The organism is Patulibacter americanus DSM 16676, from assembly GCF_000420025.1.
GTDB classification, from domain to species: domain Bacteria; phylum Actinomycetota; class Thermoleophilia; order Solirubrobacterales; family Solirubrobacteraceae; genus Patulibacter; species Patulibacter americanus.
On the sequence record NZ_ATUD01000006.1, the window covers coordinates 171,403 to 228,171 of the forward strand.

A 56,769-nucleotide genomic window follows, 5' to 3' on the forward strand; every position below is an offset into this window, starting at 1 on the left:
TACCGCCTGGTCCCGGTCGGCGACGACGCCGCGCCGTACCCCGCCGACGACGAGTGGGCCGAGCCCGATGTCGCGCACGCCGCCCGCCAGATGCGGCGGGTCTTCGACGACCCGCAGGAGCGACGCCGGCGGGCGGACCGAGCCGCGGCCGACATCCGGGAGCGGCACTCGCCGAAGGCGGTGGGCCTGCAGCTCGAACGCCGGCTGCGGCGCATCGAGGGCGCCCGGGCGGCTTCGGGCGCGCGGCTGGAGGCGGTGCCCCGCTCGGCCGAGGTCACCCGGGCCGCCGACGACCTCGCCCGGCTCGTCGAGCGCGGCACCGTACCCCGCCGGCCGTCGCGGTTCGGCCGCCCGGGCGCAGCGGTCCGCAAGGTCGCGCTGCGCGCGATGAAGCCGTACACGACGTACCAGCAGGACATCAACTACACCGTGATGGAAGCCGTGGCGAAGGCCCGTGACGAGGCGCTGAACGCCCTGGGGCGGACCGCGGCCCGCGAGGTCGAGGACCAGGCGACGGTCCTCGCCGAGCTGCGGCGCCAGGCGCAGCGGATCGACGTCCTCGGAGAGCGGCTGGCGGACGAGGTGATCCAGCGCGGTCGGCTGCAAACCGACGCTCAGCCGATCCTCCAGGACGCCCAGCGCCTGGTCCAGGAGGTCCGGTCGGTGCCGTACATGTCCTCGGACGTGTTCCGGGTGCGGGACGCCGGCCCGGCGGGACGGGTCCTCGGGTACGACCACGCCGGTGAGGACCGCAGCCCTGCCGAGGACTACCGGGCCTTCGAGGACCTGTTCCGCGGGGGCGAGGACTTCATCGCGGACCGCCAGCGCCGGTACCTCCCGATCATCGGCGACCGCGGTCCCGTGCTCGACCTCGGTTGTGGCCGCGGCGAGTTCCTGGACGTCCTGACGGACGCCGGCATCCCCGCCCGGGGCGTCGACAGCGACGCGGGCATGGTCGCTCGGTGCAAGGCGAAGGGCCACCAGGACGTCGAGTTGGGCGACGGGATCGAGTACCTCGAGAGCTGCGAGGACGGCAGTCTCGGCGTGATCTTCAGCGCGCAGGTGGTCGAGCACCTGCCGCCCGAGGCCCTGCGGCGCCTGCTCGCCGTCGCGCCGCGCAAGCTCAAGCCGGGTGGGCTGTTCATCGCCGAGACTGTCAATCCACACTCCGTGCCGGCGCTGAAGGCCTTCTGGGTGGACATCACCCACCAGCACCCGCTGTTCCCGGAGGCCATGCTCGCGTTCTGCCGGATCGCGGGCTTCGGGTCCGCGTACTTCTTCCATCCCAACGGCGAGGGTGACGTGGACCGCGATCGGTACACCACCGGCGAGTACGCCGTGGTGGCGACCGTCTGAGCGCCGACGGGCCAACCGGGTCGACCGCTCCGCACGAGGTCCGACCCTTGGACCCGCGGCAGGACACCGAGGCGGGCGACCGCTGACGCGGCCGGGGCCACCCGCGCCGTTGCCTAGTCGGCGGCCCGCCCTTGGCACCGGAAGGGGGCACGTTGAGGGACGTGCCGCTGCTCCGGTCAGGCCGAACGGGGCGCCATCTTCGTGGCAGCGAGCACCTCGCCCGTGTCCATGCTCCAGGCGCTCGCCTCGTCCACGGCGCGCTCTCCTGTGGGCGCCAGGTCGACGCGGCGCGCGGTGGCGCCACCACGGAACGCGTCCTGCCAGGTTGACTCAGGCTCGAAGCCGGCGCCCCGGAGCCACCCCTCGAGTGCGACCCTGCTTGGCGCCCACTGTGAGGTGAAGTCGTTGCCGAGCATGCGGCCCGGGAGGTACTGGACGAGCGGTAGTCCCGGTAGATGCGGGTTGAGGCTCGTGAGCTTGTGGAAGTTCCCCTCGTCGTCGACGAGGCCCTCGTCGAGCATGTGGGTCTCGACAAGGACCCGGGCCCCCGGGGCGCAGACGTCGTGGATCCGGTCGAGCGCAAGCAGGGGATGGCGCAGGTGGTAGATGACGCCCAGGAAGAGCACCACGTCGAACGAGCCGAAGCGCTCCGGTGTCAAGGCGTAGACGTTCTCCGTCACGTACGTCGCCTTCGACCCGAGCAGCTCCGCGGCAATGGAGAAGCCGGTGTGGTCCGGGGGTTCGTTGTCCAGTGCCACGACCTCGCCCGCGCCGCGGCGCTCGGCCTCGAAGGTGAAGAAGCCGTCGCGGGCCCCGATGTCGAGTACCCGCTTGCCCGTCAGGTCAGCCGGGAGCGACACCTGCTGCAGGAGGCGGGCCGTGTCCTGCATGCCCGGTGTGAAAACCCCGGGCGCGACCTCGATGGTGTGGTGCCACTTGTCCTGCCGGGCGATGGCCTCGCGTGCGTGTGCAGCTTCGTTGGTCATCTCGACACCCTACGGGTGACGTGTACTTCGTACGGGACGGATCTGATGCCGTACCTGCCCGCGGCGCACGTGGTCGCGCCGCGGCGCCACGCCCACCCGGCGGTGCACGTGCCCACGAACCGCTCGGTAGTGTCGCCGCCCATGCGGATCGATGTGCACGGGGGCTCGCTTCCTTCCTCGAGGGTGTCCCGAGACGAGAAGGCCTCGCAGGCGACGGCGGACGGTTCCGGCGACGGCGTCTCAGGGACAGGCCGATGAGCTCCTCGTCGCGAGGGACGCTCCGGGAGCCCTGCGGAACGTGCGGAGCGGAGGTGCAGCGCTGGAACGTGTCCTGGGTCGGCCGCTGCTCCGCCTGCGGGAGCTGGCGCTCCGAGCTCGAGCCGGAGATCGCATCGGATGAGCTCCAGCAGCTCATCGACACCGGCGCGCGCGCCAACGGCCTGCGCGAGATCCGCGACCGTAACAACGCGGAGATCCTCGAGCGGATCGGGCGGCTGGTGCCGTTGAAGGGCGCGCGGCTCCTCGATGTTGGGTCGGCCCACGGCTGGTTCCTCGAGGCGGCGGCGGCCCGCGAGGTGCACGCCGAGGGCGTCGAACCCGAACTTCGGCTGGCCGAGATCACGCGCTCCGAGGGCAAGACGGTCCGCGACGGGTACTTCCCGGACGTGATCGCCGACGATGAGCGGTTCGAAGCGATCACGTTCAACGACGTGCTCGAGCACGTGCCCGACGCGAGCGGCGCCGTCGCTGCCTGTGCGGACCTGCTCGCCGACGGCGGCGTGCTCAGCGTGAACATCCCGAGCGCCACGGGCCTCGGATACCGGGTGGCGACGCTCTTGGCTCGGGTCGGCGTCCTCGGTCCGTTCAAGCGCTTCTGGCAGTACGGGCTCCCGAGTCCGCACATGCATTACATGCAGCCCGAGGCGCTCCGCCGCCTGGTCGAGCGGCACGGTCTCGTGGTGCGGTCGGTCACCCCCTTGGCATCCATCCAGCGATCGGGTCTGTGGGCGCGTCTCCACACGATCCGGCGCCCTTCGCCGATCAGTGCGCTGGCGTTCGCGGCCCTATGGCTCGCGGCACCCATCCTGAACCGTCCGCGACAGAGCGACGTCGTGCTGCTCCTCGCGCAGCGACCCGCGCGCACGAGCTCCTGAGTCCCGGGCCAACGAGCCCGCGGATCTGTCGGCCCGCCGGGCCGGCAGATCCGCTGAGGGTCGGCCCCGTACCGGTGTCCGTACCGACGCGCGGCATCCGACATCCGTGTGCCCCGTCCGTGACGGCGCCCACATCAGCCCCCGCCGCGACCCCGTTACGGTCCACGGACGCCGTCTCGAACGGCGACGGAACCCCCGTCGCCGACACCGCTCGAGTCCCTCGACGACGAGCACGGCGTCGCTCTCCGGGAGTTGTGTGCCCGGGGCACCAGGAACGTGACGACGGTGCGCGCCGTCGGATCACGGGAGCGCATTTCGCACCCGACACCGTGAGGTGAAGAGCAGCATGCGCACGAATTCGAAGATCACGGCCGTCGCCTTCGCGACGGCTGCCCTGGCCGCCGGCGCTCCCGCCGCGGCCTCCGCCGCCCAGCCCTCGGGCGGCCTGACGAAGGCGTACGACACGGTCTACGACCGGGTCGTGGACGCCGGCGGACAGCCCGGCCGCAACATCGCCGAGGACGGCATCCGCAAGGGCGGGAAGGCCCGCGCGGCCACCCGGGCCGAGGTGCTGGAGTCGCTCGGAACGCTCCGCAGCATGCACCTGAGCCTGCGCGGAGGCACGCCGTCCGCCGCCAGCGCACCTGCGGCGGCTCCGTCGAGCGCCGGCCAGGCCGCGGCCCCCGCTACGTCCAGCGCCGGCGCCGGGTCCGGGCTCGAGTCCGTGGCCCAGTGCGAGTCGGGCGGCAACCCCGCGGCCGTCTCGCCCGACGGGCAGTACCGCGGCAAGTACCAGTTCGACCAGCAGACCTGGGAGTCCGTCGGTGGGTCCGGCGACCCCGCGGCGGCCCCCGAGGCCGTCCAGGACCAGAAGGCGGCACAGCTCCAGGCCCAGCGTGGCTCGAGCCCCTGGCCGGTCTGCGGCTGAGCGCCGCGACGACGCGGCTGACACGCCAGCCGTCTGCGGCTGAGCGGCGACACCACGGCCCTCTGCGGCCGAGCGCCGCGGCCGCCGCGTCCATCCGCGGTTGATCCCCTAAAGCCAGCCGCGCTCTCGCGCGACGCGCGCCGCCTCCACCCGCGTGGCGGCGCCCGTCTTGCCGATGGCCTGCGAGAGGTAGTTGCGGACGGTGCCCTCCGAGAGGTGCAGGGTGCGGGCGATCGCTCCGACGGTCCCGCCGTGCTCCGCCTGGACGAGCACCTCGCGCTCGCGCGGGGTCAGGGGGTCCTCGCCCGTCTGCAGGGCGGCGGCCGCCAGTTCGGGGTCGACGACCCGGCCGCCGGCGACGACGCGGCGGATGGCAGCCGCGAGGTCGTCGGCCGAGCCGTCCTTGACGAGGAAGCCCGACGCGCCGGCCTCCATCGCGCGGCGCAGATAGCCCGGGCGGCCGAACGTCGTGAGCATCACGATCCGGCAGGCCGGGAGCGCGTCGCGCAGCAGCGCGGCGGCGGCGATCCCGTCCAGCCCCGGCATCTCGATGTCGAGCAGGGCGACGTCGGGCCGCGCGGCCCGGGCGGCGTCGAGCACCTCGTCGCCGCGACCCACCTGGGCGACGACCTCGAGGTCGTCCTCCAGGGTCAGCAGCGCCGCGAGCGCGCCGCGGACCATGCCCTGGTCCTCCGCCAGCAGCACGCGGATCACGCGGCAGGCTCCCCCGAGCGCGTCGGGTCTTCGGCGCCCGGGACACGGGCGACGCCCGGCCGCTCCCGAGCACCGACCGGCCCGGCACCGACCGGCCCGGCACCGACCGTCGCGGCACCAACTGGCCCCGCCGTGACCGCCTCCGCACCGACCGGGATGCGCGCCTCGAGCGTTGTGCCGCCCGACGCGCCGCCCCGCAGCTCGACGCGCCCGCCCACGGTCGCGACGCGTTCCGCCAGACCCGCGAGCCCGTGGCCGTCGCCCGGCCGGCGGTCGTCGGGGCGGAGCACTCGCGGCCGGCCGGCGCCCGCGCCGTCGTCGCTGACCGTGGCCACGACGGCGTCCGGCTCGCGACGCACCGCGATCGTCGCCGTGCGCGCGCCGGCGTGGCGCAGGACGTTCGTCGCCCCCTCGCGCACGACGAACGCGACGACGTCCTCGGCGCGCTGCGGGATCGGCTGCTCGGGCAGCGCGGTGGTGACGGCTACGCCGCCCGCCTCGAGCGCCGCGCGGGCGGACGCGACCTCGGCCGCCAGGGGGCGCCGGCGGTAGCCGTCGACGACGTGGCGGACCTCGTGCAGGGCGTCCCGGGCGACGCCGCGGACGTCGCGGATCTCGGCCATCGCCTGCTCCGGCCGCTCGCGCTCCAGCAGGCGCTCGGCGAGCTGGGCCTTCACGGCGATGACGGAGAGGCTGTGGCCGAGCAGGTCGTGGAGGTCGCGGGCGATGCGGTTGCGCTCGTCGACGACCGCGAGGCGGGCGTTGCGCTCCTCGGCCCGCAGGAGCGCGCCCTCCAGCTCGCCCTGCCGGCGCGACGCGTAGGTCAGGAACCCCGCCAGGAGGATCGCGAAGCCGACCCAGAAGAACCCGGCGCCCCCGGTCTCGCCGAGCGCGAGCAGCATGAGCTCGGAGACGACGAGGACGGCGACGATCGCCCGCGGCACCCACCGGCGGTCGAGCGCGATCGCCATGACGGGCGTGACGTAGGCCATCGAGGCCATCCACTCCGTGCCGAACGCGACCGCACCGCCCAGCCCGAGCACGAGCAGTCCGGCCGTCCGCAGCGCCATCTCGCGGTCGCCGGCGGCGTCGGCCGGGCCGGCGTAGCCGTCCTGCCGGATGCTGCGGGCCCGGCGCGCGGGGACGGCGACGAAGAGGGTCGTCAGGTAGAGGGCGACGAACGCGGCGAGCGACCCGCCCGCGAGCACGCGCGTCAGCGGCGACCACCCGTCCTCCGTCACGACCTTCACGGCCGCGGGCACGAGGTAGACGAGCCACACCCCGCCGGCGACGACGCTCAGCCAGCGGTCGTCGAGGCGCCGGCCGGGGGTGGTGGACGTCGACGCCCTGCCGGTGTCGGGCGGAGCGCCGGCGTCCGTCGGCCCGGTGACCCACGGCTCCGGGACATCTCCGGGCGCGGGGTCGTGCGGGGCGGGCGTGGGCGGGGTCGACGTCACGGTGGGGAGTGCTCAGCGGACGCGGGTCCCGTGGCGCCAGGCGACGGTGGCGGCCGTGCCCAGGGCGAGGGCCCACGCCGCGATGATGCCGCAGTCCGCGAGCTCTACGCCGGTCCCGAGCGTGATCGCCCGCGCCACCTCGCCCACGTGGTACGTGGGGAGGACCTGGCCGACGTCCTGCAGCCACGACGGGAACTGGTCGGGCGGCACCCACAGACCGCCGACGGCGGAGAGGCCGATGTAGGAGAGCATCGAGACGCCCTGCGCGGTCTCGGGGGACCGGCACGCGGCGCCGATCAGCAGGCCGAGCGCGGTCGTGACCGTCGCGCAGAGGGCCAGGGCGACCGAGAGCTCGAGCCACTGCACCGTCGAGATGCCGGCCGGCCCGAAGCGCCCGACCGCGCCGACGACGAACGCCGAGATCAGCGCGAGCAGCAGCCCGGACGCGCCCTTGCCCACGATCGCCGCGTACGGCGACATCGGGGTGGCGCGCAGCTGCCGCAGCCAGCCGCTCGTGCGCTCGGCGGCCAGGCGCGGGCCGACGGCGAAGAGTCCGCCGCCGATCGCGCCGTAGGCCGCCATGCCGGCGAGCAGCCCGCGACGGCTGTCGTCGTCCATGTCGCCGCCGGAGAGCACGAGCAGGAGCAGGATCGGCACGAGCACGCTGAGCAGCACGGCGCGCGGGTTGCGGACGGTGCGGCTGACCTCGAGCCGCACGTACGCGGCGGCGGGGGCGACGGCCCGGCGCGGCCGCGGGGCGGAGCGCGCGGCGGCGGGGGCGGACGGGGCGGTCTGGGTGCTCATCGGGTCCATCCTTCGGCGGCCATGGTCAGGAACGCGTCCTCGAGGTCGGCCGGTCGGACCTCGAGGTCGTGGGCGTCGGGGTGCGCGGCCAGCAGCGCGCGCAGCGCCAGGTCGGAGTCGGAGCAGACGAGGGTCACGCGGCCGTCGTCCCCGTCCTTCGCGGAGCGCACGCCCGGCAGGACGCGCAGCTCGGCGGCGACGGCGTCGCCCACGCGGGCGCGGAGCACCGCCCCGCCGGCCCGGGCCGCGACCTCGGCGGGCGTGCCCTCGGCCACGGTGCGACCGCCTGCGAGGACGACGACGCGGTCGGCGACGGCCTGCGCCTCGTCGAGGTGGTGGGTGGCGAAGAGCAGGCCGCGGCGCCCGCCGGCCTGGCTGCGCAGCGCCGTCCAGAACCGGCGGCGGACCTCGGGGTCCATCGCGGCGGTCGGCTCGTCGAGCACGAGCAGGTCGGGATCGGCGACGAGCGCGAGCGCCAGCCGCACCCGCTGGGCCTGGCCGCCGGAGAGCGCGCCGGACGAGCGGTCGGCCAGGTCGGCGGCGTCGGCGAGCTGGAGGGCGCGCTCGGGCCGCATCGGCCGGGGGTAGAGCGCCGCGAAGAGCGAGACGAGCTGGCCGACCTTCGTGTTGTCGGGCAGCCCGGCGTCCTGGAGCATCGCCCCGACGCAGCCGGCGGCGACGGCGTCCTCCGGGGCGCGCCCGCACACGGTGGCGGTGCCGGCGGTCGGCCGGGCGAGCCCGAGCAGCACGGAGACGGCGGTGGACTTGCCGGCGCCGTTGGGGCCGAGCAGCGCGACGGTCTCACCGGGCGCGACGCGCAGGTCGACGCCGTGGAGGACCTCGCGGTCGCCGTAGCGCTGGTGCACGCCCTGGAGGTCGAGGAGGAGCGGGTGGTCGGTCATCGTGCCTCCACTCTGCGCTCCGGCGGCCGCCCCCGGTAGAGCCGGGCGTCACGTCCTCGGCATGACGTCTGTCACGGGCGGGGGCCCCAGAACGACGAAGGGCCCCGGTCTCCCGGGGCCCCTCTCCTCCTCGCGCCCGTCTGGGCACCACACCGTTCCGGGCGGGACCGGGTCACGGGGCCCGGGGCGGGGTCGCCTCCCAACGACCCGCGTCCCCACGACCCCGTGGCCGCGTCCCGCCAACCTGGGCGCGCGGCCGGTGCGGCCGGCGGGGCTGTTCGGCCCCCCGGCCGCACCGGTCCGTCCGGCGGGTCGAGGGGCCGGACGAGCCCCGCGACCGCCTCCGGCGTCCGGATCAGGCGGTGTGCGCCACCTCGGCGACCCGCGCCTCGAGTGCGACCTCGAGGACTTCGGTGACGCTCATGGAGGGGTGGAACGTCACGGCGTCCTTGACCTCGTCCGGCACGTCGTCCAGGTCGCCGCGGTTGCGCTCCGAGATGACGATGTCCGTCAGCCCGGCCGCGTGGGCGGCGATGGACTTCTGCTTCAGCCCGCCGATCGGGAGCACGCGGCCCTGCAGCGTGACCTCACCGGTCATGCCGACCGTGTGCTTGACCGGGCGGCCCGTCAGGAGGGAGACCAGCGCCGTCACCATCGTGATGCCGGCCGAGGGGCCGTCCTTCGGGATCGCGCCCGCCGGCACGTGGACGTGGAACTCCGCGTCCTCGAACTTCGCCGGGTCGATCCCGAGCTTCTCCGCGTTGGCGCGGGTCCACGAGAGGGCGATCCGGGCGGACTCCTTCATCACGTCGCCGAGCTGGCCGGTCAGGACGAGGCTGCCCTTCGAGCCGGGGACGGGGACGCGCGTGGCCTCGATGAAGAGGACGTCGCCGCCCGTGCCCGTGACCGCCAGGCCGGTCGCCACGCCCGGGACCGCCGTGCGGGCCGCGGACTCGTGGAACACCTTCTGCCGGCCGAGGGCGTCGCGCACCCGGTCGAGGTCGACCTTCACGGGCGTCTCGGTCTTGCCCGAGGCGATCTCCGTCGCCGTCTTGCGCAGCAGGGTGCCGACCTGGCGCTCGAGCTGACGGACGCCGGACTCCCGGGTGTACTCGTCGACGATGGTGTGCAGCAGGCCGTCGTCGATCGTCACCTCGTCGTCGTGCAGGCCGTTGTTGCGGCGCTGACGGGGGAAGAGGTGGTCACGGGCGATGGCCGTCTTCTCCGCGACGGTGTAGCCGTCGAAGGGGATGACCTCCATGCGGTCCAGCAGCGGCCCCGGGATCGTGTCGAGCGTGTTCGCCGTCGCCAGGAACAGCACCTGGGAGAGGTCGATCTCGATGTCGAGGTAGTGGTCGCGGAACGAGTGGTTCTGCGCGGGGTCGAGGACCTCGAGCAGCGCCGCCGACGGATCGCCGCGGTGGTCCGCACCGACCTTGTCGACCTCGTCCAGCAGGATCACCGGGTTCATCGTCCCCGCGTCGCGCAGGGCGCGCACCAGGCGGCCCGGGAGCGCGCCGATGTACGTGCGGCGGTGGCCGCGGATCTCGGCCTCGTCGCGCACGCCGCCCAAGGCGATGCGCACGAACTCGCGCCCCGTCGCCTTCGCGACGGACTCGCCGATCGAGGTCTTGCCGGTGCCGGGGGGCCCGACGAGGGTCAGGATCGACCCGCCGCCGCGGCGCCGCGTCTTCTCCTGCGAGCTCGCGGCGTCGTCGTCGTCGAGGCCGCGGTCGGCCCGCAGCTTCTTGACGGCGAGGAACTCGACGATGCGGTCCTTCACGTCCTCGAGGCCGAAGTGGTCGCTGTCGAGCGTCGCCCGCGCGTGGACCGGGTCGAGGTTCTCCTCGGAGCGCTCGCCCCACGGCACGCTCAGGAGCCAGTCGAGGTAGTTACGGATGGTCTGGGCCTCGCCGGACCCCTCGCCGCCCATGCGCTCGAAGCGGGCCAGCTCCTTGTCGGCCTGCTCGCGGACGGCCGCCGGCATGCCGGCGTTCTCGATCTTCTCGCGGTACTCCTCGACGACGGACGCGTCGTCCTCGCCGAGCTCGTGCCGGATGGAGTCCATCTGCTTGCGCAGGAGGTACTCGCGCTGCTGCTTCTGGGCGCCGGACTCCACGCCCTCGCGGATCTTCTGGCGCAGCTGCAGGTCGGAGAGGCGCTCCTGGATGAGCGCGATGGCCTTCTCGAGCCGCTCCGTGACGTCGAGGGTCGCGAGGATCTCGACCTTCTGCTCGACCGTCAGCTCGGGGTCGTAGCCGATGGAGTCGGCCAGCGCGCCCGGCTCCTTGATGGCCCGCAAGACGGCCTGGACCGAGCCGTCGTCGCCGCGGGCGGTGAGGATCTCGTCGATCGTCGCGCGCAGGGTGCGGGTCAGGTCGCGGGTGCGGCCGTCGACGGGCACGTCATCGGGGTGCTCCTCGACGGTGACGCGCAGCTCGCCGGTCGGGCCGGTCTGGGCGGCGCCGGCGACGCCGCGGGCGATGCCCTCGAACATGGCGCCCTTGCCGCCGCCGGGCAGGCGGACGTGGCGCTTGACGCGGGCGATGGTGCCGACCGCGGCAAACTCACCGTCGATGCGGGGGACCAGGAGCACGCGCTCCTCGTCGCCCGGATCGACCGGCAGGGTGACGTCCATCGTCGGGAAGACGACGACGTCGTCGAGCGGGATCAGGGGGAGGGTGGTGGACATGTGACGCGCGATCCTCAGGTTGTTGAGAACTTCAACGGTGTGGTTCGTGAACCGTAGCACGGTGCGAACCCGGCGTCCACATGATCTGAGTCGTGTGGACTGAGATAGTCGGATGACCATAGCGCAGGACCCCTGAGGTGCCGTCCATCAGGGCGGATGGGGACGGACGGACGGGAGCGGGCCGGACCGGGTCGGGCCGGGGCCGGGCGGAGCCGGGGGGGACACGGGCGAGCCGCGGGCGCCGGCGCGCCCGGGAACGACGAAGCCCCGACGCGCGGTGCGCGCCGGGGCCGGCGGATGCGGTGCGGGGCGGGCGCCGTCCGGCGCCCGCCCCGGCTAGTACTCGTCCCGCTGCACGCGCGCGATCGCCGCCGCGCTCAGCGCGACGAGCCACACGGCGAGCACTGCAAAGGCGGCGGCGAGCGAGAGCGCCAGGCCCTCCTCCTCGTCCGGCTTGATCAGCGCCGCGACCTGCTCGAAGACCGTCGGCAGGAGGTAGTTGGCCAGGGTCTCCGAGATGAACTCGGCGACGAGCGCGGTGATGAGCGCGCCGCCGAAGAACAGGACGACGCTGACCGCGATCGCGGAGCCGTTGGAGCGCATGAGCATGCCGACCGACGTCGAGACGATGCCCCAGGTCCAGAGGGTCGCCAGGACGGCCCAGGTGGACTCGCCGACGACCGTGCCCGACGGGCCGTCGCCGACACCCATGGAGGAGACGTACGCGATCACGAGGATCAGCAGCGCCATGGGGAGGACCGCGACCATCATGCCGACGATGCGGACGACCGCCAGCTGCCAGCGGGGCACGCCCGTGAGGACGAGGTAGCGCATGGTGCCGTTCGCGCTGTCGTAGGAGCCGGCCAGCGCGCCCATGACGACGACGCCGAGGAGCCCGGCGTAGCGGCCGGCGGTAGCGACGCGCTCCATCGCGGTCGCGCCGCTCTGGGCGTCGTCCACCGCGATCGTGATGCCCATGATGATCAGGGCGAAGAGGATGGAGCCGTAGAAGGAGCCACGGCGACCGGTGATGCGCCGCAGCTCGGCGCCGAGGAGGGGAAGCATCAGCGGCTCTCCGTGGTCGCGTCGGCGGGGGAGTCGGCGGCGGGCGGCGCCGCGAGGACGGACGCGCCGCCCAGCTCGCCGGCGGTCGTGCCGGTGAGCTCGAGGAAGCGCCGCTCGAGCGTCTCGCCCTTCTTCTGCAGCTCGAGGATGCCGATCCCGGCACCGAAGAGGTCCTGGCCCGTGCGCAGCAGCGCCGCGTCGTCGGCCTCCTCCACCTTGACCTCGAGCACGTCGCCCGCCACGCGCGAGACGCCGAGCGAGAACGGCAGCGCCCGCAGCAGCGGCTCCGCGCGGTCGGGGTCCGTGGTGCGGACGGAGATCGCGTGCGTGCCGCCGCGCATGAGGTCGGCGACGGAGCCGTTCGCGAGCATCTTGCCCTTCTCGATGATCGCGATGTCGTCGGCCATCTTCTCCACCTCGGAGAGGATGTGCGAGGAGATGAAGACGCTGCGGCCCTCGTCCACGAGCTCGCGGATCATGATGCGGAACTCGGCGAGGCCGGCGGGGTCCAGGCCGTTCGTCGGCTCGTCGAGGACGAGCAGCTCGGGGTCGTTCAGGAGCGCGCGGGCGACGCCGAGGCGCTGGCGCATCCCGAGCGAGTAGGTGCCGACCCGGTCGTTCGCGCGATCGGCGAGTCCGACGCGGTCGAGGGACGGGGCGATCGCCGCGTGGGCCTCGCGGCCCTGGTGGGCGGCCCAGACCTCGAGGTTCTTGCGGCCCGAGAGGTACGGGTAGAAGCGCGGCTCCTCCACGATGCCGCCGACGCGGGACAGCGCCTCGCGGGTGTGGCCGGGGACGGATAGCCCGCGCACCTTGATCTCGCCCGAGGACACCCGGGCGAGGCCGAGCATCATGCGGATGAGCGTCGTCTTGCCGCAGCCGTTCGGGCCGAGCCAGGCGTAGCAGCGGCCCTTCGGCACGTCGATCGTGACGCTGTCGACGGCGACGTGCTGGCCGAAGCGCTTCGTCACGTTGTTCAGGGAGATGACCGGTTCCATAGCGTTGCCAGCCGCGTTCGGGGACGGGCCGACGAGAGGTCCTCGTCGGGCCAGGCGGCTTGCGGGGCGGACCCTATACGCCACCACGCCCCCCGAAGGCCGGGGATTCCCCTAGTTCCACCCCGGGTCACCCCGACCCCCGACCCGGCGATGCGTGGCCCTGCCGGGGTGGCCCGGCCGTGCCGCCGAGGCGGCACGGCCGCGGGCGGGCGCGTCCGCCATGATCGGGCGATGGAGGCCACCCGGAAGCCCTGGACCGCGGAGGACGCCGCGCCGCTCGTCGCCGCCGCCGCGGCGCGCTGGGGACTCGCCGGCACGCCCGAGCTGCTGCGGCTGGGCACGAACGCCAGCCACCGCGTCGGCGACGCCGTCGTGCGCATCGCCCCCGTCGGGCGGGAGCGCGCGGCGGTGCAGCGCGAGCTCGACCTGGCGGCGTTCCTCGCGACCCGCGGGTTCCCCGCCGTGCGGCCGCTGGGGGTGGAGCAGCCCGTCGATGTCGACGGGCACTGGGCCACGGCGTGGGCGTGGGTGCCGCACGACCCGAAGGGTGTGACGGACGGAGAGGCGTTCGGGGCGCTCATCCGCGGGTTCCACGACGCCACCGTCGACTACGACGCGCCGCTCCCGGACTGGGGCGCGCTCGAGCTGATCGCCGCGCGGCTCGGGGGGTTGCGGGGCAACCCCCACTTCGCCCCCGACGAGGTGGCGCTGCTGGAGCGCACCCTGGCGGAGCTGCGCGCCGAGCTCGACGCCCTGGCGACCACGACGCCCGTCGGGGTCGTCCACGGCGACGCGCACCCCGGGAACGTCCTCACGCACGAGGTGACGGGGCAGGCGATCCTGGCCGACTTCGACCTCATCGGCCACGGCCCGCGCGCGTGGGACCTGGCGCCGGCCGCGCTGCACCCGCGCCGCTACGGCGCCGACCCGGCGTGGTGGCAGGCGGTGCGACGCGGCTACGGCCGCGCGGAGGACGCGTCGTGGGAGGTCTGCCTGCGCGTGCGCGAGCTGGCGTCGGCGGCCTGGCTGTTCGCGGCGGAGGATCCGACCGCGGGCGCGCGCTCGGCCGAGGCCGACGTGCGGATGCGCGCCTTCACGGGCGAGCCGGACCCGCCCGTCTGGGGCCGGCACTAGGCCGGGGACCCCTGCCGGGCCCGCCTCCGGGCGGAGGCCCGGGCCGGCCTGGGCGCGCCCGAGGGCCGCGGCCGCGCCCGGTAGCCTGGGAGGAAGTTCCGGGCGCAACGATTGCGTGCGCCCACCACGATCGGCGGGTAGAGGTCACGACGCGGCGCAGCACCACGGCCGCACGACCGCTCGCCACGAAGGAAGGTCCCCCCTATGACGCAGGTCCCCACCCTCACGCTCAACGACGGCGTCGAGATCCCGCAGCTCGGGTTCGGCACCTGGCAGATCCCGGCGGAGGACGCGCAGTCCGTCGTCGAGCATGCCATCTCCACGGGCTACCGCCACATCGACACCGCCGCGGCCTACAAGAACGAGGAGGGCGTCGGAGCCGCCCTCAAGGCCTCGGGCGTCGCCCGCGACGAGCTCTTCGTCACCACGAAGCTGTGGAACGCCGACCAGGGCTACGAGAGCACCCTGAAGGCGTTCGACGCGAGCATGGAGAAGCTCGGGATCGACGTGCTCGATCTGTACCTCATCCACTGGCCGACCCCGGCCCGCGAGCTCTACCTCGACACCTGGCGCGCGTTCGAGAAGCTCAAGGCCGACGGGCGCGTGCGCTCCATCGGCGTGTCGAACTTCCAGCCGGCGCACCTCGACGCGCTCGCCGCGAAGTCCGAGGTCGTGCCGTCGGTGAACCAGATCGAGCTGCACCCGTTCCTCACGCAGCAGGGGCTCCGGGACTACCACCGGGCGCACGGCATCCACACGGAGGCCTGGAGCCCGCTGGCCCAGGGCGGCGAGCTGCTCAAGCACGATGCGGTCGCCGAGATCGCCGGCCGCCACGGCAAGACGCCCGCCCAGGCGATCCTGCGCTGGCACCTGCAGATCGGGAACATCATCTTCCCGAAGTCCGTCACCGCCTCGCGCGTGGAGGAGAACTTCGACGTCTTCGACTTCGAGCTCTCGTCGGAGGACATCACGGTGCTCGAGGGCCTGAACAAGAACGAGCGCACGGGTCCCGACCCGGACGAGTTCAACCAGGCCTGAGTCCGGCCCGGGTCCGCGGCGCTACCCGCGAGTAGTGCCGACGGCCCACCGCGGTCCGGCGTCCGGCCGGGCCGCGGATGCGTGTCGGATGACACAGGAGCGCACGGACGGCCGGGGGGTGGCAGGATGCCTCCATGGCCGACCAGTCCAACGCGAATCTCGCGACGCTCCTCACCACCTCCGCGGCGAAGTTCCCCGAGCGGATCGCCATCCGCCTGGACGACGCCGCCGTCCCGTACGCCGCGCTCGAGGCGGGCAGCCAGCGCGTCGCCGGGATGCTCAAGAGCATGGGCGTTCAGCCCGGCGACCGGGTCGGCATCATGCTGCCGAACACGCCGCACTTCCCGCTGGCGTACTACGGCGCGCTCCGGCTCGGCGCGATCGTCGTGCCGATGAACCCGCTGCTCTCGAAGCGCGAGGTGGCGTTCTACCTCGAGAACTCCGGCGCCAAGCTGCTGCTCGCCTGGCACGGGTTCGCGGAGTCCGCGCAGGGCGGCGCCGAGCAGGTCGAGGGCGCCGAGGTGCTGCTGATCGAGCCGGAGGACATCGCCAAGCGCGTCGGCGCCGCCGAGCCGATCGTCGAGGTCGCCCACAAGGACGGCGACGACACCGCCGTCGTCCTCTACACCTCGGGCACCACGGGGCACCCGAAGGGCGCGGAGCTCACGCACCACTCCATCGGCTCCAACGTGGCGGCCTGCCTGCCCCTCTACAAGCCGACGGAGAACGACGTCCTCTTCGGCGGCCTGCCCTTCTTCCACGTCTTCGGCCAGACCTGCACGCTGAACGTCGCGGTCGCCGCCGGCGCCGAGGTCACGCTGCTGCCGCGGTTCGACCCGACCACCGCGCTCGAGATCATCCAGCGCGACAAGGTCACCGTCTTCATGGGCGTGCCGACGATGCACGGCGCCGTCCTGCACCACCCGAAGCGCGGCGACTACGACACGAGCTCGGTGCGCCTGTTCGTCTCGGGCGGCTCCGCGCTGCCCGTCGAGGTGCTGCGCGGCGTCGAGAAGGACTTCGGCGCCCCGATCCTCGAGGGCTACGGCCTCTCCGAGACCTCGCCGGTGGCGAGCTTCAGCCGCATGGAGCTCGAGAAGAAGGCCGGCTCGATCGGCGTCGCCATCGACGGCGTGCAGCTGCGGGTCGTCGACGACGCGGGGGAGGAGGTCGCGACGGGCGAGGTCGGCGAGCTCCAGGTCAAGGGCCCGAACGTCATGAAGGGCTACTGGAAGAACCCCGAGGCGACGAAGGCCGCGATCTCCGCCGACGGCTGGTTCTCCACCGGCGACATGGCGAAGAAGGACGAGGACGACTTCTACTTCATCGTCGACCGCAAGAAGGACCTGATCATCCGCGGCGGCTACAACGTCTACCCGCGCGAGGTCGAAGAGGTGCTCTACGAGCACCCGGCCGTCGCCGAGGCCGCCGTCATCGGCATCAAGCACGAGGAGCTCGGCGAGGAGGTCGCCGCGGCGGTCTCGCTCAAGAGCGGCGCGCAGGTCACCGCGGACGAGCTGCGGGACTTCGTCAAGGAGCAGGTCGCGGCCTACAAGTACCCGCGCCACGTGTGGATCGTCGACGAGCTCCCCAAGGGCCCGACGGGCAAGATCCTCAAGCGCGAGATCGACGCGCCCGCGGCCTGAGCCGCCCCGCGGGGGCGTTCGCCCCCGCACAGCCTTCCGTCCCTCACCGCCGCGTGGCCCTGCCCGCGGCGGTTTGGCGTTCCGGGGGCGGCGCGCTACAGTCGACGGAGTAGTTGCACGAGCAACCAAGACTGAGGACGCACCGTGAGCACCCCCGAGATCCCCGAGCTCGCCTTCCGTGAGCGCCCCGCCGACGGCACCGCCGACGGGCTGCTCGTGCTGCACCACGGGCGCGGGGCGGACGAGAACGACCTGATCGGCCTGGCCGACGTGCTCGACCCGGAACGCCGCCTGCACGTCGTCACACCCGGCGGGCCCCTGCGCGTGCCGGGCTGGCCGGGGCAGCACTGGTACGTCGTGCCGCAGGTCGGCTACCCCGACCCGGACACGTTCCGCACCTCGTACCTCGCCCTGGGCGCGTTCCACGACGCGCTCTGGGAGCGCACGGGCATCGCGCCCTCGCGCACGATCCTCGGCGGGTTCTCCATGGGATCCGTCATGAGCCACGCGACGGGCCTCGGCCCCGGGCGGCCCGTCGTCGCCGGCGTCCTGGGGCTCTCCGGGTTCGTGCCGACGGTCGAGGGCTGGCAGCCCGACCTGGCGCCGCGGACCGCCACCCGGGTGCTCAACGCGCACGGTCGCCGCGACCCCGTCATCGCCTACGAGTTCGCCGAGCGGGCCCGGGCGCTGGTGCGCGACGGCGGTCTCGACCTCACCGCCCTGGACTTCGACGGCGGCCACCAGATCGCCCCGGAGCACGTGCCGGCCATCGCGTCCTGGATCGCCGAGACGCTGCCGCCGCGCGGCTGAGCCCGGCCGCCCGTCGCTCAGCCGCCCCGGGCGGCGGCCAGGAGGGTGACGACCGGGCGCGCCGTGACGGCGTAGGCGGTGCCGCGCTGTCGCTCGGAGACCCCGAACAGCACGCCGACCAGCCGTCCCCGTCCGTCGACGACGGGCGCGCCGCTGTCCCCTGGGGCGGCCGACACCGCGAGCGCGAGGGCCGGTCGCCGACCCCCCGTGCCGCTGCCGGGCGCGTCGACCCGCGCGGTGATCCGCTGCCGCAGCGTGACCGCGCGGTCGACGACCCGGCCGTCGCGGCGCAGCAGCACGCGCCAGCCGCCGCCGTCCCCGTCGGCGGCCGGCCGGCTCGGGGCCCGGACCCAGTCGGTGGCCAAGCCGCGCGAGGCCCGGATGCCGCTCGTGCCCAGCACCGCGAGATCGGCCACGTCGTCGCGCGCCGCGAGCCGGGCCGGCAGGCCCGGGCTCCCGACGCGGCCGACCGTGGCGCGGCCCGGCCGGGCGTCGGGCGGCAGCGCGTGGGCGACGGTGAGGATCGCCCCTCCAACGCGGAAGCCCGTCGCCTCCTCCCCGCCCGGTCCCGCGGTCGTCCGCACCGCCACGACGTCGGCGGCCGTCACACGAGGGCCCGCGGGGCCATCAGGGGGCGTGGCGGGTCGCGCGCCGCAACCGGGGAGTCCGCACGCGGCCAGCGCCGCGACGGCCACCGCCCGTCGTGGTGGGGCTGCGGGCACGCCGGGGTCGCCGGTCAGTCCGCCGCGGCGCGCGCGGCGCCGGGGGCGGCGGTGGTGGAGCGCACGACGAGGGTGGGGTGCTCGATCCACACCACCCGCTCCGTGCGGCCGTCGATGCGCTCCAGCAGCAGCTCGAGCGAGCGCTGGCCCATCGCGCGGCGCGGCTGGTTGATCGTCGTGAGGGACACGTGGCGCAGGCCGGCGAGGAAGACGTCGTCGTAGCCCACGACGGAGAGGTCGCCGGGGACGGCCAGGCCGGCGCCGAGCAGGGCGTCCAGCGCGCCCGCGGCGGCCAGGTCGTTCGCGGCGAAGATCGCGGTGGGCAGGTCGCCGGCGGCGAGCAGGCGCTCCACGCCCCGCGCGCCGGCGTCCTCGGTGAAGTCGGCCGGGACCACCCGCGCGTGCTGCTCCAGGCCGAGCTCGCGCATCGCCCGCCCGTAGCCGGCGCGGCGCGGGGCCGCGCCGGCACCGGCGCCGCCGTCGAGGTGGACGATGTCGCGGTGGCCCAGGTCGGCCAGGTGCTCGACCGCCAGTCGGGAGCCGGCGACCTCGTCCGTCGTGACGCAGTCGATGTGCGCGTCGCGCAGCACCCGGCCGGCGACGACGGTCGGGACGCCGGCGGTGAGGGCGACGATCTCGCCGCTCGGGATGCGGGGGGAGACGAGGATCAGGCCGTCGGGGCGGTACTCGATGAGCGCCTCGATCAGCGCGCGCTCGCGGCGCTGCCGGCGCTCGCCCGTGATGATCAGCAGGCGGTAGCCGTGCTGCGAGGCGAGGTCCTCCATCCCCTGCGCGATCTCGGCGAAGAACGGGTTGTGCAGGTCGTTCAGCAGCACGCCCACGGTCTTCGTGCGGGTGCTCGCCAGGCTGCGGGCCATCGCGTTGGGGCGGTAGCCCAGATCGGCGGCGACCTCGAGCACGCGGCTGCGGCGCTCGTCGCTGACCTTCGGGCTCTCGCGCATCACGAGCGAGACCAGTGCCCGCGACACGCCGGCTTCGCGGGCGACGTCGTCCATCGTCACGTAGCCGCCGGAGCGTCGGGACCGCGTGCGGCGGTTCTCGGCACCGTCCGCGGCCGCCCCGGAGGTCCCGTCGCCGCCGGTCGCCGTCCTGTCGTTCCCGCTTGCGCCGGTCGCGGCCCCGTCGGGACTGGGGGTCGGGGAGCCGCTCACGAAATACATCCTTGCATTCCGCCGACGGCCGCGGATAGGTTTGGAGCGCTCCAACGGTTAGAGCGCTCTAACGACGAGTGTGACCGGGAGCGAAGCCGGAGAACAGGGGAGAGATGTCCGCAACACCGTCACGTGCCCAAGCGCCCGCCCTCGCAGGAGCCCCGATCTCGTGGGGCGTCTGCGAGGTGCCCGGCTGGGGCACCATGCTGCCCCCCGAGCGCGTGTTCGGCGAGATGGCTCAGCTCGGCCTGCAGGCCACCGAGCTCGGTCCTGTGGACGACTACCTCGCGCTGGACGCCGAGGCCATCCGCGACGCGCTCGAGCCCCACGGGCTGCGGCTCGTCGGCGGCTTCGTCCCGCTCGTCCTCCACGGCCCCGACATCACGGAGGCCCTGGAGCAGGCGCGGCGCATCGGCGGCGTCATGGCCGCCGCGGGCGCGGACACCTTCGTCCTGGCGATCATCGCCGACGCGGACTGGTCCGCGCCGCCGGCGCTGAACGCCGAGGACTGGGTCCGGATCGGGCGCCACGTCGACGAGGTCGCCGCCGCGGTGGCCGAGCTGGGCCTCACGTTGGCGGTCCACCCGCACCAGGGCACGCTGATCGAGGAAGCTTCCGACGTGCAGCGACTGCTCGAGACCTCCACCGCGGGGTGGTGCCTGGACCCGGGTCACCTCGTGATCGGGGGGTTCGATCCCGTCGACTTCGTCCGCCTGCACGGGGACCGGATCGTGCATGTCCACCTGAAGGACGTGGACCGTGCGATCGTCACACGTCTCCGGGCGGGGGAGCTGAGCCTCATGGAGGCGGTGCAGGCCGGGTTGTTCCGGCCCTTGGGCCGGGGAGACGGCCGCATCGCCGAAGTGCTGGAGCTGCTGCGCGAACAGGGGTACGGGCGCTGGATGGTGCTCGAGCAGGACACCGCGATCACCGGGCAGGAGCCTCCGGTGGGCAGCGGACCGATCAACAGCGTGCGCGAGAGCCTTGCGTTCCTCGACACGACGGCTCCGGAGAGAGAGGAAGTACGTCGATGAGTACTCAGAAGCAGCACCACGGTCGTCGCCTGTCACGGGTCGGCGCGACCATCGCCGCCGTCGGCTCAGCGCTCGCGCTCGCCGCGTGCGGGTCCAACGGGCCCGGCGCCGACACGGGGGGCAAGGCGTCCGACGACGTCAAGCTCACCGCCGGCTCCGGCCTGAAGGTCGCGATGGTCACCCACGGCGACTCCGGGGCCTACTGGTCCATCGTCAAGCGCGGGGCCGAGGCCGGGGCGAAGGACCTCGGCATCGAGCTCAACTACGCCGAGTCAGCCAACGACCCGCAGCGGCAGGCGCAGCTGATCGAGGCCGCGATCGGGCGCAAGCCCGACGGCATCGCGGTGTCCGCCCCGAACCCCGACGCCATCAAGGGCGCGGTCGCGCAGGCCACGAAGGCCGGCATCCCGGTCGTCGTCCTCAACTCCGGCGTCGAGAAGTTCGCCGAGATGGGCGCTATCGCCGGCGTCGGCCAGGACCCGACGATCGCCGGTGAGGCCGTCGGCAAGCGCCTGAAGGACGAGGGCGTCAAGAAGATCCTCTGCGTGAACCACGAGCAGAGCAACGTCGAGCTGCAGGCCCGCTGCGACGGTGTGAAGACCGGCCTCGGCGGCGACTTCGAGGCCACGAACGTCGCCGGCAACAAGGACGTCGCGACCTCGACGAACGAGATCAAGTCCAAGCTGCAGGCCGACGACGCCATCGACGCGGTCGTCACGCTCGACCCGGAGATGGCGCTGGCCACGAAGAGCGCGGTCTCCAGCTCGGGCAAGAAGGTCAAGATCGCGACCTTCGACCTCAGCGGTGACATCGCCAAGGCGATCCAGGACGGCTCCGTGGAGTTCGCGGTGGACCAGCAGCCCTACCTCCAGGGCTACCTGCCGATGACGCTGTTCCAGCTCTACAAGAGCACCGGCACCGTCGTCGGCGGCGGCCGCACGGTCCTCACCGGCCCGGGCATCGTCGACGCCAAGAACGCCGCCCAGGTCGAGAAGCTCGCGGGGGACGGCATCCGATGAGCACCGACCCGGTCACCGTGTCGCCGTCCCCGACGGGTGCTTCGGCCCCGTCCGGGGACGAGCGGGTCGGCCGCACGACTCCGTTCGCCCTGATCCTCCGGCGCCCCGAGGTGGGGGCGCTGGTGGCCAGCCTCGTCGTCGGGATCTTCTTCGCCCTCTACGCCCGCGGGTTCGGGGAGCTCTCGGGCATCGCGAACTGGACGGGCGTGGCGGCGACGTTGGGGATCCCGGCGGTCGCGGTCGCGCTGCTCATGATCGGCGGGGAGTTCGACCTCTCCGCCGGCGTCATGGTCGGCACGTCGGGCCTCGTGATGAGTCTGCTGGCCACGGAGGCCGGGTTGAACATCTGGCTCGCGATCGTCCTCACGCTGCTGTTCGCGGCGTGCGTGGGGGCGATCAACGGCTACCTCGTGATGCGGACGAAGCTGCCCAGCTTCATCGTCACGCTCGCGACCTTCTTCATCCTGCAGGGCGCCAACCTCGGCGTCACGAAGGCGATCACCGGCGCGGTCGCGGTCTCCGGCCTCGACCAGGCCTCGGGGTTCGACGCCGCCCGCGGCGTCTTCGGCGGCACCTTCTGGGCCCCGTACAACTTCCAGATCAGCGTGCTCTGGTGGATCGCCGTCACGCTCCTGGCCACCTGGGCGCTGACCCGCACGCGGTTCGGCAACTGGGTCTACGGCGTGGGCGGCGACCTCGAGGCCGCACGCAACGTCGGCGTGCCCGTCGTCCGCGTGAAGATCACCCTGTTCATGGGCACCGCGCTGGCGAGCGGCCTGACGGGGATCATCGTCGCGCTCCAGATCTCGTCCGCCCAGGCCAGCCAGGGCGTCGGGCAGGAGCTGCAGTTCATCGTCGCGGCCGTCGTCGGCGGCTGCCTGCTGACCGGGGGCTTCGGCTCCGCGATCGGCGCGGCGCTCGGCGCCCTCATCACCGGGATGGCCTTCATCGGCATCCAGTTCTCGGGCTGGAACACCGATTGGCGGTTCCTCTTCCTCGGAGTGGTCCTGCTGCTCGCGGTGATGCTCAACACCTGGATCCGCAAGCGCGCCTCGGAGGCCCGCCGATGAGCACGCAGGACAGCACCGCCACGACGACCACCACGGACGCCGGGGGCCTCCCGCCGCTCGAGCGCGGCGCGGTCGCCCTCGAGGTCCGCAACGTGTCGAAGCACTTCGGCAACGTCGTGGCCCTGAAGGACGTCTCCTGCGTCGTCGAGGCGGGGAAGGTCACCTGCGTCCTGGGCGACAACGGGGCCGGCAAGTCGACGTTCATCAAGATCCTCTCCGGCGTCCACCAGCAGGACGAGGGCGAGCTGCTCATCAACGGGCACGAGCACCGCCTGACGTCGCCGCGGGCGGCGCGCGAGCGGGGCGTCGCCACGGTCTTCCAGGACCTCGCGACGGTGCCGCTGATGTCGGTCTGGCGCAACTTCTTCCTCGGCAGCGAGCCGCAGAAGGGGGTCGGGCCGCTGCGGCGGCTGGACCGCGCCGCCGCGAAGCGGATCACCCGCGAGGAGCTCGCGAAGATGGGCATCGACGTCCGCGACCCGGAGCAGCCCATCGGCACGATGTCGGGCGGCGAGCGCCAGGCCGTGGCCATCGCCCGCGCCATGTACTTCGGCGCGCGCGTCCTGATCCTGGACGAGCCGACCTCGGCGCTCGGCGTCAAGCAGGCCGGGCGCGTGCTGCGCTACATCGCCGCCGCGCGCGACCGCGGGGTGGGGGTCATCTTCATCACCCACAACCCGCACCACGCGTTCCCGATCGGCGACCGCTTCGTGATCCTCAACCGCGGGCGCCTGAAGGGCTCGTGGCAGAAGGGCGAGATCACCCGCGACGAGCTCGTGCACCAGATGTCGGGCGGGGCCGAGCTCGAGCAGCTCGCCCACGAGCTGCAGAAGGGGGAGCCGGCATGAGCGGCGCCGGATTCGGTGCCCCCGAGGTCGACGAGCGCCCCGACCTGCGGGTCGCGGTGCTCGGCGTGGGGCGCATCGGGCGCTTCCACGCGGAGCTCCTGCACCGGCAGGTGCCGGGCGCCACGGTCGTCGGGGTCTTCGACGTTCACGCGCCCGCGGCGGAGGCGGTCGGCGAGCTGCTCGGCGTCCGCGTCGCGGCGACGGCGGAGGAGCTCCTGGAGTCCGACGACGTCGACGCCGTCGCGATCTGCACGAGCACCGACACGCACGCCGGGCTGATCGTCGCCGCCGCGCGCGCCGGCAAGGCGATCTTCTGCGAGAAGCCGATCTCGCTCGACCTGGCCGAGGTCGACCGGGCTCTGGCCGTGGTCCGCTCCTCCGGGGTGCCGTTCCAGATCGGCTTCAACCGCCGCTACGACCCGGCGCACGCCTCCGTGCGCGCCGCGGTGGTCGACGGGGTCGTCGGCGACGTCCACCTCGTCCGCATCAGCTCCCGGGACCCCGCCCCGCCGCCGCTGGAGTACGTCCGCCACTCCGGTGGGCTGTTCCTCGACATGACGGTCCACGACTTCGACATGGCGCGGTTCGTGACGGGTAGCGAGGTCGTCTCCGTGCACGCGGTCGGCGGGCTGCGGATCCGTCCCGAGTTCGCCGAGGCCGACGACGTCGACACGGCGCTCGTCACCCTCACGCACGAGGACGGCAGCTTCACCTCGATCGACAACAGCCGCCAGTCGCCCTACGGCTACGACCAGCGGGTCGAGGTGCACGGCTCGCTGGGCATGGCGGCGTCGGACAACCCGCTCCTGCACACCGGGGTCGTCCGGACGGCGGCGGGGACGAGCGCACCGGTGCTCCCGTCGTTCTTCGTCGACCGCTACGTGCCGGCCTACCTCGAGCAGTGGACGCGGTTCGTCGGCGACGTGCGCGCCGGCCGGACGCCCGAGGCCGGTGTCGACGCCGCCCGCGCCCCCCTGGTCATCGGTCTCGCCGCCTGGCGCTCGCTGCGCGAGGGCCGCACGGTGACGACCGCCGAGATCGACGCGGAGGCCGCCCCCGCGGCCGCCGCCCACGGAGACGCCCGATGAGCGACACGCCGCTGGACCTGCTGACGTTCGGACGCATCGGGGTGGACCTCTATCCCGAGCAGTCCGGCGTCGGCCTGGCGGACGTCACGAGCTTCGCCAAGTCGCTCGGTGGCAGCCCGTCCAACGTGGCGGTCGCCGCCGCACGGCTGGGCAACCACAGCGCGGTGGTGACGAAGGTCGGCGACGACCCGTTCGGCCCCTACGTGCGGCGCGCGCTGCGCGAGTTCGGGGTGGACGACCGCTTCGTCGGGACGGACCCGACGTTGCGCACGCCGATCACGTTCTGCGAGCTGCACCCGCCGGACCACTTCCCGCTGCTCTTCTACCGCGAGCCCAGCGCCCCGGACCTGCAGCTGCGCGAGGACGAGCTCGACCTCGACGCCGTGCACTCCAGCCGGATCCTGTGGTTCACGGGCACGGGGCTCTCCGTCGAGCCCAGCCGCGGCACGACGATCGCCGCGGCGCGCGCCCGCCACGAGCACGACCCGTCGGCGACCACGATCTTCGACCTCGACCACCGGCCGATGTTCTGGTCCGACCCGGCCGAGGCCGGCCGTTGGGCGCGCGAGGCGCTGCCCTACGCCACGATCGCCGTCGGCAACCGGGACGAGGTCGAGGTGGCCGTCGGCACCCGCGAGCCCGACGCCGCGGCCGACGCGCTGCTCGAGCTGGGCCTGCAGGCCGCGATCGTCAAGCGCGGGCCCGAGGGCGTGCTCGTCGCCACGCCGGAGGAGCGGTGGGACATCGCGCCCTACCCCGTCGACGTCGTCTGCGGCCTGGGTGCCGGGGACGCCTTCGGCGGTGCGCTCTGCCACGGCCTGCTGCACGGCTGGCCGATCGAGCGCGCGGTGCGGCTGGCCAACGCCGCCGGCGCCTACGTCTCGACGCAGCTGGCCTGCGCGGACGCGATGCCGACCCTCGACCAGCTGCGCGCCGTCGCCGGCGACGAGGTGGTCGCGTGAGCACCGTGCGGCTGACCGTCGCCCAGGCGCTCGTGCGGTTCCTCGCCGCCCAGCACGTGGAGCGCGACGGCGAGCGGCGCCCGTTCTTCGCCGGCTGCTTCGGGATCTTCGGCCACGGCAACGTCGCCGGGCTCGGCGAGGCGCTGCTGGCGGGCCAGGACCGCCTGCGCTACCACCCCGGGCGCAACGAGCAGGCCATGGTGCACGTGGCCTGCGGCTACGCCCGCCAGGCCAACCGGATGGGCGCCTTCGCCGTCACGACCTCCGTCGGCCCGGGCGCCACGAACCTCGTGACGGGCGCCGCGCTGGCCACGATCAACCGGCTGCCCGTCCTGCTGCTCCCCGGCGACACGTTCGCCGGCCGCGTGCCGCACCCCGTCCTGCAGGGCCTCGAATCCCCGCACGACGGAACTGCGTCGGTCAACGACTGCCTGCGCCCCGTCTCGCGCTACTTCGACCGCATCGTCCGGCCCGAGCAGCTGATCCCGGCCGCGCTCGAGGCGATGCGCGTGCTGACCGACCCCGCCGAGACGGGCGCGGTCACCCTCGCGCTCCCCGAGGACGTGCAGACGGAGCTCGTCGACGTCCCCGAGGCGTTCCTCGCCGAGCGCACGTGGCACGTGGACCGCCAGCCCGCCGCGCCCGAGGCTCTGGCCCGCGCGGCGGCCCTGATCCGCGGCGCAAAGCGGCCCCTGATCGTCGCCGGCGGCGGCGTGGTCTACAGCGGGGCCACCGCCGAGCTGGCCGCCTTCGCGACCGCCACGGGAATCCCCGTCGGCGAGACCTTCGCCGGCCGCGGGGCGCTCCTCAGCGACCACGAGCTCGCGCTCGGCGCCGTCGGGCACACGGGCACCACGGCGGCCAACCGCCTGGCGCGCGAGGCCGACGTCGTCATCGGCATCGGCACCCGCTGGGCCGACTTCACCACCGCGTCGAAGACGGCGTTCCAGGACCCCGACGTGCGGTTCGTGAACGTCAACGTCGCCGCGATGGACGCCCACAAGCACGCCGGCGTGGCACTGCAGGCCGACGCCCGCGTGGCGCTCGGGCAGCTCACGGAGGCGTTGGGGGACGTGCGCGCCCCCGCGGAGTGGCAGGAGCGCGCCGCGACCGAGCGCGGGGCGTGGGAGGAGGAGCGCCTGCGCCAGATCGCCGTCCCGCAGGACGGCACGCTGACCCAGGCGGCCACGATCGCCGCGGTCAACGACGCCGCGGGCGAGACCGGCGTCGTCGTCAACGCCGCCGGCTCCATGCCGGGCGACCTGCACAAGCTCTGGCGCGCGCGGGACCCGCACGGCAAGGGCTACCACGTGGAGTACGGCTACTCCTGCATGGGCTACGAGATCCCCGGCGGCATCGGCATCGGCCTCGCCGCGCCCGAGCGCCGCGTGTTCGTGCTGATCGGCGACGCGTCGTACCTCATGCTCCCGTCCGAGCTCGTGACGGCCGTGGCGGAGCGCACGCGGATGGTGCTCGTGATCGTGCAGAACCACGGCTACGCGTCGATCGGCGGGCTTGCGCGCTCCGTCGGGATCGCCGGCTTCGGCACGCACCACCGCCTGGCGCCGGACGACGCGCCGGTGCTGGACGCGCCCGACGGCGACGGCCTCGCCCCCCGCGGCGGCGCCGACCTGCGCGCCCCCGCCGAGCCGCAGGCGATCGACCTGGTCGGCAACGTCCGCAGCCTCGGCGTACCCGTCACGGAGGTCACGACGGACGCCGAGCTGCGCGCCGCGCTCGCCGCCGCCGAGGGCGCCGACGGCCCGGTCGCGATCCACGTCGAGGTCGACCGCTACGCGGGCGTCCCGAGTTACGAGGGGTGGTGGGACGTGCCCGTCGCCGCGCAGTCCGACCGCCCCGAGGTCCAGGCCGCGCGCCGGGCCTACGACGAGGCGCGCCAGAAGCAGCGCCACTACCTGGAGGTCACCCCGTGAGCCGGCTCCTCATCCGCCCGTCCGCCGTCGACCCGGACGGCGGCGGCTCGATCGTCTCGGTCACCCCGGAGTCCGCGGGCTGGACGTACGTGGGCTTCGAGGTCCTCGCGCTGCCCGCGGGGGAGACGTTCGAGCGCCCTGCCGTCGGCCGTGAGACCTGCATCGTGCTGCTCTCGGGCCACGTCCACGTGTCGTCGGAGCACGGGGAGTGGCGCGACGTCGGCGGCCGCGCGCGGCCCTTCGACGGTGCCCCCGTCGCGGCGTACCTGCCGCCGAGCACCGCCTTCCGGGTCGAGGCCGCCACCGGTGGAGCCGAGGTCGCCGTCTGCACCGCGCCGGCCGAGACCGGCACCGCCCCGCGGGTGCTCGACGCCGTGCCGACCGAGATCCGCGGCTACGGCACGCAGGAGCGCCACGTCCACAACGTCCTGATGGACGAGGGCAGCGCGGAGAGCCTGCTGGTCTGCGAGGTCCTGACCCCGTCGGGCCACTGGTCGAGCTACCCGCCGCACAAGCACGAGCGCGACGCGCTGCCGGAGGAGTCGCTGCTCGAGGAGACGTACTACCACCGGGTCCACCCGGCCGACGGCTTCGGGATCCAGCGCGTCTACACCGACGACCGCAGCCTGGACGAGACGATGGCCGTCTCCGACCGCGACGTCGTCCTCGTGCCCCGCGGGTACCACACCGTCGCCGCGCCCCCCGGGGTCGCGGTGCACTACCTCAACGTCATGGCAGGCCCCACGCGCAGCTGGGCGTTCGTCGACGACCCCTCCCTGGCCTGGACCCGCGCGCAGGGCGCGGTCACCGACGCCGCCGTCCCCGAGCGCCCCAGCCGATGACCCCCACGCACGACACCGCCCCCGCCGAGGCCCCCGTGGCCCGCGGCTACGACGAGGAGCTGTACTTCCTCGCGTTCGACCACCGGGGGGTGTTCGCGCGCTCCGTGCTCGACGTGGACGTGCCGAGCCCGGAGGACGAGGGCACGATCGCCGACTGCAAGGCGGTGATCCTCGAGGGTCTCCAGCGCGCGATCGCGCTGGGCGGCGTGCCCCGGGAGCGCCTGGGCGTGCTGGTGGACGAGCTCTACGGGGCGCAGGTCGCCCGCGACGCGAAGGCCGCCGGCGCCGTCGTCACGATGCCGGTGGAGGAGCCCGACCAGGACGTCTTCCGCCCCGCCTACGGCGCGGCGTTCGGGGACCACATCGAGGCGTTCGACCCGGACTTCGCCAAGGTCCTCGTGCGGTTCAACGCCGACGGTCCCGCGGACGACAACCGCGTGCAGCTCGAGCGGCTGCGCGAGCTGTCGGACTGGCTGACGGCCCACGGCCGGCGGTTCCTCTTCGAGCTCATCACGCCGCCGACCGCGGACCAGCTCGCGGCCGTCGACGGTGACGTCGAGCGGTTCGAGCGCGAGCTGCGCCCGGCACTCATCCGCCGCGCCATGGCCGCCGTGCAGGACGCCGGCGTCGAGGTCGACGTGTGGAAGCTCGAGGGCCTCGACGACCCCGCGGACGCTCGAGCGACGGTGGAGCAGGCCCGCAACGCGCCGCACCGCGCAGGCGTGGCGTGCATCGTCCTCGGCGCCGGGGCGTCGCAGGAGCGCGTCGACCACTGGCTGCGCGTGGCGGCCGCCACCGACGGGTTCGTCGGCTTCGCGATCGGCCGCTCCATCTGGCGCGCGCCGCTGCGCGCGATGCTCAGCGGTGAGAACGACCGCGCCGAGGCCGCGGAGCGGATCGCCCGCGGCTACCTCCGCTTCGTCGACGTCTACCGAGGAGGCGCCGATGTCGCCTGAGTCCCCCGCCGCACCCGCACCGTCCACCATCGGGCCCGAGCTCACCGCCGCGGACCCGGTCCGCATGAGCGTCATCGGCCTCGGGCGCCTGGGGCGCCTGCACGCCGAGAACGTGGCCGGCCGGGTGCCCGGCGCCCGGCTCGTCCGCGTGGTCGACGCCGTGGAGGACGTGGCGCGCGCCCAGGGCGAGCGGCTCGGCGTCCCGTGGTCGACGGACCCCGCCGACGCGCTCGGCGACGATGTCGAGGCGGTCGTGATCGTCGCCCCGACGCCGCTGCACCCCGAGCTGATCGCCCAGGCCGCCGCGGCGGGCAAGGCGATCATGTGCGAGAAGCCGATCGCGTCGGACCTGACCGCCGGCCGCCGGGCCGCGGACGCCGCCGAGGCGGCCGGGGTGCTGCTCCAGATCGGGTTCCACCGCCGCTTCGACCCCGCCTGGGCGCACGCCCGTGAGCGGGTCCGCGTCGGCGAGCTCGGCGAGGTCCAGCTCTTCCGCTCCCAGCTGTGGGACCAGCGGGCACCGGCGGCGTCGTTCCTCGCCGACTCCGGCGGGCTCTACCTCGACGTCACCGTCCACGACCTCGACTGCGCCCGCTGGATGGTCGGCGAGGTCGAGGAGGTCACCGCCCACGGCGCCGTCCTCGTCGACCAGGAGATCGCCGCCGTCGGCGACCTCGAGATCGGCGTCGTCACGCTCAAGTTCGCCTCGGGCGCGCTCGGGATCATCGACAACGGCCGCAGCGCCGTCTACGGCTACCAGGCCTCCGGCGAGGTGCTCGGCACCCAGGGGGCCGTGCGGATCGGCGACGACCACCGCATCCACGACCTGCAGTGGCGCACGCCGGAGGGCGCGCGCACGGACTGGCAGGGCGACTTCCAGACCCGCTTCGCCCCGGCGTACGTGGCCGAGCTCGAGGCGTTCGCGCGCGCCGTGCGCGGCGGCCCGGCGACGGGCGCCACGGGCGCCGACGCCCTCGCGGCGCAGCGGCTGGCCGCGGCCTGCGAGCGCTCGCGCGCCGAGCGGCGCACGGTCGTCGTCGCCGAGCTGGACGACGACGGCGCCTGAACCCGGGGCCCAGCCGCCGCCCGAGGGCACCCGCCGCTGCCCGAGGGCAGTCGGCGGCGCCTCGGTGTGGCGGCCGCGTGGCCGGCGGCGCCCGAGCGGCCCTGGCGCTACATCCGGAACTCTTCGCGCAGCGTGGCGGCGTCGGGCGGCGCGGCGCCCGTGTCCTTGAGCTCCGTGACCCGGAGGTTGTTGCCGAAGGGGTCGCGGACGCCGCAGTCGATCCCGTAGAAGTGCTCCGTCGGCTCCTGGACGAACTCCACGCCGGCGGCGCGCCACGCCTCGTAGGTCGCGCGGCAGTCGTCGACGGTGAGGATGAAGCCCAGGCCGAGTGCGCCCTTCGCCAGGAGCGCCCGGACCTCGCCCGCGGTGGCCTCGTCGTGCGCGGGCGGCCCCGGCACCTCGAGCAGGACCTCGCGGTCCGTGCCCGGCACGCGGACGGTCAGCCACCGCATCACGCCCAGGTCGACGTCGGCGGCCACCTCCATCCCGAGCTTGCCGACGTAGAAGGCCAGGGCCTCCTCCTGGTCGGTCACGTAGAGGGCGGAGTGGGTCAGGCCGGTGAGCATGGGGCGAACCTAGTCGGCCGCGACTGCCTCGGCTTCTCCGAAACTGCTCGGTCGCTCCCACCGCATCGCGAAGCACGGCGGCACCCACGGGGGCCGGCCCCGGCTGCGGAACGCCGTGGGCGACTCGCCGACGATCGCGCTGAACGTGCGGCTGAAGGTGCCGAGGCTCGTGAACCCCACGTCGAGGCAGACGTCGCTCACGCTGCGGTCCGTCTGTCGCAGGAGTGCCATCGCCCGCTCGATGCGGCGGCGCTGCAGGTAGCGGTGGGGCGTCTCGCCGAACGTCGCGCGGAACGTGCGGCTGAAGTGGGCGGGGGAGACGTGGGCGATCGCGGCGAGCGCGGGCACGTCGAGGGGCTCGGCGAAGCGGCGGTCCATCGCGTCGCGGGCGCGCAGGAGGCGGCGGTTCTGGTCCTCGACGGCCGCGCTCACGGGGCCATCGAACCACAGGGGACCCTGCGTGCGGAAGGGGCGGGCTCAGGCGGCGTCGGCGAAGCGGGCGGCCGGCACGACCTCGGCCGGGTGGGCGCCGCCGGCGAGCCGACGCGCCAGCGCGTCGCGCGGCAGGGCGGCGTCCGAGGCCAGCAGCAGGACGTTGCCCGCGTGCCGGCCGCGCATGACGTCGCGGCCGCCGAACGCCAGCGCGTGCCCGAAGGCGCCGAGCAGGAACCCCGCCTGCTCCGCCGCGAACGGCCACGGCGGCTGGTCCACGACGTTGAGGAGGTAGCGCCCGCCGGGGCGCAGCACGCGCGCCACCTCGGCCGCGAACGCCGCGGTCGCCATCGGGGCCGGCGTCTCCGTGCCGACGAACGCGTCGCCGAGGACCAGGTCGTAGGTGTCGTCGGGGGCTCCGGCGACGATCGCGGCGCCGTCGGCCTGCAGGACCCGCAGGCGCTCCGAGCGGCGTAGCCGGAGGTGTCGCTCGGCGAGCTTGACGACCGCGCCCGAGCGCTCGACGGCGGTCTGGCGTACGCCGGGCCGGGTGCTGGCGAGGAACCGGGGCAGGCTGAACGCGCCCCCGCCGAGGTGCAGGACGTCGGCCTCGGCCCCGCGCGGCACGAGCACCTCGAGGGCCGCGCCGATGCGGGCGACGTAGTCCAGCTCGAGGTGCGTCGGATCGTCCAGGTCGACGTAGCCGTGCGCCAGCCCGTCGATCAGCAGCAGGCGGCCACCGGGGCGGGCGCGGTCGGGGACGAGCTCGAGCACGCCCACGCCGGACTCGACGCGGACGGGCTCCGCGGCGCGGCCGCCGCGGCGGGAGGGACGGCGGGCCACCGGGTCAGTCCGCGTCGGACTCGGGGGCGACGGCCGCGGCCAGCGCCGACAACGCCCGCTCGTCCCCGGTCGCGGCGACGGCGCCGCCCAGGGTCAGGAGCACCTGCTCGACGAGCTCGTCGCGGGTCGGGGCGCCCAGGTCGAGGCGCACGAGCACGCAGCCGTCGACGAACAGCAGCCAGCCGTTCAGGGCCGCCCGCAGCGCCGGGGGCGCCTGCTCCACGTCGGGGTGGCCGAGCGCCTCGGCGATCTGCGCGACGGTGGCGGCACGGATGCCCAGCAGCGTGTCGCGCACGCCCGGCTCGGCGGCCGCGGCGGTCAGCAACCGCCGGAACGCGACCGGCCGCTCGTCGATCCAGTCGAAGTACGCCCCGAGACTGCGGCGTGCGGCCGTCCCGAGGGGCACGCCCGGCTCGGGCTGCACGCGGGCCGAGAGGTCCTCCGCGCCGCGCTGCAGGGTCGCCACGAAGAACGCCTGCTTCGTGGGGAAGTAGTGGTAGAGGAGCGGCTTCGACACCCCGGCGGCCCGCGCGATCTTCGCCATCGTCAGGTCGGCGTAGTCGTGCTCGGCGAACAGCTGCTCGCCCCGTTCGAGCAGCAGGCGGCGCCGCTCGTCGACGGTCATGCGCCGCGGGGCGCGGAGCGGTGCGGCGTCGCCGGAGGCGGCCTTGCGGGACAGGGGCACGTCCGCAGGATAGCGGTGTCGACCACAGGTCAGTAGTTGTCGACCCACGGTCAAGAAGTGTTGACCGCGGGTCAGCAGCGCTGCTACGGTCCGCTGACCGCGGGTCGACAAGACGCCCCGCCCGCCTTCCGGAGGTCGTCCGTGTCCCGTCCCGCCCCACCGCCCGCCCCCGACCGCCTCGACCTGCTCGAGCAGCGCGTCGCCGAGGTCGAGCGCCTGATCACCCGCGGCGCCGTGGCGTCCGGTGCGCCCTCGCGCCGCGCCGCGCCGGCCGTCGCCGCCCCGCGGCCGGCCGCCGCCGAGCCGGTGTGGCCGCGCCCCGCGGGCCACCTGGCGCCCCGGCCCGGCACGGTCCCCACCGAGAGGCCGCGGCGCGTGCCCTCCGAGTCCGCGTCCGGATCCCCGTCCGAGTTCGAGTTCGCGTTCGGGCCCTCGTTCGAGCCCGAGCGCTCCGCGTCCCGGCCCGAGCCCGCGACGGAGTCCCACTCCGAGTCGTGGTTGCGGCTCGACGAGGCGTTCGTCGGCGGCCGGCTCCTGGCCTGGGCGGGCGGCGCGGCACTGCTCGCGGCGCTGGCCACGCTGCTGTGGCTCGGCGTGCGCGACGGGTGGCTGGGGGAGGAGCTGCGCTGCGTGCTCGGCGCCGTCGCCTCGGCCGCGCTCCTGACGGCAGGCCTGCGCAACGCACGCTCCGGCCGGGCGGGCGAGGTCTCGTGGGTCATGGCCGGGACCGGGCTGGCCGGGCTCTACGCCACGACGGCCGTGGCGACGACGACCTACGGGCTCCTGCCCGACGCGGCCGGCATCGCGCTGCTGGCCGCCCTCGGCGTGGCCGCCGCCGGGCTCGCGTTGCGCTGGGACGCACCGCCGCTGGCCGGCGCCGGGCTGCTGGGCGCCCTCGCCGCCCCGGTGCTGGCCCCAGTCGACGGGCTCGTGCTGCCGATGGTGATCGGCACGATGGCGGCCACCGGCCTGCTGCTGCGCCACCGCCCGTGGACGTGGCTGGCGGCGGTCGCCACGGTGCTCGGCCTGCCGCAGGTCGCCTACCGCACGGGCGTGCTGCTCGACGGGATCGACGGCTCCGGCTCGGTGGACCCGTCGGCCCTCGCGGTCGCCGCGTCCGGCGTCGGGGTCGTCGCGGCGGCCGCCGCGGGGCTGCTGATGGTCGCCGGCTGGGAGATCGCCCGGCCCCGGGCCCACGAGCGCTGGTCCATGCCGCTGCTGCTCGTGGTCCACGCCGCCGTCGCCGCCGCCCTCGGAGCGGGGTACGCGGCCGCCGACCGGCCCTGGGAGGCCGCGGCCACGCTCGCCGGGGTCGCCGCCGTCTTCGTCCTCGGCGCGGTGCGCGTGCACCGCCGGGCCCGGTCGGGGTCCGTCGTCGAGGTCGTGCTCCTCGCCGCCGCCGTCCTCGTGGTCGACCTGGGGTTCGCGCTCGTCGCCTCCGGGTTCGGCCAGCTCGTGGGCTGGGCCGTCACCGGCCTGTGCTTCGCCGTGCTGGCGCGGCGGGCGGCGCGGGCCCGGGTCCCCGTCCTCATCGGCGGGCTCGGGCTGCACGCCGGCCTGGCCCTCGTCGAGACGGTCGGCGCGGCCGAGGTGGGCACGGGCACCGGGCTCTTCGCCTCCGCCGCCGTGCTCGCCGCGCTCTGCGCCGTCTCGGCGCGCGTCGTGGCCCCGCGCAGCCCGGGAGCCCGGATGGTGCTCGACGCCTCGGCGCTGACCGTGGCGCTCGGCTGGACGGCGATCGTCGCCGACCCCGAGGTCCTGGCCTGCGTCGCCGCGGCCGAGGCTGCGGCGCTGGCGCTGCTGGACCGGCGCGCGCCCGACGTGGTGGCACGGCTGGGCGCGCTCGTGCTGCTGGGCGTCGGCGCGACCGTCGCGACGCTGCACGCGGACGGGGCGGCGCTCGAGGCCGCCTGGGGCGTGGCCGCGACGGACGACCTGCTCCGCCTCGCCGGCGCTCCGCTGGCCGTGGCCCTCGCCGCCATGGTGGCGGTGGCCGCGTGGGGCCGCCCCGGGCCCCGGATGCCGACCGGCCCCGCGGCGGACGGGCCGCAGGTCGACGCGGTCTTCCGCGGCCTCGTGGTCGGCGGCGCGGGCAGCCTGGGCCTGCTCGCCGCCTCGATTGCCGTCGGGTGGCTGACCGTGCAGCTCGGCGGTGGCGACGACGCGATCGAGGTCGCGCGCGACGTGCTGTGGGGCTCGACGGGACTCGCCCTCGTGGCCGCGGGTCTCCTGCGCGACGCGGTGCTCGTCCGCTCGACCGGGCTGCTGCTGCTGGCCGGCGTGGGACTGAAGATCGCGCTGCTCGACCTCGCGGGCGTCGACACCGCCGGGCGCGTCGTGGCCTGGGCCGTGCTCGGCGCACTGCTGCTCGTCGGGGCCGCGCTCTACCGGCGGCTGCGGCCGGCGGTGTCGGGCGACTGAGGGTGCGCGGCGGCGATCCCACGGCCGCCGGGTCCGCGGGGTCCGCCGCTGGCGCCGCCGAGGCGTCAACGCCACGACCGCCCCGGCGCCGCGCCCGCCGCGCCCGCGGTCTGCGGCACCCGCCCCGGAACGACCGCGACCCGGCCGGGGCCGGGTCGCGGTCGCACGTCAGGACGTCGGTCCCGTCCGTCCCCACCGATCTGGCGGGGACGGACGGGACGGGGTCAGTCGGCCGGCGCGGCGTAGACGTCCTTGTCCATGCCGGGGAGCGGCTCGCCCTTGGGGTCCTTGTTCTTCACGAGGTGGCCCTCGAGGGACACGTTCGGGAGGATCCGGTCCAGCCACCCCGGCAGCCACCAGGCCTTGTCGCCCAGGAGCGTCACGACCGCCGGGGCGATCACGAGCCGGACGACGAGGACGTCGATGAGGATCGCGAGGCCGAGGCCCAGGCCGATCATCTTCGCCGTCACGTCGGGCTGCGAGACGAACGCGAGGAACACGGACGCCATGATCAGGCCGGCGAAGAGGATGACCTTGCCGATCCGCGAGACGCCGGTGATGACGCTCTGGCGCGGCCCCTCACCCTCGTTGTAGGCCTCGTGCACCCGGGAGAGCAGGAACACGTTGTAGTCCATGCTCAGCCCGAAGAGGATCGCGAAGATCATCACCGGGATGAACGACACGATCGGCACGCCGCTGTCGACCCCCAGCAGGCTCGCGCCCACCCCCTCCTGGAAGACCGCGACGACCACGCCGTAGGCGGCGCCGACGGACAGCAGGTTGAAGACGGCCGAGACCAGCGGGACCCAGAGCGAGCGGAAGGCGGCCATCAGCAGCAGCACCGAGAGGCCGATGACCAGCGCGATGAACAGCGGCAGGCGGGAGGCGACCTTGTCCGAGAAGTCCTCGAACCCGGCCGTGTTGCCGCCGACGTAGACCTTGCCCGCCAGGGGGGTGCCCTCCGTGGCCTGCGGGATGACGTCCTTCCGGAGCTTCTCCAGCGTGTCGCTGGTGCGGGCGTCCTGCGGCGCCGTGGTCGGCGTGCCGAAGATGATCGCGGCGCCACCGTCCGGCGTCGGCGCGGCCGGGCTCACGCTCTGCTTGACCATGCCGGGCGTCGAGGCGATGGCGGTCTGCAGCTTGGCGAGCTGCGCCTCGGTCGGCTTCTGCTTGCCGCCCGTGTCGATCGCCATGAGGAACGGGCCGTTGTAGCCCGGGCCGAAGCCCTTCGAGAGCTCGTCGTAGGCGACGCGCTGGGTCTTCGACGTCGGCTGGTTGCCGTCGTCGGGCTGGCCCAGGCGCATCTGCGTGACGGGCGCCGCGAAGATCAGCAGCACGACGACGCCGGCGGCGATGGAGACCCACGGGCGGGCCGTGACCCGCTCGGCCCAGCGGCCGAACGCGGGGGAGGCCGCGACGTGCGACGCCTTCTTCGGCGTGAGCCAGCGCTTGAACGCGCCGATCATGATCGGCAGCACCGTCAGCGCGGAGAGCACGACGGCGGCCACGCCGATCGCGGCACCGATGCCCATCTTGCCGATGAGCGGGATGCCGATGACCAGCAGGCCGGCGATCGCGACCATGACGATCAGGCCGGCGGCGACGACGGACGAGCCCGAGGTCGCGGCGGCCTTGGCCGACGCGTCCCGGACGCTGTCGCCCGCGGCGACCTGCTCCCGGTAGCGCCCGATGATGAGCAGCGCGTAGTCGATGCCGGCACCCAGGCCGAGCATCACGGCGATGATCGACGCGAACTCCGGCAGACCGAGCGGCTTGGCGAGCGCGGTCAGCAGCAGCTGGCCGACCATCACGCCCAGCAGTGCGCCGAAGATCGTGGCGCCCATGGCGGCGAACGAGCGGAAGAGGATCGTCAGGAGCACGATGGCGATCGCCACGCCGACGAGCTCACCGACCGGGGCCTCCTGCTCCGCAGCGATGTCGACCACGGTGCCGCGCATGGAGACGGCGACGCCGCCGCCCTCCTCGGCGGTCTTGGCGGCCTCCTCGAGCTTCTGGCCGTCCTCTGGTTCGAGGTCGGCCGGCTCGGTCGTGTACCGGACGTCGACGGCCGCGATCGACCCGTCGGGCGAGACGGTACCGCCCTCCGTGAACGGGTCGGAGACGGTGCCCTTCGCGCCGACGAGCGGCTTGATCTCCGCCAGGGCGGCGGTCACGGCCTCGCGGTTCTTGGCGTCCGTGATCTTGCCGTCCTTCGCGGAGAAGACGACGGTGGCCTCGGAGCCGGCGAGCGCCGGGGAGTGCGCCGTCAGCAGGTCGAGGGCCTGCTGGGTCTCCGTGCCGGGGGCCGAGAAGTCGTCGGGCGCGGGTGAGCTCTGCCCGGCGACGACGCCGAGCAGGACGATGATGGCGATGGCAGCGGCGAGGCTGCGCTTCCAATGATGGGTGAGCGCGCGGGCGATGCGTGCGAGCAGGGCGGACATGGTGCTCCTGACGGGGGCGGACCGGCACCGCCGGAGCGGCGCCGCCGGGGAACATAGCACCGTCACGGTAATTTCGCAGCTATTGCAGCTTTGCATCGACTGCTGGCTTGCATGCGCTGCAACTTCGGTAGGGTGCTTGTATGACGAAGGATGCGGGTCCCGCCGCCGAGGGCCTGAGGGAGCGCAAGAAGCAACAGACGCGCGAGCGCATAGCCCGCACCGCGCTCGAGCTGTTCGCCCGCGACGGGTTCCACGAGACCACCATCCCCGCGATCGCGGAGGCGGCCGACGTGTCGCCCCGCACGGTCTCCTCGTACTTCCCGGCGAAGGAGGACCTCGTGTTCCCCGAGGCGGCGGGCACGTTCGGCGAGCTCGGGGTGCGGCTCCGCGAGCGGGGCCCGGACGAGACCACCGCCGACGCGTTGCGGGCCTGGCTCGGCGAGCAGCTCCCCCAGTGGGCGGACCGCGAGGACGAGATCCGCGCGCAGCGACGCGTCGTCGATTCGGACCCCGGGCTGCAGGCCTACGAGCAGCGGTTCCGGTACGAGGCCGAGCACATGATCGCGGTGTCGATCGCGGACGACCTGGGCGCGTCGCCCGACGAGCTCGAGCCCCGCATGGCGGCCGCGGCGACGTTCGCCATCTTCGGCGTCTTCGGCGATCACAAGCACGCGGACGGCTCGGCGGTGGATCCTGCCGAGGAGGGCCTGCTGGTCCTGGACCGGGCGCTGCGCTTCGTCGACGCCGGCATCCGCGCCCTGCGCGACGGCCAGGACACGCCCTTCCTCCGCTGAGCGTCTGCGCGGGTGCTCGGCCCTCGGGTCGTGATCGCGATCGACCCCGCCGCGGTGCGCCGGGGTCGGTGCTCGGTGGCGGAGGCTCAGTCCTGAGCGGCGGCGGAGGCGGCCGCGGCGGCCGCCTTCGGGTCGTCGCCGCGCAGCACGCGGACGGCGAGCGGACGGCGGCGGTCCTCGATCCGGCGGTGCTGGTCCTCGGCGCGCCGGATGAGCTGCGCGAAGTCGATCGGCGCCAGCTTCGGGTGCTCGAGGTCGTGCAGGACGAGCCAGCCCGTGCGCTTGCCCTGGACGGCGATCGACAGGCCCTCGAGCTCGACCAGGCTGGAGAGGGGCGAGCGCTTGACGAGCCGGCCGTTGGCCTTCAGACGGCCGGCGCGCTCGGCGAGCGCGGCGACGATCCGCTTGAGCGGGTCCTTCGACGCCCCGAGCAGCTGCAGCGCCCGGAGCAGCTCGCGGCGATCCTCGGCGATCTCGCCCGTGAGCTCCACGAGGAACCGGTGGAGGTCCGGGTCCAGCGGCTCGTGCGCGTCGCGCGCCCGCTGGGCGAGCGAGAGGCCCCCCGTCGCGGCGGCGAGGTGGTCGTTGAGGTAGATCGCGAGCAGCTGGTCGTCCATCGGGCGTCTCCGTCGGGGTGCGGCGCCCGGACGGGGCCGCGCGGGGCGGTGGAGGCCGCCCGGCGAGGGCGTCTACCCGTGGCGGCCGCACGCATGCGCATCGCTGTCGTCCGGGGGGACGACGCGTCCCCTCGCGGCAGGCGCGCCGCCGTCCCCCGGACCGATGGAGGCACCCCGACCCGCGCGAGGCGCTTCGACGTACCCATGCGGAATGCTCGCCCCTCGGGCGGCGGCGCGCACTCCGCCGCCGCCGGAGGGCTCCGGATCAGGCGGGGCCGTGCGGCTGGAGGAGGGTCTTGATCATCCCGTCCTCCTTCTTCTGGAACGTCTCGTAGGCCTTCGGGCCGTCGTCCAGGGAGAGCTTGTGCGTGGCGAGGCGCTCGACGCCGAGCGGGTCGCTGTCGTCCTCGAGGAGCGGCATGAGGTCGTCGATCCAGCGCTTCACGTTCGCCTGGCCCATGCGCATGTTGATCTGCTTGTCGAACATCTGCATCATCGGCATCGGATCGGCCGCGCCGCCGTAGACGCCGGAGAGCGAGACGGTGCCGCCGCGGCGGACGACGTCGATCGCGCCGTGCAGGACGCTCAGGCGGTCGATGCCGGCGGTCTCCGTGACCTTCTGGGCGAGCGGGTCGGGGAGGAACCCGGCCATCCGCTGGGCGAACTTGCCCGTGGGCGCGCCGTGGGCCTCCATGCCGACGGCGTCGATGACGCTGTCGGGGCCGCGGCCGTCGGTCTGCTCGCGCAGGAACGCCGCGAGGTCGTCGACGTCGGTGACGTCGATCGGGATGGCGCCGTGGCGCTGGGCGACGCCGAGGCGCTCCGGGACGAGGTCGAGGCCGAAGACCTTCGACGCGCCGCGGTGCAGGGCGATACGCGCGGCCATCTGGCCGATGGGGCCGAGGCCGAAGACCGCGACCGTGCCGCCCTTCGGGATGTTCGCGTACTCCACGCCCTGCCAGGCGGTCGGGAGGACGTCGGACAGGTAGACGAAGCGGTCGTCCCGCGGGCCGTGCGGGACCTTGATCGGGCCGTACTGCGCCTGCGGCACGCGCAGGTACTCGGCCTGGCCGCCGGGAACCTGGCCGTAGAGCTTGGAGAACCCGAGCAGCGAGGCGCCGGTGCCGTACTCGTGGACCTGCGTCGTCTCGCACTGCGACTGCAGCCCGCCGTTGCACATGAAGCAGTGCCCGCACGAGATGTTGAACGGGATGACGACGCGGTCGCCCGGCTTGATGTGGGTGACCTCGGAGCCGACCTCCTCGACGATGCCCATCGGCTCGTGGCCGAGGATGTCGCCGGCGTCGAGGTAGGGCCCGAGGACCTCGTAGAGGTGCAGATCGGAGCCGCAGATGCCGCTCGACGTGACCTTGATGATCGCGTCCGTGGGGTGCTCGATCGTGGGATCGGGGACGGTGTCGATGCGCACGTCGTGCACACCGTGGTAGGCGAGGGCCTTCATGGGATCTCCGGAGGATCGGGGTGGCCGCGAGGGCCGCGTGCTCCCCGGCTACCCCGCCCCGGGGGGCGAGCATGCGGACCAGGGTCAAGATGGGACGTGTTCTCAGGTCCGCGGCGCCCGTCGGTGGGGCCGCCCTGCGGCCGGCCGCCACGCGGCGTTCACGGGTGCCGGGTGACGGTGGGCTACCGTCCCGCCGATGTCCGCCGCCGCACGCCCCGCACCGGGCCCCGACCCGGCCGCGGGGCCCGGCGGGACGGGGGAGCACGTCGCCCCCGGCCTCGGCCTGGTCCTGCGGGAGTGGGGGAGGATCGGCTGCCTGGGCTTCGGCGGCCCGCCCGTCCACATCGCGATGCTCCGGGAGCTGTGCGTGGAGCGCCGGCGGTGGATCTCGGAGGCCGAGTTCGAGGACGCGATCGCCGCCACGAACCTGCTGCCGGGACCCGCCTCGACCCAGCTCGCCGTCCTCACCGCCTGGCGGATGCGAGGCGCCGCGGGCGCGCTGGTCGGGGGACTCGCCTTCGTGCTCCCCGGCCTGGTGCTGATCATCGCCCTGGCGGCGCTGTTCCTCGCCGGCTCCCCGCCCTCGTGGGTGCGCGGCGCGGGCGCGGGGGCCGGCGCGGTGGTCGCCGCGGTGGCCGTGCACGCGGGGTGGGGCCTCGTCGGCCCGAGCGCCCGACGGGCGACGGAGGGGCTCCGACGGGCGCGGTGGCTCGTCTATGTCGGGCTGGGTGCACTGGCGACGGTCTTGGCGGGACCGTGGGTCGTCGTCGTGCTGCTGGGCTGCGGGGTCGTCGAGCTCGCCTGGCGTCGGCCGCGCGGGCCGCGCCGGGGAACGCGGGGCGCCGACGTCGACGACGACGGGGCGCGCGGCGCGGGCCCGGCTGGCGCACCGGCCGGCGGCCCGGCCGGCGGGCGGGTCGGCGTGCAGGCGTGGCCGGTCGCGATCCTGGCCGCGGCCGCGTCGACCGGCGGGCTCGGCGCGCTGGCGTGGACCGCGTTCAAGGTCGGCGGGCTCTCGTACGGCGGCGGGTTCGTGATCATCCCGCTCATGCGGGCCGACGCCGTCGACCGCCACGGGTGGCTGACGGACGCGCGGTTCCTCGACGCCGTCGCCCTCGGTCAGGTCACGCCGGGCCCGGTCGTGCACACCGTGGCGGCCGTGGGGTTCGCCGCGGCAGGGGTCGGTGGCGCGCTGCTCGCGGCCGTCGTCGCGTTCGCCCCTTCGTTCCTGGTGGTCCTGCTCTTCGCCGGGCGCTTCGACCGGCTGCGCGGGAACGAGCGGGTCCGGTCGTTCCTCGACGGCGCGGGCCCCGCGGCGGTCGGCGCGATCCTCGGCGCCTCGGTGCCGCTGGCCCTCGCGCTGACCGAGGTGTGGCAGGCCGTGCTGCTGGCCCTGGGGCTCGCGCTCGTCCTGTCCGGGCGCGCCGGGGTCGTCACGACGCTGCTCGCCGCGGGCGTCGTCGGCGCGGCGATCGGGCTCGCCGGCGGGCCGCTGCCGGGGTAGACCCGGCCGCGGCGGCCGGGCCTCCGCGTGCTGCCGGGGCCTCAGACCCCGGCGCGGTCGATGCGGCGGTGGAAGGCCTCGCCGGCCTTGCCGCCCAGCACCGCAGCGACGAGCGAGCCGATGAGGATCGCGGCGGCGGCGATGGCGCCACCCGTGGTGAGCTTCGTGTCGTCGAGCGGGATGCTCGGCAGGTTGAGCTTCTCGAACACGTTGTACTTCGAGCCCGCGATCGCACCGAGGACGCCGAGGATGATCGTGATGACGATGCCGATGAGCCAGGTGCCGAAGCCCTGGCGGGCCCCGTCGAAGCGCACCATGCGCCCGGCCACGTAGCCGCCGCAGTAGTAGGCGACGAGGAACACCAGCAGGAGCAGGACGCCCCCGACGATGCCGATCGTGTCGGCGTCGCTGCCGCTCACCTGGGTGTCCGAGCTCGTCAGGCCGATGGCGGCGCCGGCGGCGCTCAGGATCGCGGCGAGGATGACGGAGATGCCGATCGCCACGAGCCAGCCGAAGATGGCGGGCCCGAGGTGGAACCCGCCGAACTTCTCGCGCTGACGGGCCCGGACGTCGCGTGGCGACAGACCGTCGGACTCCCGCTCGTGCTCTGGGGCGTTCGTGATGTCGATGCGACGGGCGGCGACGGGGCGCTCGTCACCGGCGGTGGGGTGCTCAGCCATGGTGGTCGTCCTTCGAGGAGGGGGAGATGGAGCGCGCGAGGCGGCGCAGGCGGGTGCCGACGCCGGGCGTGCCGGAGGCGGGGGAGTCAGAGCCGGGGGAGCCGGCCGTGCCGCCGCGGGGCGCGTCACGGTCGGCCTCCGGCACGGGGTGGTCGGTCGGCAGACCCGCGGCCGGGCCGGACGGATCGCGCTCGGACGCGCGGCGCTCGCCCGCCGCGGCGTCGCGGCCGACGGCGTCGTCACGGCCGGGTCGCTCGTCGCGGGCCGGGGCGACGGAGAGGTCCTGCTGCGCCAGCTCGCGGTCGAGCACGGGCTCGTGCGCCGGCGGCGCGGTGGGGCGGGCGGCCAGGCGGTCGTGCTCGGCCTCCGCGGCGGCCAGGCGCTCGCGCTCGGCGCGGGCGAGGGCCTCCGTCGTGGCGTCGGCCTGCAGCGTCGGGGGGACGCCGGAGCCGCGGGCGTCGTCGCGGTCGCCGGCGCCCTGGTCCCGGGCACCGTCGTCCGGGGACCCGTGGTCGCGGCCGTCTTCGCCGTCGGCGCGGTGCGCGCCCCGGGCGGTCCCGGCGGCGGCCCCGGCCCCGGCCAGCCCGACGGCGGCGCCGCGACCCTCGGTGCGGTCGTCCCGGCCGTCGCCGTCCGCGTCGTGACGGGACTCGGCGCGGTCGTCGCGGCCGTCCCCGTCCCCGTCCGCGTCGTGGCGCGTGCGCTCGTCGTGGTGCGTGTAGCCGTGGGCCTCGCGGTCGGCGTCGTGCTCCGTGCGGTCGTCGCGGCCGTCGTGGTCCGCGTCGTGCTCCGTGCGGTCGTCGCGGCCGTCGTGGTCCGCGTCGACGGCCGGCGCGGCGGTGTGCGCGCCGGGGGCGTCGAGGTCGCCCTCGTCCATGCCGTAGTGGCGGTAGAGCGCGCGCTCGTCGTCGCGGCTGAGGTCGCCGTCGGCGTCGACGTTCGGGGCGCCCTTCACGAGCTGCCCCGCGACCGGGACGGCGACGCCGTCCTCGACCTCGCGCGCGTGCTCGATCGGGACGAAGTGGTGCCGGCGGCCGAAGAGGCCGGAGGAGACCGTCGCCCACGCGGGTCGGCCGGTGCGCTCGTCCGCGAAGACGTCCTCGATCTTGCCGACCTTGGATCCGTCGGCGTCGAACAGGGTCCGGCCGGGCCAGCCCACCACCTGCGATTCGTGCGGCATGTCGCTCCTCTACGTCTCGGCGGTCGCCCCGATGGACGACCGTGTCGGTTCACCTACCCCGGGAGGGGCGTTCCATGCGACGGGCGGGCCGCGGACGGCCCGTCCGGACCCGCCCGGGCGGACGGAGGCGCGGGGCCCCGGGGCGACGAACCGGGCGATGCCCGGCGCCGTTCCGACGCCGGGCACCGCATACGGACACCGCGGGGTACGCGTGGCGCGGCCGTCCCCGCGTACTCCCGGGGGGGTGCGTGCCCGTTCGGTGGCGTGCGGACACCCGGGCGGATCTCGTCGCCGCCGGCCCGCCCGCCGCGGGTGGCCCGCCGTCCCGCCCCGCGGGGCATGAAGGACCGTCGTCCGACTGCAGAGACGGGCCCGAGTCGCTGGTACAACCGGTCCCGCCGCGCCGGAGTCGTCCGCCGGCCGCTCGACCCATGCTCGGCCCCGACACCATCCTCGCCGCCGCCGGCGCGCTGGGGACCCCGGATCAGCCCGACATGCTGATCGCGCGCAACATGCAGGCGCTCTCGCTGGCGGTGCACATCCCGTTGGTGTGCTTCGGCATCGCCTGGCCCACCATCGTGCTCTTCACGGAGGCGCTGTACCTGCGGACCGGCGACCCGCTCTACAAGGCGCTGGCGAAGCGCTGGTCGAAGGTCATGCTGGTGCTGTTCGCCGTCGGCGTCGTGACGGGGACCATCCTCTCCTTCGAGTTCGGGCTGCTGTGGCCGAACTTCATGAGCACGTTCGGCGAGGTCTTCGGGCTGGGCTTCACGCTCGAGGGGATCTCGTTCTTCGTCGAGGGCATCTTCATCGCGATCTACGTCTACGGCTGGGACCGGCTGTCGAAGCGGGCGCACTTCCTCACCGGGATCCCGATCGCGATCGCCGGCGTCACCGGGTCCCTGATGGTCATCGCGGTCAACGCCTGGATGAACCATCCGGGCGGGTTCGAGTTCGCGAACGGCCGCGTCACGGAGGCCCGGCCCTGGGAGGCGCTCTTCGGCCGCGGCTTCGTGTGGCACGAACTGGTCCACATGTACCTGGCGGGCTACCTCGTGTGCGGGTTCGTCGTAGCCGGCGTCTACGCCCACGGGTGGCTCAAGGGGCGCCGGACCCGCTACCACCGCGCGGGGCTGATCATCCCGCTGACGATCGCGGCGCTCGCCGCCCCGGTCCAGGTCGTCGTGGGCGACTGGGCCGGTCGGGAGGTCGCCGAGAAGCAGCCCGTGAAGCTCGCGGCCATGGAGGGCCTCGGGCGGACGGAGGAGGGGGCGCCGTTCCACGCGCTCGGTGTCTACGACGCCGAGACGGGCCAGGTCCGGTACGGCATCGGGGTGCCGAAGCTCCTGTCGCTGCTCGCCAAGCACGACCCGAACGCCACGGTGCAGGGCCTCGACGCGGTGCCGCCCGACGAGCGGCCCGATGCGGTCAACGTCGTCCGCTATGCGTTCCAGACCATGATCGCCATCGGCACGGCGCTCGTTGCGCTTGGGCTGTGGTACCTCGTCCTGTGGTGGCGTCGGGGGCGGCTGCCGCGGTCGCCGTGGTTCTACCGCGCCGTCGTGGCCGCCGGGCCGTTCGCGATCGTCGCGTTGATCTCGGGGTGGATCACCACCGAGGTCGGGCGCCAGCCGTGGATCGTCTACGGCTACATGCGCTCGACGGAGGCCGTGACGGACGCGGGCGGTCTGCCGGTCGGGCTCGCGGTGCTGTGCGTGGTCTACGCGTCCCTGGGCGCGGGACTGCTGTGGCTGCTCCGCCGGCTCGCGCAGCGTCCCCCGGAGCAGGAGCTGCCCGAGCACCAACGGCCGTCCGACGGCGGGCGGGACGGCGCGACCGCGTCCGGGGCGGCGGACTGATGGCCGAGCTGTGCGCCGGGACGATCCTTCTGGGCCTCACGGCCTACGTCGTGCTCGCGGGTGCCGACTTCGGCGGTGGGTTCTGGGACCTGACGGCCGGCGGCGCCGAGCGGGGCGGGCCGATCCGGGGCCTGGTGCAGCGCTCCATGAGTCCGGTGTGGGAGGCCAACCACGTGTGGCTCATCCTCATCCTCACGGTCTTCTGGACGGGCTTCCCCGTCGCGTTCGGCTCCGTGATGTCGACGCTCTATGTGCCGCTGTCGGCGGCGGCCATCGGGATCATCTTCCGCGGCGCCGCGTTCGCGTTCCGGGGCGAGGCGGCGACGATCGCGGAGGCCCGGGTGCTCGGCGGGCTGTTCTCGAGCTCCTCCGTGCTGGTCCCCTTCGCGCTGGGCGCGACGGTCGGCGCCGTCGCCTCCGGGCGGGTGCCGGTGGGCAACGCCGCCGGGGACCCGGTCGGCGCCTGGCTGAACCCGACCGGCGTCCTCATCGGCGTGCTGTCCGTGGCGATCGGCGCGTACCTCGCGGCGGTCTTCCTCTGCGCCGACGCCGTCCGCGCGGAGCAGCCGCAGCTCGTGCGCGCGTTCCGTCGCCGCGCGGTGGGCGCCGGGATCGTGACCGGCGGGTTGGCGTTGGCCGGCCTCGTCGTCCTGCGCGGGGACGCGCGCCCGTTGTTCGACGGCCTGACCCACGGCTGGGCCCTCGTGCTCGCCGTGGCCTCCGCGGCGGCCGGGGTGGCCACGCTCGCGATCGTCGTCCGAACGGAGCGGTTCGGGCTCGCGCGCCTGACCGCCGCCGCGGCCGTCGTGTGCCTCGTCGGGGCGTGGGCGGTCGCCCAGCAGCCCGCGTTCCTGCCGGGCGCGTTGACGATCGAGCAGGCCGCCGCCGGCGACGCCACCCTGCAGGCGCTCCTGATCTCGACCGCGATCGCGGTGGTGGTGCTCACGCCCTCCCTGTGGTTGCTGTTCCGGCTCGTCCTGAACGGCACGCTGGACCAGCGCTACGAACCGCTCGACCAGCGCTTCCGCCCGCTCGACGCGGGCGACGGCGACGGACAGGGGCGCTCCCGGTGAGCCCGGCCCGCACCCGCTCCCTGCGCCGGCTCGTCCCCGCGCTGCTCGTGCTCGGCGTGCTGCTGATGGTCGCCTTCGACCACACGCTCACGCTGATGGCGGGCATCGCCTGCATGCTCGCGTTCGTCGTCGGCGGCTGGGTCCTCGTCGCGGACCCGGACGGGTTCCTCGACCACGACGCCCGTGCGGGGCGGACCGACCAGGGCGACTGACCGGCGGCTGGGCGCCGCACCGTCCCCCGTCGGCCGCGCGGCCTGCGGCACGGGTCCGCGCGGGCTCCCGGCCGAGCCCCCCGTGCCGCCCTTCGGTGCCCTCGGGTCCGTACCATGCCAGTGGGGTGTGCCGGGAAGACTGGTCGGCGACACTCGTCGTCGACCCCGAAAGTCCCCGTGAGCACCGAGCACTCGCCGCCCCGCGGCCCCGTCAACCGCACGCCCTGGACCGAGCGCAGCTCGCGCGGACTACGCGCGTTCCTCGCCACCGAGACCGGGTCCGCAGGCCTCCTGCTCTTCGCGACCGTCGTCGCGCTCGTGTGGGCCAACTCGCCCCTGGCGAGCTCGTACGAGGACCTGTGGGGCGCGCACCTCAAGATCGACCTCGCCGGCGCGCACATCGACGAGACCCTCGGTCACTGGGTCAACGACGGCCTGATGGCGTTCTTCTTCTACGTCGTCGGGCTCGAGATCCGGCGCGAGATGATCCTCGGCGAGCTGCGGGACCGTCGGGCCGCCGCCGTCCCCGCGATCGCCGCGCTCGCCGGGATGGTCGTCCCGGCGCTCCTCTACTTCGCGATCAACGCCGGCGGCCCCGGCGCGCACGGCTGGGGCATCGTCATGGCGACGGACATCGCGTTCGTCCTCGGCGCCCTCGCCATCCTGGGCGACCGCGTGCCCTCGGGCGTGCGGGTGTTCCTGCTCACCCTCGCGATCGTCGACGACATCGGCGCGATCATCGTCATCGCGATCTTCTACGCCGAGTCGATCAACCTCACGGCGCTGGCCGCCGCGGGCGGCATCCTCGTGGCGATCGTCGTGCTGCGCCGGTTCACGCCGCCGTGGCGTGGTCCCGCGTACCTCGTGGCCGGCATCTTCCTGTGGGTCGCCACGCTCGAGTCCGGTGTGCACCCGACCATCGCCGGCGTGGTGATGGGGCTGCTCACGGCGGTGCATCCGCCGCAGCGCGCCGACATCGAGCGCGCCGCGAGCGTCTCCCGCATCTTCCGCCAGACCCCGACGCCGGCCAGCGGCCGCGCCGCGGTGCTCGAGATCGGCGCGGCGGTCTCGCCGAACGAGCGCTTCACGGCCTCGATCCACCCCTGGACGAGCTACCTCGTCATCCCGCTCTTCGCGCTCGCCAACGCCGGCGTGCCCCTCGGCGGCGACGCGCTGCAAAACGCGCTGACGTCCCCGATCACGATCGGCGTCATCGTCGGCCTCGTCGCGGGCAAGGGGATCGGCATCGCGCTGAGCACCGCCATGGCGGTGCGCGTCGGCGTCGGCCCGCTGCCGCACGGCATGCACCGCGGGCACCTGCCCGGGGCCGCGGCCCTCGCGGGCATCGGCTTCACGGTCTCGCTGTTCGTCGCCGACCTGGCCTTCACGGAGCAGGCGCTCCGCGACGAGGCGAAGGTCGGCGTGCTCGTGGCGTCCGTCCTCGCGGCTGCGATCGGCCTGATCGGCCTGGCCCGTCGCGGCGCCGACCCCGAGCCGGCGAAGGTCCTCCCGCTCGACCCGCCGGTCGACCCCGCGCACGATCGCATCCTGGGGCCGATCGAGGCGCCCCACACCCTCGTCGTCTACGGCGACTACGAGTGCGGCGGCACCCGGGCGCTGGCCCCCGTGCTCGCCGAGCTGCGGGAGCGCGCCCACGACCGCGTGCGGTTCGTGGCGCGCCAGCTGCCGATCGAGGACGCGCACCCCGGGGCGACGCTGGCGGCCGAAGCCGCGCTCGCCGGTGCGGCGCAGGGGCGGTTCTGGCCCATGCACCGTCGCCTGCTGGCGCACCCGATCGGCGACGACCTGGGCCCGGCCGACCTGCTCGAGATCGGGCGCGAGGCCGGCCTGGACGCCGACCGGCTGGCCGACGACCTGCGCCACCACGTCCGGGGGCCCGCGGTCCAGGCCGACCTGGACAGCGCGGCGCGCTCCGGCGTGGTCGCCACGCCGACGCTCTTCCTCGACGGGGTCCGGCTCGACGACGGCTACGACCTCGAGTCGCTCCTGGCCCGCGTGCGGGAGCCCGCACCGGCGGAGTGAGGTGCGACCCCGGCGCGGACGGTCCGCGCCGGGTGATCGCCTGCACGTGGTCACCGGGGGTTCACCTCCGGGGCCCGGTCGGGCATCATCCTGCGACCTGTGCTGCTGCGCACGACGGAGCCCCGCGAGGTCGCCTCGCCCCTGACGCGCACGCTGCGCGTCCCGTTGGCCGACGGCGGCGTCACGACCGTCCACGTCGCCGAGCACGCCCGCCGCGACGTGCGGCTGCGGGTGCGCCGCCTCCCCGGCCTGACCCCGCTCGCCGCCTGGTGCGCCGCGGAGGGCGTCACCGAGGCGCTCGTCGGCGGCTTCTTCCTGCGCGACCCGGCCGTCGCGCCCGGGGTGGTGGGTGGCGGCCGGCCCCTCGGCGAGCTGCGCGCGGCCGGCGAGGCGCTGGACCACGTGCCGTTCCTCGCCCCGTGGGACGGCCTGCGCGCCTGCGTGCACGCCGACGGCACGGACGTCTCGGTGACGCGCCGCGGCGAGCTGCCCGCCGCGCCGGCCGGCGACCTGCTGCAGGCCGGCCCGCTGCTCGTGCGCGACGGCTGGCCCGTCGACATCGCCCCGGAGGGCTTCTCCGCCGGCGCCGCCCAGTTCGACTCCGACATCACGGACGGCCGCCACCCGCGCGCCGCGCTCGGCGTGGACCACGACCGCCTGATCGCCGTGGCGTGCGACGGCCGCGCCGACGACGAGGCCGGCCTGACGCTCGGCGAGCTCACCGCGGTGCTGCTGGGCCTCGGCGCCCGCGACGCGCTGAACCTCGATGGCGGCGGCTCGACGAGCCTCGTCTCCGGCGGCACCCTGCGCAACGTCCCGCGCCAGGCGCACGGTGTCCCGCTCCCGGGCGGCCGTGGGATCGCCACGGCGCTGGTCTTCGAAGGCGCCTGAAGCGCGCGCCTGCCACCCCGGGGCCGAGCCGCTCGACCCGCGGGCCGTAGCATCGAGGGGTGCGCGTCGTGAACGGTCTGTACTTCTTTCCGCGCGGCGGGTCGTCCCACGTGGCCCGCGCGCTGGCGGGTGGCCTACCGCGCGACGGCTGGGACGTGACGCTCCTCTCCGGGTCCCTGGGCGGCGGGTTCGGCGACGCCCGTGCCTTCTACGCGGGCCTCGACGTCCACGCGGTCGACTTCGCGGCGGGCGACGCCCCGATGCAGGGCTCGTTCGAGGACCGTCCCGGCGCGCCGGACCGGTGCTTCGCCCGCATCGACGAGGACGAGTACGAGCAGCACGTGGCGGCCTGGTCCCGGGCGCTGGAGGCCGTCGACGCGGCGGACGCGAGCGTGCTGCACCTGCACCACCTGACGCCGCTGAACGAGGCCGCCGCCCGCGTGGCCCCGGAGGTGCCGGTCGTCGGCCACCTGCACGGCACGGAGCTGCTGCTGCTCGAGCAGATCGCCGCGGGCGCGCCGGAGGAGTGGCCCCACGCGCAGGCATGGGCGGCCCGGATGCGCCGCTGGGCACGCACCTGCGCGCGCCTGCTGGTGCTCTCGCCCTCCCAGGTCGGGCGCGCCACGGAGCTGCTCGGCGTGCCCGCGTCGGCGTGCGTCGTCGTCCCCAACGGGTTCGAGCCGGACACCTTCCGCCCGGCGCCCGTCGACCGTGGCGCGTTCTGGCACGACCAGCTCGTGGCGCACCCGCGGGGCTGGGCTCCCGGCGAGGAGGCGGGGAGCGTCGCCTACACCGCCGAGCAGGTCGCGGAGCTCGAGGACGCCGTCGTCGTCCTCGCCGTCGGCCGCTACACCGCGGTCAAGCGGCTGGGGCTGCTCGTGCGGGCCTTCGCGCGGGCCCAGCGCCGCACGCGCCGGCCGGCAGCGCTCGTGATCGTCGGCGGCCACCCGGGGGAGTGGGAGGACGAGCATCCGCTGCAGGCGATCGAAGCCAGCGGGGCCGAGCGCGTGTTCCTCGCCGGCTGGCACGACCACGACGAGCTGCCCGCGTTCCTCAACGCCGCCGACCTGCAGGCGCTCGCGTCCGTCCGCGAGCAGTTCGGGCTCGTGCTGGTGGAGGGCATGGCCTGCGGACTGCCGGCGATCGCGGTCGACCGCTTCGGCCCGGCCGACATCGTCGACCCCCAGCGCACGGGTTGGCTCGTCGAGCCGGACGACGAGGCCGGCCTGGCCGACGCGATCGTCGTGGCCGTGGACGACGGCGAGGAGCGCGCGCGCCGCGGCATCGCCGCGCGCCGTGTCGCCCGCGAGACGTGGTCGTGGCCGGCGCTCGCGCACCGCGTCTCGGACGTGCTCGAGGAGGCCACGGGCGTGGGCGGCGCCGCGCGGACGGAGGCCCGGCGCGGCTGAGGACTGCGCCGGGCCGCCTCCCGCACGCGGTGCAGGGCCCGACCGGCGCCCCTTGGTCGCGGTCCTACGTCGGCGAGGAGGGCGTGATCGACGGTCCGCCACCGCGAGGGCGACCGGCCGCCCCGTCTCCCGCGGTCGGTGTCGGTCCCGGCGGATCGACCTCGTCCGGCCCCGCCCGCTCCCGCCGGAAGTGGGCCAGGATCAGCACGCTCATCACCGCGGCGTAGAGGCACCAGACCGAGGTGAACTCCTCCTCCTGCAGCGTCGCCGCGAAGGCCAGGCCGACGACGTTCACGATCCCGAACGTCCGCAGGTGGCGGCGGCTCGAGAGCAGCGCGGGCGCGCAGACCGCGAGCACGTAGGCCGTCGCACTGGGGATCGCGTAGGGGGTGTGGGTCGTGTAGGCGACGCAGTGGGCGCGCTCCTCGGCGAGGATCGGCCAGTGGGTGACCTGCCAGAGCAGGAAGAGGCCCGTGAGCACGCCGAGCACGACGAACGGCCACAGCCAGCGCCGCCGGCGGGCGTCGCGCTCGAGCAGCGCGAACCCGATCGGCACGAGCATCGGCAGGATCGCCTGCGCGTAGATCACGTAGGCGTCGCGGGCCGCGTCTCCGAGGGCGGGGGAGACCTGGCCGCGGAGGCCGAGCCAGACGAAGCCCTCCGTGATCTGGTGCAGCCCGAACCCCAGGGGCAGCGCCCCGATCACGAGGTCGCGCGGCCGCCGCACGGCCATCAGGGTGGCGACGCCCACGCCGGCGATCGCGGTGCCGGCGACGAAGTCGACCTCGGGCGAGAGACACATCCGGCGCACCACCTTACGCGGCGCGCCGCGAGGGCTACACCTCGGTGACGCGGTGCCCGATGTCGAGCGTGACCTGGAAGTGCTCGACGGTGCCGTCGGTGACGTGCCCGCGGACGGACGTGACGTCGAACCACTCGACGTGGTCGACGGACTTGCTCGTGGCGACGATCGCCTTGCGGATGGCGTCGTCGACGCCCTCCGTGGAGCTGCCGGTGACCTTGATGGTGCGGTAGACGTTGTCGGACATGGGGGTCCTCCAGGGTCGGGTGCGGACGGGGCGGCCGACGGCCGCCCCTGAGCGGCTCGTACCCGCGGGTTGGACGCGTCAACCCGGCGCAGGGCCGTGCGGCTAGGTTGAGGTGCATGAGCAGCGGCACCTTCTCGGCGGTCTTCGCGGACGCCCCTGAGGGGTGCCCCGTGCTGGAGGACGTGACGGGTCCCGTCGCCCGTCCCCTGGCGCGGTGGGAGGACGGCCGGGGTGTCGCGGCCCTCTGGCTCCGTCGGCCGCACGACGGCGTCCTGCGGTTCGGGGTCGCGGTCGGACTGCGCGACGCCGCGGGGACATCGTGGGTGGAGGAGGCCGACGACCCCTGGGAGGACGCCGGGGAAGAGCTCGACGCCATGGCCGGCGAGGCCCCGGCGCTCGCGCCGTTCGCGGTGTTCTCCGTGGAGCTCGGCGTCTCGGAGCACCGCGCGCGACCGCACGCCGTCGTCACGTGGGGGATGGCCCACCCGCTCGTCACGACGGTGACCGTCGCCGGCTCGGGATCGCCGGGTTCGACGGCGATCGCCGGCGGCGCCCGCGTCTTCGTCGCCGGGATCTGGGCGGGCGAGAGGGAGCAGAAGGCGCTCCTGCGGCGGGACGGGCTGCCCCTGCTCGGACTCGACGCCGCGGGTCGGGTGATCACCGAGCTGCGGACGGATCGAGCCGGGTGAGGGCGAGCGGGCCGTGCGGCCCGTCCGGGGAGTCCGCCGCTCAGCCCGCGACCGGCGCGAGCTCGTCCAGGCGGCGGTGCAGTTCGGCGAGCGTGTCCGTCGTGCGCGGCAGCCCCGGAAGCCGCGGCGGCTCCGGCAGGGAGCCGTCGGGGACGCGCCCCGCGGCCCGGGCGGCGTAGTCCTGGAGGGTGGCGTCTACGAGCCGCGGGTCGACGCTGCCGTCGGCCGTCTCCGGGGTCGCGGGCACCGTGAGGGCCAGGCGCGCGAGGCGGTCGACCGTCGACGTCAGCGGCCAGCGGGCGTCGTCGCGAGGGTCGCGGCGCAGAGCGTCGCCGACCGCGTCGGCCTCGGCGGCGCGCAGGCGGACGATCGCGTCGTGGACCCGCCGGCGGCCCGCGAGCAGTCCGCCGCGGGTGGCGCCCGGGGTCACCATCGGCACGAGCACCGCGGCGGCCGCGCGGATCGCCTCGGCCTGCGCGTCGGGCAGGTGGCCGGCCGACGCGCGTGGCCGTGTGAGCAGCACCAGCACGGCGGCGACGGCGCAGCCCACGAGCGTGTCGACGAGGCGCACGTCGAGCAGCCCCTCGACGGTCCGGCCGGCGCCCGAGACGCTGATGAGGAGCAGGACGAGCGGCGTGATCGCGGTGACCGCCAGCCCGTAGCTCGCGACGATCACCGCCTCGATCCCGAGCTGCAGCACGACGATGAGGGCGATCTTCACCGCGTCGGACGGGTCGAGCGCGAAGATGGCGCCCGCGACGACGACGCCCAGCGCCGTGCCGACCGCGCGGTGCGCCCCGCGCTGGCGCGCCACGGTCAGCGACGAGCCCTGCAGGACGGCCACGGCGCTCGCGGCGACCCAGGAGGGGTGGTCCAGGCCGAGAGCGTGCCCGACCGCCAGGCCCGCCAGGACGGCCAGCCCGATGCGCAGTGCGACGCGCCGGTGCGGGGAGCCGCGGCGCAGCGACCAGCCCAGCGGGGCGCGCCAGCGCGGGTCGAGCTCGGCGGGCTCGCCCGGGCGCGGCACCGGGTCGGACGCCCAGGCGTCGCGCGCGACGGCGGCGGCGTGCGCCAACCGCGGGCCCGCCGGCAGCGTCGGGGCGTCCGGGAACGGCCCCGGGGCGGTGCCGTCGGCCAGGGCGCGCAGACCGGCCGCCCAGCGCGCGTCGAGCGGCCCCGAGCCCTCGACCTCGAGCGCCAGCGCCGACTCGAGCAGCAGCTCGGCGGCGAGCACCCGGCGCGACCAGCACAGGCCGTCGGCGCTCGTGGCGCCGTCCGTGGTCTCGAGCGCGGCGCGCACCGCGACGATCGCGTCGTGCCCGGCGTCCTGCGCCCGCGGGGTGCCGACGGCGGCGAGCAGCCCGGCCACGGCCCCGTGGGCGCGACGGGTCGCGGCGCCCTCCGGGCCGGGTCGGCGCAGGGCCCAGGGCACCATCGCGACGAGCCACGCCAGCACGCCGCCACCCAGGACCAGCGCCGCGCGGGAGGGAGCCGCGGACGCGTCGACCGGGAGCGTCGTGGCCAGCAGGAACGTCAGGATCACGAAGTACTCCCGCGGCGGCCCGACCCGCAGCGCCAGGGCGCCGAGCGCCGAGACGATCGCGAGCACCGCTCCTACCGCGCAGGTCAGGACGACGCTGCCGGCGACGAGCGTGCCCAGGCCCATCGCGACGGTCAACGCCACGCCGACGAGGGCGAGCAGCCCGGCGCGCCGGCGGTAGGGCAGGTCGCCGCCGTAGACCGCGACGAAGCTGCCGAGCGCCGCTTGACCGCCCTCCGCCACGTGACCCGTCGCGAGCCCGAGGACGAGGGGCAGGCCGACGGCGACGGCCGCGCGCACCGCCACCCACCGTCGGGCGCCTGCCGCGGTCGCGAGCGCCCGTAGCGCCGCCGCGACCCGGCCGGCGGCGGGGCGGCGGTCGGCGGGGCGCGAGGCGGGCATCGCCCTCCATGGTGGCGGACGACGGGGCCCGCGCGCTGCTAGAACCCCGCCCCATGGCCGACCCCTCGGAACCCCGCCGGGTGTCGGACACCGTCCACGAGCGGCTGCGCGCCGAGATCCTCGACGGGCGCCTGGCCCCCGGCGACGCCGTGCCCTCCGAGCGGGCGCTGGCCGAGGACCTCGGGGTCAACCGCCACGCGGTCCGCGAGGCCCTGAAGCGGCTGGAGCAGGCGGGGCTCGTCCGCATCACCCAGGGGGGCGCGACGCGCGTGCAGGACTGGCGCGACCACGGCGGGATGGACCTGCTCCTCGACCTCGCTCGCGGCGGTGGTACGGCGGACGCGCCGCCCCACGAGGTCGTCGTCTCCGTGCTAGAGCTGCGCGCGCTGATCGGGGTGGACGCCGCCCGGCGGTTCGTGTCCCGGGCCGGCGACGGGGCCCGGGGCCGGGCCGCGGCGCTCGCCGAGGCCGTCGCCGCGGCGGTCGAGACCGACGACAGCGGCCTAGTGGAGCGCTACGAGGACCTCTGGCGGGCCATCGTCGCGGGGGCCGGCAACGTCGCCTACCGGCTCATGCTCAACTCGCTGACCGACACCGTGGCGGCCTACCCCGCGCTGGCCCGCGAGCTGGCGCCGTCGGACCCCGCGCCGCTGCGGGAGCTCGCCGCCGCGCTCCGGGCCGGCGACGAGGAGCGCGCGGTCGCGCTGCTGGCGGAACAGCTGCACGGCGACGTGCGGCGCGCGGCCTGAGTCGCCGGCTGGGGCCGCGCGGGCGGCGTGAGGCCTCCTGTCCGATCGGGCGGGGCGAGGTTGACACCGTCTCCGCGCACTGGTACAACCAGTAAAGTAACTGGTTGGACCAGTTGGCCGATCGGTCGCGCTGCCCGCGGCCGGGTCCCCGGACCGGAGCGCCCCATGGACGACCTCATCCTCGCCGCCATCCCGTTCTTCCTGCTCTTCCTCGTGCTCGAGGTGATCGCGCTGCGGCACGCCGCGCACGAGCACGCGGAAGACCCGTCCGGGCCCGTCGGCTACGCGGCTCGCGACACCGCGACGAGCCTGGCGATGGGGCTGGGCAGCCTGGGCTTCAAGGCGGTGCTCAAGCTCGGGGCGGTCGTCGTCTTCGCGGCGGTCTACGAGCTCGTCCCGTTCCACATGCCGATGGACCACGTCTGGCCGTGGCTCGTGCTGTTGTTCGCCGAGGATCTGGCCTACTACGCGTACCACCGCGGGCACCACCGCGTCCGGGTGCTCTGGGCCACGCACGTCGTCCACCACTCCTCGCAGCACTACAACCTGTCGACGGCGCTGCGGCAGGACTGGTCGCCCTTCACCGCGCCCGTCTTCTGGCTGCCGCTGGCGCTGATCGGGTTCCCGCCGTGGGCGATCCTGCTCGCGCAGAGCTGGAACCTGATCTACCAGTTCCTCCTGCACACCGAGGCGGTGGACAAGCTCCCCCGGCCCGTCGAGCTCGTGATGAACACCCCGAGCCACCACCGCGTCCACCACGGGGTGCAGGACCAGTACCTCGACCGGAACTACGCGGGCATCTTCATCGTCTGGGACCGCCTGTTCGGGACG

The 56,769-nt window shown here is 74.8% G+C and carries 51 protein-coding genes (2 of these 51 cut by a window edge); 29 read left to right on the forward strand and 22 right to left on the reverse strand.

Features of this window, described 5'->3' with window-relative positions:
- Window positions 1-1,356, forward strand: the 3' end of a protein-coding gene (locus F593_RS0111790) for a methyltransferase domain-containing protein (protein WP_022928959.1). Its footprint begins 2,142 nt before the window's first position; only the last 1,356 of its 3,498 coding nucleotides appear in the window; its start codon lies beyond the left edge, outside the window; the stop codon is at window positions 1,354-1,356.
- Window positions 1,357-1,532: 176 nt separating this feature from the next.
- Here the strand turns inward: F593_RS0111790 and F593_RS28285 are convergent, their stop codons facing one another.
- On the reverse strand, window positions 1,533-2,342 hold the full coding sequence (locus tag F593_RS28285; RefSeq protein ID WP_022928960.1) for a methyltransferase domain-containing protein: 810 nt from the start codon (window positions 2,340-2,342) through the stop codon (window positions 1,533-1,535).
- 311 nt (window positions 2,343-2,653) lie between these two features.
- On the opposite strand from F593_RS28285, the gene F593_RS24650 reads away from it, so the two are divergent.
- Window positions 2,654-3,496, forward strand: a complete 843-nt coding sequence (locus F593_RS24650; RefSeq protein WP_022928961.1) for a class I SAM-dependent methyltransferase — start codon at window positions 2,654-2,656, stop codon at window positions 3,494-3,496.
- A 346-nt stretch (window positions 3,497-3,842) separates the two neighbouring features.
- The gene (locus tag F593_RS28290; RefSeq protein WP_084629952.1) at window positions 3,843-4,424 is read left to right on the forward strand and encodes a transglycosylase family protein; all 582 of its coding nucleotides are present in this window, start codon (window positions 3,843-3,845) and stop codon (window positions 4,422-4,424) included.
- A 108-nt stretch (window positions 4,425-4,532) separates the two neighbouring features.
- Here the strand turns inward: F593_RS28290 and F593_RS0111810 are convergent, their stop codons facing one another.
- The 7 genes from F593_RS0111810 to F593_RS24665 all read right to left on the reverse strand — a co-directional run bounded on the left by F593_RS0111810 (window position 4,533) and on the right by F593_RS24665 (window position 13,056).
- Window positions 4,533-5,138: a response regulator transcription factor gene (locus F593_RS0111810; protein WP_022928963.1), complete on the reverse strand. Its 606-nt coding sequence runs from the start codon at window positions 5,136-5,138 to the stop codon at window positions 4,533-4,535.
- Window positions 5,135-6,595, reverse strand: coding sequence for a sensor histidine kinase (locus F593_RS28295; protein ID WP_022928964.1), 1,461 nt, complete (start codon window positions 6,593-6,595; stop codon window positions 5,135-5,137). Before F593_RS28295 ends, F593_RS0111810 begins: the two co-directional genes overlap by 4 nt.
- A gap of 12 nt (window positions 6,596-6,607) precedes the next feature.
- On the reverse strand, window positions 6,608-7,399 hold the full coding sequence (locus tag F593_RS0111820) for an ABC transporter permease (protein WP_169449189.1): 792 nt from the start codon (window positions 7,397-7,399) through the stop codon (window positions 6,608-6,610).
- Window positions 7,396-8,301 carry an ABC transporter ATP-binding protein gene (locus F593_RS0111825; protein WP_028721630.1) on the reverse strand — a complete coding sequence of 302 codons (906 nt, stop codon included), beginning with the start codon at window positions 8,299-8,301 and terminating at the stop codon, window positions 7,396-7,398. The genes F593_RS0111820 and F593_RS0111825 overlap by 4 nt, the downstream gene beginning before the upstream one ends.
- Window positions 8,302-8,656: 355 nt before the next feature.
- A complete protein-coding gene (lon, locus tag F593_RS0111830; protein WP_022928966.1) occupies window positions 8,657-10,993 on the reverse strand; it encodes an endopeptidase La in 2,337 nt (778 codons plus the stop codon).
- A gap of 336 nt (window positions 10,994-11,329) precedes the next feature.
- Window positions 11,330-12,058: an ABC transporter permease gene (locus F593_RS0111835; RefSeq protein ID WP_022928967.1), complete on the reverse strand. Its 729-nt coding sequence runs from the start codon at window positions 12,056-12,058 to the stop codon at window positions 11,330-11,332.
- Window positions 12,058-13,056, reverse strand: coding sequence for an ABC transporter ATP-binding protein (locus F593_RS24665; protein WP_022928968.1), 999 nt, complete (start codon window positions 13,054-13,056; stop codon window positions 12,058-12,060). Before F593_RS24665 ends, F593_RS0111835 begins: the two co-directional genes overlap by 1 nt.
- A gap of 231 nt (window positions 13,057-13,287) precedes the next feature.
- Between F593_RS24665 and F593_RS24670 the strand changes: the two genes are divergently transcribed.
- From F593_RS24670 to F593_RS0111860, 4 genes are all read left to right on the forward strand, one after another.
- On the forward strand, window positions 13,288-14,190 hold the full coding sequence (locus tag F593_RS24670; protein WP_022928969.1) for a phosphotransferase enzyme family protein: 903 nt from the start codon (window positions 13,288-13,290) through the stop codon (window positions 14,188-14,190).
- 204 nt (window positions 14,191-14,394) lie between these two features.
- Window positions 14,395-15,228 carry an aldo/keto reductase gene (locus F593_RS0111850; protein ID WP_022928970.1) on the forward strand — a complete coding sequence of 278 codons (834 nt, stop codon included), beginning with the start codon at window positions 14,395-14,397 and terminating at the stop codon, window positions 15,226-15,228.
- A 134-nt stretch (window positions 15,229-15,362) separates the two neighbouring features.
- Entirely contained in the window at window positions 15,363-16,874 is a 1,512-nt protein-coding gene (locus F593_RS0111855; protein ID WP_022928971.1) for a long-chain-fatty-acid--CoA ligase, read from the forward strand.
- Window positions 16,875-17,018: 144 nt separating this feature from the next.
- On the forward strand, window positions 17,019-17,684 hold the full coding sequence (locus tag F593_RS0111860) for an alpha/beta hydrolase (RefSeq protein WP_022928972.1): 666 nt from the start codon (window positions 17,019-17,021) through the stop codon (window positions 17,682-17,684).
- Window positions 17,685-17,701: 17 nt separating this feature from the next.
- Here F593_RS0111860 and F593_RS0111865 read toward each other — a convergent pair whose 3' ends face one another.
- Together F593_RS0111865 and F593_RS0111870 are read right to left on the reverse strand one after the other, a co-directional pair.
- Window positions 17,702-18,292 (reverse strand): S1 family peptidase, encoded by a 591-nt coding sequence (locus F593_RS0111865; protein ID WP_022928973.1) that lies wholly within the window; start codon window positions 18,290-18,292, stop codon window positions 17,702-17,704.
- 128 nt (window positions 18,293-18,420) lie between these two features.
- On the reverse strand, window positions 18,421-19,578 hold the full coding sequence (locus F593_RS0111870; protein ID WP_022928974.1) for a LacI family DNA-binding transcriptional regulator: 1,158 nt from the start codon (window positions 19,576-19,578) through the stop codon (window positions 18,421-18,423).
- A 203-nt stretch (window positions 19,579-19,781) separates the two neighbouring features.
- On the opposite strand from F593_RS0111870, the gene F593_RS0111875 reads away from it, so the two are divergent.
- The 10 genes from F593_RS0111875 to F593_RS0111920 are packed head-to-tail and all read left to right on the forward strand — an operon-like array spanning window position 19,782 to window position 30,397.
- The gene (locus F593_RS0111875; protein ID WP_211216163.1) at window positions 19,782-20,612 is read left to right on the forward strand and encodes a sugar phosphate isomerase/epimerase family protein; all 831 of its coding nucleotides are present in this window, start codon (window positions 19,782-19,784) and stop codon (window positions 20,610-20,612) included.
- Entirely contained in the window at window positions 20,609-21,631 is a 1,023-nt protein-coding gene (locus F593_RS0111880; protein WP_022928976.1) for a sugar ABC transporter substrate-binding protein, read from the forward strand. The genes F593_RS0111875 and F593_RS0111880 overlap by 4 nt, the downstream gene beginning before the upstream one ends.
- On the forward strand, window positions 21,628-22,701 hold the full coding sequence (locus F593_RS0111885) for an ABC transporter permease (protein ID WP_022928977.1): 1,074 nt from the start codon (window positions 21,628-21,630) through the stop codon (window positions 22,699-22,701). The genes F593_RS0111880 and F593_RS0111885 overlap by 4 nt, the downstream gene beginning before the upstream one ends.
- A complete protein-coding gene (locus F593_RS0111890) occupies window positions 22,698-23,549 on the forward strand; it encodes an ATP-binding cassette domain-containing protein (RefSeq protein WP_022928978.1) in 852 nt (283 codons plus the stop codon). Before F593_RS0111885 ends, F593_RS0111890 begins: the two co-directional genes overlap by 4 nt.
- The gene (iolG, locus tag F593_RS24675) at window positions 23,546-24,637 is read left to right on the forward strand and encodes an inositol 2-dehydrogenase (RefSeq protein WP_022928979.1); all 1,092 of its coding nucleotides are present in this window, start codon (window positions 23,546-23,548) and stop codon (window positions 24,635-24,637) included. The genes F593_RS0111890 and iolG overlap by 4 nt, the downstream gene beginning before the upstream one ends.
- Complete coding sequence (gene iolC / locus F593_RS0111900) at window positions 24,634-25,599, forward strand: 5-dehydro-2-deoxygluconokinase (protein ID WP_022928980.1); 966 nt, start codon at window positions 24,634-24,636, stop codon at window positions 25,597-25,599. Before iolG ends, iolC begins: the two co-directional genes overlap by 4 nt.
- Window positions 25,596-27,533, forward strand: coding sequence for a 3D-(3,5/4)-trihydroxycyclohexane-1,2-dione acylhydrolase (decyclizing) (iolD, locus tag F593_RS0111905; RefSeq protein ID WP_022928981.1), 1,938 nt, complete (start codon window positions 25,596-25,598; stop codon window positions 27,531-27,533). Before iolC ends, iolD begins: the two co-directional genes overlap by 4 nt.
- Window positions 27,530-28,375, forward strand: coding sequence for a 5-deoxy-glucuronate isomerase (gene iolB, locus F593_RS0111910; protein WP_022928982.1), 846 nt, complete (start codon window positions 27,530-27,532; stop codon window positions 28,373-28,375). Before iolD ends, iolB begins: the two co-directional genes overlap by 4 nt.
- The gene (locus F593_RS0111915) at window positions 28,372-29,331 is read left to right on the forward strand and encodes a 2-deoxy-5-keto-D-gluconate 6-phosphate aldolase domain-containing protein (protein WP_022928983.1); all 960 of its coding nucleotides are present in this window, start codon (window positions 28,372-28,374) and stop codon (window positions 29,329-29,331) included. The genes iolB and F593_RS0111915 overlap by 4 nt, the downstream gene beginning before the upstream one ends.
- Entirely contained in the window at window positions 29,321-30,397 is a 1,077-nt protein-coding gene (locus F593_RS0111920; RefSeq protein ID WP_022928984.1) for a Gfo/Idh/MocA family protein, read from the forward strand. The genes F593_RS0111915 and F593_RS0111920 overlap by 11 nt, the downstream gene beginning before the upstream one ends.
- 107 nt (window positions 30,398-30,504) lie before the next feature.
- Here the strand turns inward: F593_RS0111920 and F593_RS0111925 are convergent, their stop codons facing one another.
- Genes F593_RS0111925 through F593_RS28300 form a run of 4 tightly spaced genes read right to left on the reverse strand, consistent with a single transcriptional unit; the run spans window position 30,505 to window position 32,923 of the window.
- The gene (locus F593_RS0111925) at window positions 30,505-30,963 is read right to left on the reverse strand and encodes a VOC family protein (protein WP_022928985.1); all 459 of its coding nucleotides are present in this window, start codon (window positions 30,961-30,963) and stop codon (window positions 30,505-30,507) included.
- 9 nt (window positions 30,964-30,972) lie between these two features.
- Entirely contained in the window at window positions 30,973-31,395 is a 423-nt protein-coding gene (locus F593_RS0111930) for a helix-turn-helix domain-containing protein (RefSeq protein ID WP_022928986.1), read from the reverse strand.
- A 45-nt stretch (window positions 31,396-31,440) separates the two neighbouring features.
- Window positions 31,441-32,238, reverse strand: coding sequence for a spermidine synthase (locus F593_RS24680; protein WP_022928987.1), 798 nt, complete (start codon window positions 32,236-32,238; stop codon window positions 31,441-31,443).
- 4 nt (window positions 32,239-32,242) lie between these two features.
- Window positions 32,243-32,923 (reverse strand): TetR/AcrR family transcriptional regulator, encoded by a 681-nt coding sequence (locus F593_RS28300; protein ID WP_022928988.1) that lies wholly within the window; start codon window positions 32,921-32,923, stop codon window positions 32,243-32,245.
- 141 nt (window positions 32,924-33,064) lie between these two features.
- Here F593_RS28300 and F593_RS0111945 point away from each other — a divergent pair, with 141 nt between their 5' ends.
- Entirely contained in the window at window positions 33,065-35,344 is a 2,280-nt protein-coding gene (locus F593_RS0111945) for a DUF2339 domain-containing protein (RefSeq protein ID WP_022928989.1), read from the forward strand.
- Window positions 35,345-35,568: 224 nt separating this feature from the next.
- Here the strand turns inward: F593_RS0111945 and F593_RS0111950 are convergent, their stop codons facing one another.
- Window positions 35,569-37,785, reverse strand: coding sequence for an MMPL family transporter (locus F593_RS0111950; RefSeq protein WP_022928990.1), 2,217 nt, complete (start codon window positions 37,783-37,785; stop codon window positions 35,569-35,571).
- Between the two features lie 140 nt (window positions 37,786-37,925).
- Here F593_RS0111950 and F593_RS24690 point away from each other — a divergent pair, with 140 nt between their 5' ends.
- Entirely contained in the window at window positions 37,926-38,579 is a 654-nt protein-coding gene (locus F593_RS24690) for a TetR/AcrR family transcriptional regulator (protein WP_022928991.1), read from the forward strand.
- 86 nt (window positions 38,580-38,665) lie between these two features.
- On the opposite strand, the gene F593_RS24695 is transcribed toward F593_RS24690, so the two are convergent.
- Together F593_RS24695 and F593_RS0111965 are read right to left on the reverse strand one after the other, a co-directional pair.
- Window positions 38,666-39,196 (reverse strand): hypothetical protein, encoded by a 531-nt coding sequence (locus F593_RS24695; RefSeq protein WP_022928992.1) that lies wholly within the window; start codon window positions 39,194-39,196, stop codon window positions 38,666-38,668.
- Window positions 39,197-39,461: 265 nt separating this feature from the next.
- Window positions 39,462-40,658 (reverse strand): zinc-dependent alcohol dehydrogenase, encoded by a 1,197-nt coding sequence (locus tag F593_RS0111965; protein ID WP_022928993.1) that lies wholly within the window; start codon window positions 40,656-40,658, stop codon window positions 39,462-39,464.
- A 196-nt stretch (window positions 40,659-40,854) separates the two neighbouring features.
- Between F593_RS0111965 and chrA the strand changes: the two genes are divergently transcribed.
- Entirely contained in the window at window positions 40,855-42,162 is a 1,308-nt protein-coding gene (gene chrA, locus F593_RS0111970) for a chromate efflux transporter (RefSeq protein ID WP_022928994.1), read from the forward strand.
- A 41-nt stretch (window positions 42,163-42,203) separates the two neighbouring features.
- Here the strand turns inward: chrA and F593_RS24700 are convergent, their stop codons facing one another.
- Window positions 42,204-42,842 (reverse strand): hypothetical protein, encoded by a 639-nt coding sequence (locus tag F593_RS24700; protein ID WP_022928995.1) that lies wholly within the window; start codon window positions 42,840-42,842, stop codon window positions 42,204-42,206.
- Window positions 42,835-44,022, reverse strand: coding sequence for a PRC-barrel domain-containing protein (locus F593_RS28305; protein ID WP_084629939.1), 1,188 nt, complete (start codon window positions 44,020-44,022; stop codon window positions 42,835-42,837). The genes F593_RS24700 and F593_RS28305 overlap by 8 nt, the downstream gene beginning before the upstream one ends.
- A 431-nt stretch (window positions 44,023-44,453) precedes the next feature.
- On the opposite strand from F593_RS28305, the gene F593_RS24710 reads away from it, so the two are divergent.
- From F593_RS24710 to F593_RS28315, 6 genes are all read left to right on the forward strand, one after another.
- Entirely contained in the window at window positions 44,454-45,881 is a 1,428-nt protein-coding gene (locus F593_RS24710) for a cytochrome ubiquinol oxidase subunit I (protein WP_022928997.1), read from the forward strand.
- A complete protein-coding gene (locus F593_RS24715; protein ID WP_022928998.1) occupies window positions 45,881-46,954 on the forward strand; it encodes a cytochrome d ubiquinol oxidase subunit II in 1,074 nt (357 codons plus the stop codon). The genes F593_RS24710 and F593_RS24715 overlap by 1 nt, the downstream gene beginning before the upstream one ends.
- Complete coding sequence (locus F593_RS0111995; RefSeq protein WP_022928999.1) at window positions 46,951-47,166, forward strand: hypothetical protein; 216 nt, start codon at window positions 46,951-46,953, stop codon at window positions 47,164-47,166. The genes F593_RS24715 and F593_RS0111995 overlap by 4 nt, the downstream gene beginning before the upstream one ends.
- A gap of 177 nt (window positions 47,167-47,343) precedes the next feature.
- Window positions 47,344-49,209, forward strand: coding sequence for a Na+/H+ antiporter NhaA (gene nhaA / locus F593_RS24720; protein ID WP_022929000.1), 1,866 nt, complete (start codon window positions 47,344-47,346; stop codon window positions 49,207-49,209).
- Window positions 49,210-49,308: 99 nt separating this feature from the next.
- Window positions 49,309-50,100: a phosphodiester glycosidase family protein gene (locus F593_RS28310; RefSeq protein WP_022929001.1), complete on the forward strand. Its 792-nt coding sequence runs from the start codon at window positions 49,309-49,311 to the stop codon at window positions 50,098-50,100.
- Between the two features lie 59 nt (window positions 50,101-50,159).
- Window positions 50,160-51,509, forward strand: a complete 1,350-nt coding sequence (locus F593_RS28315; protein ID WP_022929002.1) for a glycosyltransferase family 4 protein — start codon at window positions 50,160-50,162, stop codon at window positions 51,507-51,509.
- A 64-nt stretch (window positions 51,510-51,573) separates the two neighbouring features.
- Here the strand turns inward: F593_RS28315 and F593_RS24735 are convergent, their stop codons facing one another.
- Window positions 51,574-52,311 carry a DUF6629 family protein gene (locus tag F593_RS24735; protein ID WP_022929003.1) on the reverse strand — a complete coding sequence of 246 codons (738 nt, stop codon included), beginning with the start codon at window positions 52,309-52,311 and terminating at the stop codon, window positions 51,574-51,576.
- Between the two features lie 34 nt (window positions 52,312-52,345).
- Window positions 52,346-52,558: a dodecin gene (locus F593_RS0112020; protein ID WP_022929004.1), complete on the reverse strand. Its 213-nt coding sequence runs from the start codon at window positions 52,556-52,558 to the stop codon at window positions 52,346-52,348.
- Between the two features lie 116 nt (window positions 52,559-52,674).
- On the opposite strand from F593_RS0112020, the gene F593_RS0112025 reads away from it, so the two are divergent.
- A complete protein-coding gene (locus F593_RS0112025) occupies window positions 52,675-53,247 on the forward strand; it encodes a hypothetical protein (protein WP_022929005.1) in 573 nt (190 codons plus the stop codon).
- Between the two features lie 40 nt (window positions 53,248-53,287).
- Here the strand turns inward: F593_RS0112025 and F593_RS0112030 are convergent, their stop codons facing one another.
- The gene (locus F593_RS0112030; protein ID WP_022929006.1) at window positions 53,288-55,189 is read right to left on the reverse strand and encodes an FUSC family protein; all 1,902 of its coding nucleotides are present in this window, start codon (window positions 55,187-55,189) and stop codon (window positions 53,288-53,290) included.
- 53 nt (window positions 55,190-55,242) lie between these two features.
- Between F593_RS0112030 and F593_RS24740 the strand changes: the two genes are divergently transcribed.
- Together F593_RS24740 and F593_RS24745 are read left to right on the forward strand one after the other, a co-directional pair.
- Window positions 55,243-55,938: a FadR/GntR family transcriptional regulator gene (locus tag F593_RS24740; protein WP_022929007.1), complete on the forward strand. Its 696-nt coding sequence runs from the start codon at window positions 55,243-55,245 to the stop codon at window positions 55,936-55,938.
- 165 nt (window positions 55,939-56,103) lie between these two features.
- Window positions 56,104-56,769: the 5' portion of a sterol desaturase family protein gene (locus tag F593_RS24745; protein ID WP_022929008.1), read on the forward strand. The gene runs 252 nt beyond the window's last position; 666 of the gene's 918 nt are visible here — the first part of the coding sequence; its start codon is at window positions 56,104-56,106; its stop codon lies beyond the right edge, outside the window.

Excerpts from the sequence above, each read along its gene's own strand:
- chrA (WP_022928994.1), top strand. The coding sequence starts at position 40,855 with ATGTCCGCCGCCGCACGCCCCGCACCGGGCCCCGACCCGGCCGCGGGG.
- F593_RS0111880 (WP_022928976.1), top strand. The coding sequence starts at position 20,609 with ATGAGTACTCAGAAGCAGCACCACGGTCGTCGCCTGTCACGGGTCGGC.
- F593_RS0111915 (WP_022928983.1), top strand. The coding sequence starts at position 28,372 with ATGACCCCCACGCACGACACCGCCCCCGCCGAGGCCCCCGTGGCCCGC.
- F593_RS24695 (WP_022928992.1), bottom strand. The coding sequence starts at position 39,196 with ATGGACGACCAGCTGCTCGCGATCTACCTCAACGACCACCTCGCCGCC.
- F593_RS0111820 (WP_169449189.1), bottom strand. The coding sequence starts at position 7,399 with ATGAGCACCCAGACCGCCCCGTCCGCCCCCGCCGCCGCGCGCTCCGCC.
- iolG (WP_022928979.1), top strand. The coding sequence starts at position 23,546 with ATGAGCGGCGCCGGATTCGGTGCCCCCGAGGTCGACGAGCGCCCCGAC.
- F593_RS24700 (WP_022928995.1), bottom strand. The coding sequence starts at position 42,842 with ATGGCTGAGCACCCCACCGCCGGTGACGAGCGCCCCGTCGCCGCCCGT.
- F593_RS28305 (WP_084629939.1), bottom strand. The coding sequence starts at position 44,022 with ATGCCGCACGAATCGCAGGTGGTGGGCTGGCCCGGCCGGACCCTGTTC.
- F593_RS24710 (WP_022928997.1), top strand. The coding sequence starts at position 44,454 with ATGCTCGGCCCCGACACCATCCTCGCCGCCGCCGGCGCGCTGGGGACC.
- F593_RS0112030 (WP_022929006.1), bottom strand. The coding sequence starts at position 55,189 with ATGCCCGCCTCGCGCCCCGCCGACCGCCGCCCCGCCGCCGGCCGGGTC.
- iolC (WP_022928980.1), top strand. The coding sequence starts at position 24,634 with ATGAGCGACACGCCGCTGGACCTGCTGACGTTCGGACGCATCGGGGTG.
- F593_RS0111850 (WP_022928970.1), top strand. The coding sequence starts at position 14,395 with ATGACGCAGGTCCCCACCCTCACGCTCAACGACGGCGTCGAGATCCCG.
- F593_RS28290 (WP_084629952.1), top strand. The coding sequence starts at position 3,843 with ATGCGCACGAATTCGAAGATCACGGCCGTCGCCTTCGCGACGGCTGCC.
- F593_RS0111855 (WP_022928971.1), top strand. The coding sequence starts at position 15,363 with ATGGCCGACCAGTCCAACGCGAATCTCGCGACGCTCCTCACCACCTCC.
- F593_RS24735 (WP_022929003.1), bottom strand. The coding sequence starts at position 52,311 with ATGTGTCTCTCGCCCGAGGTCGACTTCGTCGCCGGCACCGCGATCGCC.
- F593_RS24690 (WP_022928991.1), top strand. The coding sequence starts at position 37,926 with ATGACGAAGGATGCGGGTCCCGCCGCCGAGGGCCTGAGGGAGCGCAAG.
- F593_RS0112025 (WP_022929005.1), top strand. The coding sequence starts at position 52,675 with ATGAGCAGCGGCACCTTCTCGGCGGTCTTCGCGGACGCCCCTGAGGGG.
- F593_RS0111875 (WP_211216163.1), top strand. The coding sequence starts at position 19,782 with ATGCTGCCCCCCGAGCGCGTGTTCGGCGAGATGGCTCAGCTCGGCCTG.
- F593_RS24740 (WP_022929007.1), top strand. The coding sequence starts at position 55,243 with ATGGCCGACCCCTCGGAACCCCGCCGGGTGTCGGACACCGTCCACGAG.
- F593_RS24665 (WP_022928968.1), bottom strand. The coding sequence starts at position 13,056 with ATGGAACCGGTCATCTCCCTGAACAACGTGACGAAGCGCTTCGGCCAG.
- F593_RS0111965 (WP_022928993.1), bottom strand. The coding sequence starts at position 40,658 with ATGAAGGCCCTCGCCTACCACGGTGTGCACGACGTGCGCATCGACACC.
- lon (WP_022928966.1), bottom strand. The coding sequence starts at position 10,993 with ATGTCCACCACCCTCCCCCTGATCCCGCTCGACGACGTCGTCGTCTTC.
- F593_RS0112020 (WP_022929004.1), bottom strand. The coding sequence starts at position 52,558 with ATGTCCGACAACGTCTACCGCACCATCAAGGTCACCGGCAGCTCCACG.
- F593_RS28285 (WP_022928960.1), bottom strand. The coding sequence starts at position 2,342 with ATGACCAACGAAGCTGCACACGCACGCGAGGCCATCGCCCGGCAGGAC.
- F593_RS0111835 (WP_022928967.1), bottom strand. The coding sequence starts at position 12,058 with ATGCTTCCCCTCCTCGGCGCCGAGCTGCGGCGCATCACCGGTCGCCGT.
- F593_RS0111925 (WP_022928985.1), bottom strand. The coding sequence starts at position 30,963 with ATGCTCACCGGCCTGACCCACTCCGCCCTCTACGTGACCGACCAGGAG.
- F593_RS0111825 (WP_028721630.1), bottom strand. The coding sequence starts at position 8,301 with ATGACCGACCACCCGCTCCTCCTCGACCTCCAGGGCGTGCACCAGCGC.
- F593_RS24715 (WP_022928998.1), top strand. The coding sequence starts at position 45,881 with ATGGCCGAGCTGTGCGCCGGGACGATCCTTCTGGGCCTCACGGCCTAC.
- F593_RS0111890 (WP_022928978.1), top strand. The coding sequence starts at position 22,698 with ATGAGCACGCAGGACAGCACCGCCACGACGACCACCACGGACGCCGGG.
- F593_RS0111885 (WP_022928977.1), top strand. The coding sequence starts at position 21,628 with ATGAGCACCGACCCGGTCACCGTGTCGCCGTCCCCGACGGGTGCTTCG.
- F593_RS24670 (WP_022928969.1), top strand. The coding sequence starts at position 13,288 with ATGGAGGCCACCCGGAAGCCCTGGACCGCGGAGGACGCCGCGCCGCTC.
- F593_RS0111920 (WP_022928984.1), top strand. The coding sequence starts at position 29,321 with ATGTCGCCTGAGTCCCCCGCCGCACCCGCACCGTCCACCATCGGGCCC.
- F593_RS0111950 (WP_022928990.1), bottom strand. The coding sequence starts at position 37,785 with ATGTCCGCCCTGCTCGCACGCATCGCCCGCGCGCTCACCCATCATTGG.